At 51.3% G+C, this 56905-nt stretch carries 54 protein-coding genes and 1 pseudogene (1 of these 55 running past the window's edge); 27 read left to right on the top strand and 28 right to left on the bottom strand.

What is annotated here, in order from left to right:
- The 3 genes from C8E01_RS18305 to C8E01_RS18295 all read left to right on the top strand — a co-directional run.
- Positions 1 to 81: the final stretch of a GNAT family N-acetyltransferase gene (locus tag C8E01_RS18305; RefSeq protein ID WP_116544908.1), read on the top strand. It extends 351 nt beyond the left edge of the window; only the last 81 of its 432 coding nucleotides appear in the window; the start codon falls outside the window, past its left edge; the stop codon is at positions 79 to 81.
- A gap of 211 nt (positions 82 to 292) precedes the next feature.
- Positions 293 to 877: a flavodoxin family protein gene (locus tag C8E01_RS18300; protein WP_116544907.1), complete on the top strand. Its 585-nt coding sequence runs from the start codon at positions 293 to 295 to the stop codon at positions 875 to 877.
- A gap of 49 nt (positions 878 to 926) precedes the next feature.
- Positions 927 to 1286 carry a nuclear transport factor 2 family protein gene (locus tag C8E01_RS18295; protein WP_116544906.1) on the top strand — a complete coding sequence of 120 codons (360 nt, stop codon included), beginning with the start codon at positions 927 to 929 and terminating at the stop codon, positions 1284 to 1286.
- A gap of 9 nt (positions 1287 to 1295) precedes the next feature.
- Here the strand turns inward: C8E01_RS18295 and yidD are convergent, their stop codons facing one another.
- Positions 1296 to 1517 (bottom strand): membrane protein insertion efficiency factor YidD, encoded by a 222-nt coding sequence (gene yidD / locus C8E01_RS18290; RefSeq protein ID WP_116544905.1) that lies wholly within the window; start codon positions 1515 to 1517, stop codon positions 1296 to 1298.
- Positions 1518 to 1614: 97 nt separating this feature from the next.
- On the opposite strand from yidD, the gene C8E01_RS18285 reads away from it, so the two are divergent.
- On the top strand, positions 1615 to 3948 hold the full coding sequence (locus tag C8E01_RS18285; protein ID WP_165820688.1) for a S46 family peptidase: 2334 nt from the start codon (positions 1615 to 1617) through the stop codon (positions 3946 to 3948).
- 115 nt (positions 3949 to 4063) lie between these two features.
- On the opposite strand, the gene C8E01_RS21745 is transcribed toward C8E01_RS18285, so the two are convergent.
- The gene (locus C8E01_RS21745) at positions 4064 to 4216 is read right to left on the bottom strand and encodes a hypothetical protein (protein WP_165820687.1); all 153 of its coding nucleotides are present in this window, start codon (positions 4214 to 4216) and stop codon (positions 4064 to 4066) included.
- A 184-nt stretch (positions 4217 to 4400) separates the two neighbouring features.
- Here C8E01_RS21745 and C8E01_RS18280 point away from each other — a divergent pair, with 184 nt between their 5' ends.
- Both C8E01_RS18280 and C8E01_RS18275 read left to right on the top strand, forming a co-directional pair.
- On the top strand, positions 4401 to 5183 hold the full coding sequence (locus C8E01_RS18280; RefSeq protein WP_116544903.1) for a PorV/PorQ family protein: 783 nt from the start codon (positions 4401 to 4403) through the stop codon (positions 5181 to 5183).
- Positions 5184 to 5189: 6 nt separating this feature from the next.
- A complete protein-coding gene (locus tag C8E01_RS18275; protein WP_243409686.1) occupies positions 5190 to 7403 on the top strand; it encodes a helix-hairpin-helix domain-containing protein in 2214 nt (737 codons plus the stop codon).
- Here C8E01_RS18275 and sigZ read toward each other — a convergent pair.
- The 9 genes from sigZ to C8E01_RS18235 all read right to left on the bottom strand — a co-directional run bounded on the left by sigZ (position 7400) and on the right by C8E01_RS18235 (position 18107).
- A complete protein-coding gene (gene sigZ / locus C8E01_RS18270; RefSeq protein WP_116544902.1) occupies positions 7400 to 8032 on the bottom strand; it encodes an RNA polymerase sigma factor SigZ in 633 nt (210 codons plus the stop codon). The genes C8E01_RS18275 and sigZ overlap by 4 nt on opposite strands.
- A gap of 167 nt (positions 8033 to 8199) precedes the next feature.
- On the bottom strand, positions 8200 to 8616 hold the full coding sequence (locus C8E01_RS18265) for an ArsI/CadI family heavy metal resistance metalloenzyme (RefSeq protein ID WP_116544901.1): 417 nt from the start codon (positions 8614 to 8616) through the stop codon (positions 8200 to 8202).
- 122 nt (positions 8617 to 8738) lie between these two features.
- Complete coding sequence (locus tag C8E01_RS18260) at positions 8739 to 10631, bottom strand: DUF3857 domain-containing protein (RefSeq protein WP_116544900.1); 1893 nt, start codon at positions 10629 to 10631, stop codon at positions 8739 to 8741.
- Between the two features lie 28 nt (positions 10632 to 10659).
- Positions 10660 to 12597, bottom strand: a complete 1938-nt coding sequence (locus C8E01_RS18255) for a DUF3858 domain-containing protein (RefSeq protein WP_116544899.1) — start codon at positions 12595 to 12597, stop codon at positions 10660 to 10662.
- A gap of 69 nt (positions 12598 to 12666) precedes the next feature.
- Complete coding sequence (locus C8E01_RS18250; protein WP_116544898.1) at positions 12667 to 14709, bottom strand: DUF3857 domain-containing protein; 2043 nt, start codon at positions 14707 to 14709, stop codon at positions 12667 to 12669.
- Between the two features lie 506 nt (positions 14710 to 15215).
- Positions 15216 to 15584 (bottom strand): hypothetical protein, encoded by a 369-nt coding sequence (locus C8E01_RS18245; protein WP_243409685.1) that lies wholly within the window; start codon positions 15582 to 15584, stop codon positions 15216 to 15218.
- A gap of 218 nt (positions 15585 to 15802) precedes the next feature.
- Positions 15803 to 16582: a TIGR03915 family putative DNA repair protein gene (locus C8E01_RS18240; RefSeq protein WP_116544897.1), complete on the bottom strand. Its 780-nt coding sequence runs from the start codon at positions 16580 to 16582 to the stop codon at positions 15803 to 15805.
- Positions 16583 to 16599: 17 nt separating this feature from the next.
- Complete coding sequence (locus C8E01_RS21740; protein WP_165820686.1) at positions 16600 to 16743, bottom strand: hypothetical protein; 144 nt, start codon at positions 16741 to 16743, stop codon at positions 16600 to 16602.
- A gap of 98 nt (positions 16744 to 16841) precedes the next feature.
- Complete coding sequence (locus C8E01_RS18235) at positions 16842 to 18107, bottom strand: putative DNA modification/repair radical SAM protein (protein ID WP_116544896.1); 1266 nt, start codon at positions 18105 to 18107, stop codon at positions 16842 to 16844.
- A 273-nt stretch (positions 18108 to 18380) separates the two neighbouring features.
- On the opposite strand from C8E01_RS18235, the gene C8E01_RS18230 reads away from it, so the two are divergent.
- From C8E01_RS18230 to C8E01_RS18205, 6 genes are all read left to right on the top strand, one after another.
- On the top strand, positions 18381 to 20237 hold the full coding sequence (locus C8E01_RS18230; protein WP_243409684.1) for a BamA/TamA family outer membrane protein: 1857 nt from the start codon (positions 18381 to 18383) through the stop codon (positions 20235 to 20237).
- A 63-nt stretch (positions 20238 to 20300) separates the two neighbouring features.
- Positions 20301 to 20915 carry a Dps family protein gene (locus C8E01_RS18225; RefSeq protein WP_116544895.1) on the top strand — a complete coding sequence of 205 codons (615 nt, stop codon included), beginning with the start codon at positions 20301 to 20303 and terminating at the stop codon, positions 20913 to 20915.
- Between the two features lie 104 nt (positions 20916 to 21019).
- Positions 21020 to 21976 (top strand): CvfB family protein, encoded by a 957-nt coding sequence (locus C8E01_RS18220; RefSeq protein WP_243409680.1) that lies wholly within the window; start codon positions 21020 to 21022, stop codon positions 21974 to 21976.
- A 145-nt stretch (positions 21977 to 22121) separates the two neighbouring features.
- Positions 22122 to 22787 carry an oxidoreductase gene (locus C8E01_RS18215; protein WP_116544893.1) on the top strand — a complete coding sequence of 222 codons (666 nt, stop codon included), beginning with the start codon at positions 22122 to 22124 and terminating at the stop codon, positions 22785 to 22787.
- 53 nt (positions 22788 to 22840) lie between these two features.
- The gene (locus C8E01_RS18210; protein WP_116544892.1) at positions 22841 to 23620 is read left to right on the top strand and encodes an SAM-dependent methyltransferase; all 780 of its coding nucleotides are present in this window, start codon (positions 22841 to 22843) and stop codon (positions 23618 to 23620) included.
- A gap of 114 nt (positions 23621 to 23734) precedes the next feature.
- Positions 23735 to 24235 (top strand): hypothetical protein, encoded by a 501-nt coding sequence (locus tag C8E01_RS18205; protein ID WP_116544891.1) that lies wholly within the window; start codon positions 23735 to 23737, stop codon positions 24233 to 24235.
- A 72-nt stretch (positions 24236 to 24307) separates the two neighbouring features.
- On the opposite strand, the gene C8E01_RS18200 is transcribed toward C8E01_RS18205, so the two are convergent.
- Genes C8E01_RS18200 through C8E01_RS18190 form a run of 3 tightly spaced genes read right to left on the bottom strand, consistent with a single transcriptional unit; the run spans position 24308 to position 26644 of the window.
- Positions 24308 to 25249 carry a succinylglutamate desuccinylase/aspartoacylase family protein gene (locus tag C8E01_RS18200; RefSeq protein WP_116544890.1) on the bottom strand — a complete coding sequence of 314 codons (942 nt, stop codon included), beginning with the start codon at positions 25247 to 25249 and terminating at the stop codon, positions 24308 to 24310.
- A 1-nt stretch (position 25250) separates the two neighbouring features.
- Positions 25251 to 26153 (bottom strand): 30S ribosomal protein S6--L-glutamate ligase, encoded by a 903-nt coding sequence (gene rimK / locus C8E01_RS18195; protein WP_116544889.1) that lies wholly within the window; start codon positions 26151 to 26153, stop codon positions 25251 to 25253.
- Between the two features lie 5 nt (positions 26154 to 26158).
- Positions 26159 to 26644, bottom strand: coding sequence for an ATP-dependent zinc protease family protein (locus C8E01_RS18190; protein ID WP_116544888.1), 486 nt, complete (start codon positions 26642 to 26644; stop codon positions 26159 to 26161).
- Between the two features lie 805 nt (positions 26645 to 27449).
- Between C8E01_RS18190 and C8E01_RS21735 the strand changes: the two genes are divergently transcribed.
- Positions 27450 to 27593 (top strand): hypothetical protein, encoded by a 144-nt coding sequence (locus C8E01_RS21735; protein ID WP_165820685.1) that lies wholly within the window; start codon positions 27450 to 27452, stop codon positions 27591 to 27593.
- Here C8E01_RS21735 and C8E01_RS18180 read toward each other — a convergent pair.
- The 4 genes from C8E01_RS18180 to cmk all read right to left on the bottom strand — a co-directional run bounded on the left by C8E01_RS18180 (position 27586) and on the right by cmk (position 30767).
- Positions 27586 to 28407, bottom strand: a complete 822-nt coding sequence (locus tag C8E01_RS18180) for an alpha/beta fold hydrolase (protein ID WP_116544886.1) — start codon at positions 28405 to 28407, stop codon at positions 27586 to 27588. The two genes, C8E01_RS21735 and C8E01_RS18180, sit on opposite strands and share 8 nt — an antisense overlap.
- Positions 28408 to 28538: 131 nt before the next feature.
- Positions 28539 to 29081, bottom strand: a complete 543-nt coding sequence (locus C8E01_RS18175) for a DUF502 domain-containing protein (protein WP_116544918.1) — start codon at positions 29079 to 29081, stop codon at positions 28539 to 28541.
- 87 nt (positions 29082 to 29168) lie between these two features.
- Positions 29169 to 30053: a 4-hydroxy-3-methylbut-2-enyl diphosphate reductase gene (locus C8E01_RS18170; RefSeq protein WP_116544885.1), complete on the bottom strand. Its 885-nt coding sequence runs from the start codon at positions 30051 to 30053 to the stop codon at positions 29169 to 29171.
- A gap of 12 nt (positions 30054 to 30065) precedes the next feature.
- Positions 30066 to 30767: a (d)CMP kinase gene (gene cmk, locus C8E01_RS18165; RefSeq protein WP_116544884.1), complete on the bottom strand. Its 702-nt coding sequence runs from the start codon at positions 30765 to 30767 to the stop codon at positions 30066 to 30068.
- Between the two features lie 259 nt (positions 30768 to 31026).
- Here cmk and ade point away from each other — a divergent pair, with 259 nt between their 5' ends.
- Entirely contained in the window at positions 31027 to 32661 is a 1635-nt protein-coding gene (ade, locus tag C8E01_RS18160) for an adenine deaminase (RefSeq protein WP_116544883.1), read from the top strand.
- A gap of 50 nt (positions 32662 to 32711) precedes the next feature.
- Positions 32712 to 33557 carry a sulfite exporter TauE/SafE family protein gene (locus C8E01_RS18155; protein WP_116544882.1) on the top strand — a complete coding sequence of 282 codons (846 nt, stop codon included), beginning with the start codon at positions 32712 to 32714 and terminating at the stop codon, positions 33555 to 33557.
- 174 nt (positions 33558 to 33731) lie between these two features.
- Here C8E01_RS18155 and C8E01_RS18150 read toward each other — a convergent pair whose 3' ends face one another.
- Positions 33732 to 34169, bottom strand: coding sequence for a response regulator (locus C8E01_RS18150; protein WP_116544881.1), 438 nt, complete (start codon positions 34167 to 34169; stop codon positions 33732 to 33734).
- 171 nt (positions 34170 to 34340) lie between these two features.
- Positions 34341 to 35324, bottom strand: a pseudogene (locus tag C8E01_RS18145) (PLP-dependent cysteine synthase family protein); the annotation flags it as partial.
- 224 nt (positions 35325 to 35548) lie between these two features.
- Between C8E01_RS18145 and sucD the strand changes: the two are divergent.
- Positions 35549 to 36442 (top strand): succinate--CoA ligase subunit alpha, encoded by an 894-nt coding sequence (gene sucD / locus C8E01_RS18140; protein WP_116544879.1) that lies wholly within the window; start codon positions 35549 to 35551, stop codon positions 36440 to 36442.
- A 763-nt stretch (positions 36443 to 37205) separates the two neighbouring features.
- On the opposite strand, the gene C8E01_RS18135 is transcribed toward sucD, so the two are convergent.
- Positions 37206 to 38150 (bottom strand): hydrogen peroxide-inducible genes activator, encoded by a 945-nt coding sequence (locus tag C8E01_RS18135; protein WP_116544878.1) that lies wholly within the window; start codon positions 38148 to 38150, stop codon positions 37206 to 37208.
- A 188-nt stretch (positions 38151 to 38338) separates the two neighbouring features.
- Here C8E01_RS18135 and C8E01_RS18130 point away from each other — a divergent pair, with 188 nt between their 5' ends.
- Entirely contained in the window at positions 38339 to 38812 is a 474-nt protein-coding gene (locus C8E01_RS18130; RefSeq protein ID WP_116544877.1) for a Dps family protein, read from the top strand.
- Positions 38813 to 38911: 99 nt separating this feature from the next.
- On the opposite strand, the gene rny is transcribed toward C8E01_RS18130, so the two are convergent.
- From rny to C8E01_RS18095, 6 genes are all read right to left on the bottom strand, one after another.
- A complete protein-coding gene (gene rny / locus C8E01_RS18125) occupies positions 38912 to 40477 on the bottom strand; it encodes a ribonuclease Y (protein ID WP_116544876.1) in 1566 nt (521 codons plus the stop codon).
- Between the two features lie 117 nt (positions 40478 to 40594).
- The gene (locus tag C8E01_RS18120; protein ID WP_116544875.1) at positions 40595 to 40879 is read right to left on the bottom strand and encodes a cell division protein ZapA; all 285 of its coding nucleotides are present in this window, start codon (positions 40877 to 40879) and stop codon (positions 40595 to 40597) included.
- Positions 40880 to 40969: 90 nt separating this feature from the next.
- Positions 40970 to 41266 (bottom strand): hypothetical protein, encoded by a 297-nt coding sequence (locus tag C8E01_RS18115; RefSeq protein ID WP_116544874.1) that lies wholly within the window; start codon positions 41264 to 41266, stop codon positions 40970 to 40972.
- A gap of 2 nt (positions 41267 to 41268) precedes the next feature.
- Entirely contained in the window at positions 41269 to 43686 is a 2418-nt protein-coding gene (gene pheT / locus C8E01_RS18110; protein WP_116544873.1) for a phenylalanine--tRNA ligase subunit beta, read from the bottom strand.
- A 347-nt stretch (positions 43687 to 44033) separates the two neighbouring features.
- Positions 44034 to 44666 (bottom strand): DUF1684 domain-containing protein, encoded by a 633-nt coding sequence (locus C8E01_RS18100; protein WP_116544871.1) that lies wholly within the window; start codon positions 44664 to 44666, stop codon positions 44034 to 44036.
- Between the two features lie 39 nt (positions 44667 to 44705).
- Complete coding sequence (locus C8E01_RS18095; protein WP_116544870.1) at positions 44706 to 46328, bottom strand: glycerol-3-phosphate dehydrogenase/oxidase; 1623 nt, start codon at positions 46326 to 46328, stop codon at positions 44706 to 44708.
- Between the two features lie 157 nt (positions 46329 to 46485).
- Between C8E01_RS18095 and C8E01_RS18090 the strand changes: the two genes are divergently transcribed.
- The 7 genes from C8E01_RS18090 to C8E01_RS18065 all read left to right on the top strand — a co-directional run bounded on the left by C8E01_RS18090 (position 46486) and on the right by C8E01_RS18065 (position 52687).
- Positions 46486 to 47427, top strand: coding sequence for a polysaccharide deacetylase family protein (locus C8E01_RS18090; RefSeq protein WP_116544869.1), 942 nt, complete (start codon positions 46486 to 46488; stop codon positions 47425 to 47427).
- 53 nt (positions 47428 to 47480) lie between these two features.
- Positions 47481 to 49340 (top strand): pyruvate kinase, encoded by a 1860-nt coding sequence (locus C8E01_RS18085; protein WP_116544868.1) that lies wholly within the window; start codon positions 47481 to 47483, stop codon positions 49338 to 49340.
- 58 nt (positions 49341 to 49398) lie between these two features.
- A complete protein-coding gene (locus C8E01_RS18080) occupies positions 49399 to 51069 on the top strand; it encodes a right-handed parallel beta-helix repeat-containing protein (RefSeq protein WP_116544867.1) in 1671 nt (556 codons plus the stop codon).
- A gap of 145 nt (positions 51070 to 51214) precedes the next feature.
- Entirely contained in the window at positions 51215 to 51388 is a 174-nt protein-coding gene (locus tag C8E01_RS21730; protein WP_165820684.1) for a hypothetical protein, read from the top strand.
- An 81-nt stretch (positions 51389 to 51469) separates the two neighbouring features.
- A complete protein-coding gene (locus C8E01_RS18075) occupies positions 51470 to 51916 on the top strand; it encodes a hypothetical protein (RefSeq protein WP_116544866.1) in 447 nt (148 codons plus the stop codon).
- Positions 51917 to 51962: 46 nt separating this feature from the next.
- Positions 51963 to 52481: a hypothetical protein gene (locus C8E01_RS18070; protein ID WP_116544917.1), complete on the top strand. Its 519-nt coding sequence runs from the start codon at positions 51963 to 51965 to the stop codon at positions 52479 to 52481.
- A 5-nt stretch (positions 52482 to 52486) separates the two neighbouring features.
- Positions 52487 to 52687 (top strand): YwbE family protein, encoded by a 201-nt coding sequence (locus C8E01_RS18065; protein ID WP_007653953.1) that lies wholly within the window; start codon positions 52487 to 52489, stop codon positions 52685 to 52687.
- Positions 52688 to 52811: 124 nt separating this feature from the next.
- Here the strand turns inward: C8E01_RS18065 and radC are convergent, their stop codons facing one another.
- Positions 52812 to 53510, bottom strand: a complete 699-nt coding sequence (radC, locus tag C8E01_RS18060) for a RadC family protein (protein WP_116544916.1) — start codon at positions 53508 to 53510, stop codon at positions 52812 to 52814.
- A gap of 189 nt (positions 53511 to 53699) precedes the next feature.
- Here radC and C8E01_RS18055 point away from each other — a divergent pair, with 189 nt between their 5' ends.
- The 3 genes from C8E01_RS18055 to C8E01_RS18045 all read left to right on the top strand — a co-directional run bounded on the left by C8E01_RS18055 (position 53700) and on the right by C8E01_RS18045 (position 56852).
- Positions 53700 to 54935, top strand: a complete 1236-nt coding sequence (locus C8E01_RS18055; RefSeq protein WP_116544865.1) for a metallophosphoesterase — start codon at positions 53700 to 53702, stop codon at positions 54933 to 54935.
- A gap of 339 nt (positions 54936 to 55274) precedes the next feature.
- Positions 55275 to 56000, top strand: a complete 726-nt coding sequence (locus C8E01_RS18050; RefSeq protein WP_116544864.1) for a hypothetical protein — start codon at positions 55275 to 55277, stop codon at positions 55998 to 56000.
- A 204-nt stretch (positions 56001 to 56204) separates the two neighbouring features.
- Positions 56205 to 56852: a carboxypeptidase-like regulatory domain-containing protein gene (locus tag C8E01_RS18045; RefSeq protein WP_116544863.1), complete on the top strand. Its 648-nt coding sequence runs from the start codon at positions 56205 to 56207 to the stop codon at positions 56850 to 56852.
- The last annotated feature ends 53 nt before the right edge of the window (positions 56853 to 56905 follow it).

Genomic DNA, 56905 nt, shown 5'->3' with positions numbered 1-56905 from the left:
AGAATCGATACCCACAAATTTTACCTGAAAACAGGTTTCACCGATAGCAAAGAGCAAAAGGTATTCGACCTGTTTTTTTAGCTGCTACTAACACGCTTCTATACCCCTTGTAACTTAAAATGAACTTAAAGCCCTCCGCACTTTTTAGCGCATTTTTCTACTTCTAACGATTCACACCGCTAACCATCACGCTGTCATAAGCCGCTCTTAAGTTTATGCAGGAAAGTAATTCATTCATAACCAGCTTGTTACATGGTGCAAACCTACGCCAGCTTATTCGAGTAAACAGCGTATGAAAGCAATCATCCTACTTGGCACACTCAAAAGAGAAGGCCTATCTAACACAGAGGTTCTATCAGAGTTTATGGCGGGCTATTTCAAAAAGCAGGACATCGACTGCAGCATCGTCAAGTTGGTAGAGCATAACATCCTGGCAGGCACTTACAGCGACATGGGCAAAGGCGACGACTGGCCAGGTATACTGGAACAGATACTCATATCCGATATCATTGTGTTCGCCACGCCCATCTGGTGGAACAACCAGTCCTCGGAAATACAACGGGTAATTGAGCGCCTGGATGAGATTCATGACGAGATTCTGGAAGGGAAAAAATCGAAGCTCGAAGGAAAGGTAGGCGGTATTGTCATCACCGGTGACTCCGACGGGGCGCAGCATGTCATCGCTAACGTCAGCAACTTTTACAATGCTGTAGGTATCGTACTGCCGCCTTATGCTTCGCTGTCGGTGCTGTGGGAGAAACAGGCGAAAGGCGAAAAGCCCACACGAGAAGAACTGATGAAAAAGTATGAAGAAGACTACGCTAGCACGGCCCAAACCATGGTGAAGCAAATGCTGAAGTATGCGCAGAAAAAATAAGGTATAGCCTCCACTTTTTTGACGATCCCAACAATTCCATCCACATTACATGCGTCCAAAAGAACTGATACAGCAATGGGTAACGCTCTTTAACCAAGGCAATGCCGACGCTTTGGCTGAGCTGTACCATACTGATGCCATCAACCACCAGGTGGCTAATGAACCCGTAGTGGGCAAGGCGGCTATTAAGGAAATGTTCGCGCAAGAGTTTGCTACAGCCGAGATGACCTGCGTTGTAGAAAACCTGTTTGAGGACGGTGAGTGGGCCATATTGGAATGGAAAGATCCACTGGGTCTGAGAGGATGCGGCTTCTTTCAGGTGACAGATGGCAAAATCAAGCTCCAGCGCGGCTATTGGGATAAACTCTCCTTTCTCCGCATGCATGGCCTGCCTATACCTGCCGAATAACCCTAGCTTTTACGGCACCGGATCATACCCGCTCCCGCCCCAGGGATGGCAGCGGCCAATCCGCTTCAGGGCCATCCAGCCGCCTTTAAAGGGGCCATACTTGTTCACAGCTCCCACGGCGTAGGATGAGCAGGTTGGGGTATAGCGGCAGGTGGCGGGCTTCAGCGGGGATATCATGTTGCGGTATACCCAGAGAAGCGCAAGCAGTAGTTTTTTGAAAAGCCAGGTCATGGTGTGATTTAGCTGCGTTTAAATTTACCGAACAACTGTTAGCAAATGCATTTTTTAGATAAATTTGTCACAGTTTAACTAATCTAAACAAAATTTCATGTTAAAAAGAATCCTTTCACTCCTTCTTTTGGTCTCGCTTTGCGTGCCCTTCGCAAAAGCAGACGAAGGTATGTGGCTGCCAATGCTGATCAAGCGCCTGAACCACGCTGACATGCAGAAAAAAGGCCTGCAGCTGACTGCCGAAGAAATCTACAACGTGAACAACTCCAGCTTGAAAGACGCCATCGTGCAGTTTGGCGGCTTCTGTACGGGTGAGTTCATCTCTGCCGAAGGTCTCTTGCTGACGAACCATCACTGTGGTTACGGCCAGATCCAGTCGCACTCCACTCCTGAAAAAGACTACCTGACCAACGGCTTCTGGGCCGCGGATCGCAAGCAGGAGCTTCCAAACGAAGGCCTGTTCGTGGACATCCTGGTGCGCATGGACGACGTGACGGCGAAAGTGCTGGAAGGCATCGACAAAAATACGCCTGAAAAAGAGCGTCTGCAGCTTGCTTCGCAGCGTGCGCAGGCCATCGCCAAAGAAGCCAGCGAGAATGACCGTTACGTGTCTTATGTGCGCGATTTCTTCAACGGCAACGAGTACTACCTGTTTGTTTACGAGCGCTTCACAGACGTTCGTCTGGTAGGAACGCCTCCGTCTGCGGTAGGCAAGTTCGGTGGCGACACTGACAACTGGATGTGGCCACGCCACACGGGTGACTTCGCCATGTTCCGCGTATACATGGCGCCGGACGGCAAGCCAGCCAATTATGCTGCGACCAACGTGCCTTACAAGCCTAAGCACCACCTGCCTATCAACATTGGTGGTGTGGAGCAGGACGACTTCGCAATGGTATTCGGTTTCCCGGGCCGCACGAAGCGTTTCATGACTTCCGAAGGCCTGGTGCTGGACGTAGAGCAGCTGAACAAATCACGCATTAAACTGCGCGACAAGAAGCTGGCCCTTTGGAAAGAAGATATGGACAAGAGCGATGCAACCCGCATCCAGTATGCGTCTAAATATGCTTCAACTGCCAACTACTACAAGTACTCTATCGGTCAGAACGAAGGCATCAAGCGTATGAAAACGGTAGAAGGCAAGCGAGCAGACGAGAAGAAGTTCCAGGCCTGGGCCGATGCCAACCCTGAGCGCAAAGCGCTTTACGGCTCTTCGCTCAACGACATGAACGCAGCCTACAAGGAAATCGAGAAGTATAACCTGGGTTCTGTATACCTGAACGAAGCGGTGCTGGGTACTGAAGCCCTGTTGTTTGCTTACCGCATGTCGGCCTTGAACAATGCCCTGAAAGCTGGCAACGCTGACGCCGCCAAAAAAGCCGCTGAAGACCTGAAGCCACGAGCTGAGGCTTTCTTCAAAGATTACAACATGGCTACGGACAAGAAAGTGTTTGCCGCCATGATGAAAGCCTACCACGAAGACATCGCCAAAGACCAGCAGCCAGACGCTTTCAAGCAGCTGGTAGCCAAGTACAAAGGCGACTTTAATAAACTGGCTGACTATGTGTACGGCAATTCGTTTGTGGTGAACAAGCAGAAGACGGAGCAGTTCCTGAACAACCCATCGCAGAAGCAACTGGCTAACGACCCGGCCTTCACCTTGGTGAACTCCATCATCGAGCATTACCAAACGAACATCTCTCCTAAGCTGGCTGAGAGCAACGCCAAACTGGCCCGTGCGAATCGCCTATACACAGCCGGTCTGCGCGAGATGAACCCGGACAAGGTATACTACCCGGATGCGAACTCGACTATCCGCTTGAGCTATGGTTCTGTAAAGAATTACCAGCCTGCTGACGGCGTGACTTACAATGTGATTACGACCCTGGAAGGTGTGATGCAGAAAGAGGATCCGACCAACGAGGAATTCATCGTGCCTGCCAAGCTGAAGCAGCTGTATGAAGCGAAAGACTACGGCCGCTATGCCAACAAAGACGGCGAGCTGATCGTGAACTTTATCACCGATAACGACATCACAGGCGGTAACTCAGGTTCTCCGGTGATCAACGGTAACGGCGAGTTGATCGGTCTGGCCTTCGACGGCAACTGGGAAGCGATGACTGGTGACCTGGTATACGACCCGGACTACAAGCGTTGCATCAACGTGAGCGCCAACTACGTGCTGTTCATGGTAGACAAGTACGCCGGTGCTTCTAACCTGATCAACGAGATGACCATTGTGGACACCAACAGCCCAGGTCCTGCCGACGCTGGTGCCACTACAACTGCAGGTGCTTCTGACAACGGCTCTACTGAGCTCCTGAACGCAGCTGTCGAAGAAGCGAAAGCTGACCTGGCCGCTGGTAAGAAGTCAGTAAAAATAAAGAAGAAAGACGGTAAGAGAAGAGCTACTGTAGAAGTAAAAAACTAAGCAGAGCGACTCTTAACTGAATAAAGCAAAGGCGCTGGGGATATTCCTCAGCGCTTTTTTTTGTCTGAATCTTCACATAGGGCCCCTACCCCAAGGATTTGCAGGATTTAAGGATTTACAGGATTATTGTGGATGTCGGGCAAACAAACTTAAAGCTCTTTCGGATCTCCAGATCCGGAAGCAGGCTGGTGGGGATGTCCACATCCCCGTGTATACCTGAATGGCTCCATTCTACTTTTTTGTCATCCTGTAAGGATCTTAGTAGCAAGTAGCATAAGCTTTACTTCCGGGGATGGCGTTCTTCCAAGTCCTGAAAGTTCTCTTTAATCCTAAAAATCCCAACCTTCACAACCCTCCTCCTACCCCCTCGTACATAGCACTTTATCTATAAAATACGACCGGATGGGATAACGCAACTTCTACAAAACAAACTTCATTTCCTGTTTCTCCTCTTGCTGCCTTGCCTCGTACAGGCGCAGGCCGATGTGCCTGCAGGTGCGCGTGCCGCCGCGTTGGGCAATGCCTCCGTCACGCTGCCTGATCTGTGGGCACTCAACAACAATGTTGCAGGTATAGCCGGTCTCGAGAAAGCACAAGTGGGTGCTTACGCGGAAAACCGTTTTGGCGTAAGGGCCTTTTCGACCATGGCGTTGCAGGCGGTGTACCCTACTGCCAGGTATGGTAACTACGGACTGAGTATGAGTCGCTTTGGCGATGAGCTATACAGTCAGCAGCATGTGGGGGTAGGTATAGGCCACAAGCTGGGGCAGTTTAGTCTGGGCGGGAAAGTAGATCTGTGGCAGGTGGCGACAGAAGGGTATGGCAGCCGCAAGGCGGTGGCGTTGTCGGTGGGCGGACAGGCGGAGATTGTGCCGGGTTTATTCTTTGGCGCCTATGCCTATAATATCAATCAGGCTAAATTGGCTGCCTTCGACGACGAACGACTGCCTACCATCATGAAAGCGGGGCTCGGTTATCGCCCTTACCAAAAACTACTTGTACTCGCCGAAACTGAAAAGCACATTGACTTCCCCGCCAACTTCAAGGCAGGTATAGAGTACCAGCTTTTGCAGGAGAAAGTGGCCCTGCGCTCGGGTTTCAGTACACTCACCAATCGCGCTACCTTTGGGCTCGGCTTCCGGGCTCGTCAACTCCTTGCCGATTATGCTTTTGGCTCCACTACATTGCTTGGTCAAAGCCATCATCTGTCACTTTCCTATACCTTCCAAAAATAAAAGCTAATGAAGCCAGGTATAGCGACATGCTTCAGGTATATAATTCATCGCTTGCTACGGCAGCAAGTCCTCAAAATGCAGGGTATAGTGGCGCTCTTCAAGTATAGAATATTGCGGTCGCAAGCTGGCATCAAACAAGGTATAGTGACGCTCTTGCTTATACTTTACACCTGGTTGCCGCTGCAGGCACAGGACTATCCGCGCCAGACCTTCGATTTCGACCTGTTCGTGCAGGAGCTGTTCGCGCAGCAGGAAGACGAAAACGTGCCCTACGAAGACTTCTACGAAACGCTTTTCCAGTACTTTCAACGCCCCATCGACCTCAACCGGACCACGCCCGAAGAACTGGCGTCGCTCTACATTCTGTCACGCCCGCAGATCGCATCGTTCTTCCGACACATCCGGGAGAACGGCCCGCTGCTGAGCATCTACGAATTGCAGGCTATTCCTGATTTTGACCTGATCACGATTTACAAGTTGGTCTATTTTGTGCGGGTCGATGATGCTGGCCTCAACGCGGACCAACGCCCGCTCCTCCAGCGCATTGTCGGCGAAGACAACAACGCCCTGATCATCCGCTACGAGCGCACCCTACAGGAGCGGCGCGGCTATACCTCCATCGATACCTCCAGCCGCTCCATCACGCGCTACCTCGGCTCACCCGACAAAGTGCTGATGCGCTATCGCGTGAGGCATACCCGCGACTACAGTCTGGGCTTCACTGCTGAGAAAGATGCAGGAGAGCAGTTTACCTGGGACCCCGACACCCGCCGCTACGGATTCGATTTTTACTCAGCGCATTTGCAGCTCTACAACAAAGGCAAGTTTAAAACAATTGCACTAGGCGATTACCAACTGCAGTTTGGGCAGGGCTTGTTGCTTTCGTCGGGCTATACGGTGGGCAAGGGCAGTGAGACGATTACCACCGTGAGTAGGCCGAACGTCGGTATACGCCCCTATAGTTCGGTGCTGGAACACGCCTTTTACCGGGGGGCGGCGGCTACCTATACCTTGGGCAGAGTGGATATAATAGGCTTCGTGTCAAGAAAACGGGTTGATGCCAACCTGCAGACACAACTCGACACGCTGGATAACTTCGATGATTTCTTCACAGGTATACAGACAACCGGTTTCCACCGTACCCCTACCGAACTGGCCAATAGAGCGCAGGCGCGTGAACAGATTATCGGTGGAAATGCTACGTACCAGAGTCGCAACCGTACATTGCTGGCAGGTATAACAGCCATGGCAACCAGCTTCAGCTCGCCCATCCAGAAAGCGGGATTGCCCTATCAGCGCTTCGAGTTTGGCGGCACGAGCAATTACAACATCGGCACTAACTACGCCTATACCTGGCAGAACGTATACCTGTTCGGTGAAACGGCCATCTCCAAAAGCGGCGGCCTGGGCACGGTGAATGGTTTGACGGCCAACCTCTCCAACAAAGTGGAACTGGCCATGCTCTACCGCTATTACGCCCGCGATTTCCATACCTTCTATGGCAACGCCTTTGGCGAGGGAACGCGCAATATTAACGAACAGGGATTTTACACGGGCATCAAGATAAAGCCTTTCCCGAAGTGGGAGCTCACCGCGTACTATGATCGCTTCCGTTTTCCGTGGCTCCGCTACCGTGTGGATGCTCCTTCGCAGGGAGACGAGTACATGCTGCGGCTCTACTTCCGCCCCAACCGCCAAAGTTCGCTCTACGCCCAGTTCCGCTCTGAGAGCAAAGGCCGCAACGTAGCCGAAAATAGCACCAGCATAGACTATGTGGGGCAGGCCAATCGCAAAAATTACCTCTTGTACTATGAATTCACGCCGACGCCCGTTGTCAACCTTCGCTCCCGGGTGCAGTTCAGCAGCTTTGAACTGGAGTCTCCCCAAACGACGGGATACTTTATTTCCCAGGACATCAACTTCAACTTCAGCAAAATTCGCCTCAGCACCCGTTACGCCATTTTCGACACAGACGATTACGAAACCCGCCAATATGCTTTTGAAAGAGACGTGCTTTATGCCTTTTCTATACCTGCCTTCAGTGGCAGAGGCACCCGCCTGTATGCCTTATTGCAATTCAGGCCGATGCGCCGCATGGATGTGTGGGTGAAATATGCGCTGACGCACTACCGCAACCAGCGCACCATCGGTTCAGGCCTGGAGACGATTGTAGGACCAAGAAGATCGGATATCAGGGTGCAGACCAGGTATAGGTTTTAGCTAGCGCTGCCTTTTAACTGCACCTGAAGCGGTCTGCAACTTTCCTTCGCAGTTGCGCTTACCAGAGCCCCTTTCCGGTCAAGCTCCAGGTGGCAGCACTCTACAAAAAGCTCTTTCAGTTTCTCCCGCCCACGCTGCACCCGCGACTTGGCACCGGAATAAGACATACCCAACCGCTCGGCAATCTCTTTCTGGCTGATGACTTCCAGCTCGCTTAGCCGCAGGGGCTCTGCATACTCGGCTGGCAGCATGTTGATGAGTGGCAAGATCAGACTTTCTGTATCCTGCCGTTCCGGCTCCTGGTTTAGTAGTTCCTCTAACTTGCCTTCGTCCTCTAGCGGCATGCTATGCCCCTGCTCGCGGTAGTAATCGTATACAGCGTTTCGGGCAATCTGGTAAAGCCAGGCATTCATGTTGCGCACATCCTGCAGTTGCTCGCAGTGCCTGTAAAGCTTCACGTAGAGTTGCTGCAGGATATCATTGGCCTCATCCTTGTCCTTCACGCGGTTCATGACAAAACTCCTCAGCCTGGCTTCATACTCCAAGTATACTGGCGCTACAGCAGCGCAGGTGTCTACTGAAGAGGCAACTGGCTCAGCCGAACAGGTATGGCAACTTTTGTTTCCCATGACGCAAAATTTTAAATGCAAAGGTAGGTGGAGATATACATCAATATACGAAGAAAAATATGGAAAAGGCAAATTCCAAAATTCTCATGAAAGCACATAAAATTAGCCGGACTACGGCAGGTATGGGCTATACCTGCCGTAGTCCGGCTTCGTAGTTTTATGTTGTACTAAATGGCAGTGATGGTTGAGGCAGTGCGGGTATTCGCTCCTTCGCCGTACACAGTGGCTTCGCCGAAGGTATAGAAAGCTTCCCAGTCCACACCCTGTGGATCGGTTATCCAAGACTTCTCAGACTTGGCATAGCAGCAGGTGCACTTCCCTTCTTCCCGAATGGCGCCCTTTGCCTCCTTTAGGCGGCCGTATACCTCAGCCAGCTCCTCTTCGCTCTCTGCCTGTATACCTAGGTGCTCTATACCTGCGTTTTCGGGGTGCAGCGAGATGGCGAAGTTGATGCGCGGGTCTTCCAGCATCCATTTGGCATAGTCTTCTTTTAATACTGTGGGCTCCGTGCCGAACAAGGCTGTATAAAAGGCGGTGGATTCCTGCAGGTTTTTAACGCGCACATTCACGTGAAATCTTTTCATGGCTCTGTCGTTTTAAGGTGATTTTTTCTTGTCTCACCTTGATGACGGGGGGAGGGCTAAAAAGACGCAGCCCCACAGAAAATATTTTCTGTGGGGCTGCTTTATACCATAGGATGGTCAAATCACTGTATATTCTTCACAAAAACTACTTGCTGCTGGTCTGCTTTGTATACGTCGTTCATAAACGCTACCATGGTAGCATATACTTCTGGTTTGAAGCGGCCCTTATGCATCTGCAGGGTCCTAATGTAAGTGACCTGGCGTCCATCAATGTTTACTTTGGATTCAAAACGGCCAAACTCCGTATCAAATGCTTGATCATTTGGCTTGAACTCAAGTGCAAAGCCGGCGGGCATTTCGTAGACGATCGTGTCGACGTTGGTGTAGGCGCTTGACCTTACGACATCATACTTGCGGGTGCCTGTGTTCTGTGGCAAGGTAGTCCAGCGGTTCATTAAGTTAGGCGTCAGAAACATCCGCTTCCCACTCACCGTGACGCATTGCCGCAAGCTCAGTTCCAGTTTTTCGTTCACTTCAGGCATCCGCCCTTTCTTCAGATCAAAGGAGAAACTTTTTAGGTCGAAGGCCGGGATGCCGATGCTGCGGTACAGCCACTTGCGTTGCTCTTCCGGTGACAGATGATGGATGGGATCGAGGTGGTCTTCGTGTGCTATACCGGTATACCTGGTCTGTACCTGCGCCACACCATTGCCGGTTTCATCTAACTTGACAGTAGCCATCCGACTCTGCAGGTTATCCTTGGCTGTGTATGCCTGGGTCTTCACCAGTTTCCCTCCGTCTTTTGTGATAAGCAGCGCATGGCGGTCGCCAGTAAAACTGCCCGAGTAGCCCGCTGACTCAAACTGGCTGGTGCACTCCAGCCAAACAGTGTCCTGCTTGGTGGGTACGCAAAGGATCACGTGGTTGAACTGGCTGCTTGGGAAATCGGTAAGCACTTCCCGCTCGTTGCTCCCTCCGTTCACGAGGGCGTAAATGGAAGGTATACCTACGGCCTGCAACATGGCTTTGGTATAGTTAGTAAGCGCCTTACAGTCCCCGTAGCCTTTGGAGTCAACAAAACTGGCCTCGAAGGGCTGCCAGCCACCCAGGCCCAACTGAATGGAAACGTAGCGGGTATTCGACTGCAGGTAATGGTATACCTTGTTAATTTTCTCTATCGGGTCGTCGATACCAGCCACCATGGCTTGCAGTTTGGCTTTAGTGGCCTCTGGCAGGGCATCACGTCCTTCGTTCAGCTGGTTGATCCACTTTCCATAAGCCTCCCAGGTGTCCATGTTTCCCTTATACCCCTGCACTTCAAAGTCGGATGGAGCCGTGCGGACCATGGGCAGCAGCTCGATCATGCTCGGGGCATAAGGCTCGCTGTCCATCGGGGTCATGTTAGTGATCTCCCAGTTGTATACATCATGCGTAGCCGTGTTCTCCTGCTTCACGCCCTGCGACAGATTGCTCTCGCGGTAACGCAACTTCATTCCTTTGGGCATCTTTACCTGAAAAGTTGCCTTGGCAATAGAAGTCTTGCTATTGTTGAGCGGTACCCAGTTAGGGTAAAAGAGCATGTTGCTGGTCGTAGTCTGATACTCAAACTCTACCTTGTAAGGGTATACCTGATGGGTCAGTTCAGCGATCATGATGCGGTTATCCAGCACTTCGTTATCAGCGCTGGACGCACTCACGTTCCGGATCTCACTGTTCTTTAAGCTCTTGATCTTCTTCCCGTTCCGATCATAACTTGTTCCTTTTATAAAGTCGACCTTGTTGAGCTTGTCATGATGCACATACAACTTGGCGTGATCTTTTCCTCCCTCGTTAAAAATGGTGACTACCCTTTTGATATAGGTAGTGCCTTTGCTCAACGAGTGCACCGTGAACACCTTCTCTTCCTGGTTGATGATGGCATTAGCACCCTTTAGCAGGTCAGGGTTAGAGGCCAACACTGGGTTTGCCATTGCCCACAGCACGATAGCCAGCAGCGTGTATAAGTTTCTTTTCATCACATTATAAAATCGAAGCCCGTGTGTATTATTTTCGTTTCAGCACAATCTGCTCGGCGTGCTTAGCCACTATGCGGGCGTATAGCTCTTTCAATTGCGGGTACTCGGCCGCGTAGTAGATCGGCTTAGAAATATCGATCTTGCTGAGCACTTCCACCACATTGCCCCGCTTCTCCACCATGTACATAAAGCTTCCACCCTGATTAGGCAGGCTTACTTTGACATTCTGCGGCGCGTCATCCAGTTCGTAGTTATCCGGTATGGTAAAGCGGCAAATAAATGTTTCGCTGATCGGGAAGGCAAAGTCTACCGGGTAGGCACGCTGCTCCAGCTTAAAAGGGTTCTCGCTTTCCCCCTGCCCCAGCATCGGGTTCAGGTAGATCATGTCCTGCGCCTGGCCATTGCCTGCAGCCGCCACTTTGTAGTTGAGCTCAAGGGCGCTGTTCAGCTCCTTCAGGTGCTTGAAGGCAGGGCTGCTGAACTTGTAGGTACCGATCTCCTTGTTTAGCTTCTCTGTGTAGCTGGACTCGCCTTCTTCCTTTACCTCCTTGCGCAGGTATAGCGCTCTGTATCCACTACTAACCTCTGTTGCATCCCCGTCTATCTGTCCATTCTCAAGGATTGTCAGATTGCCAGTATACACCCGCTGGTATTTATCTGAAGGTTTCAGTGCTACCCATTGGTCTGTATTGGCCTTGATCAGTCGTCCCTCCCCGTTGAGGCTGCGTACTGGCAGCATGCCAGCAGGCAGCAGTGGGTCTGTAGCATCCAATAGCACAGACTTGCCATTCAAGTTGACATGCGCGATCACATAGTTAAATTTATTGAGCATCGGCGTGCCTTTGTAAACCTTGCCGTGCTCGCGGGTACTCACCAGCACGGGCGCTGCATCCAGCCCAGCCTCCTGCAGCATAGCGGTGAGCAGCAGGTTCACTTCAGCCGCACTGCCTGTTTTATTGTCGAAAGCTTTGCGCAGCGTGCCGGTCGTGTAAATGCCGTACTTCCCATTCCACTTCATCTGCTGCTGCACCATCTCGTAAATCGCCTTCATCTGCTGCTCAGGCGCCGTGAACTGTTCTGTAATAGCGGCTACATCTCCCTTGAAAAAGCCCTTTCGGTTAAGCTGACTGCCAAAGCGCTCCTGTCGCAGCAGGTCTTTTATTACCTCGTCCCATTCGCCGGTCATCACTTTGGATTCCTTGCCGGGCACATGCAGCATCTGCAGTTCGAACTCAATGCGAGCCTGGTAATCGGTAAGGGTGGTGATGTAGCGCTCCGGACGCAGTGCCGGCAGGTCTACCATCACCCAGCGGTACCCGTTGATTCGGGCATCGTAGTTGTCCTTTGGCTCATAGATGCCGTGGTAACCATGCTGCAAGGTCTTATAGTCGAAGTACTGCGGTATTTTGGCTCTGTACTCGCTCCATACGGTAGGTATAGTGCTCTGAAACTCCCAGTCGCGCAGGTTGTAGATAAAGTCTGAATTGACCGTGTAGGTATATTCGATCACGGAACCTTCCTTCACATTTGGCATCGTAAACTTTTTAGTCTGCCGGTACTCCGACTGCCTTTCTTCAAATATGGCGCTCGACTCCAGTTTGTCTTTTTTGATCTTACCGTTTTCGAGGTTATAGGTATAGCCTTTTATACCTGAGATGGTCTCTTTGCTGCTACCATTCTGGTACATGGGCACCTCCACATTAGCCCAGGTATAGCCCGTCTTTTTCAGGATCTTGATTCGGGTGCGACGCTCCGTGATAAGTTTGACATCTCCATTGAGACGGAAATGAGACACAGCAAAGTCAGAAAGGATGACGGCTGCGGCACTGGTATCCTTGTCGTAGGTTCGCATCCGGAGCTCTTCCTCCTGCACTTTCCCGTACTTGTAGGGGCCTGATTGAGAGAATGCCTCCAGAGCAGGGATACAAAGGAACGGAATTAAGATAAAAATCAGCTTCGCTTTCATGAAATGGGGAATAATGACAGCGTACTTCAGGACAGGTATAAAGCATACCCTGAAGTGCGCTGCAAATGATTAATTGGATGACACTTTTTTCAACACGATCTGCTCGGCGTGCTTGGCCACAATCTGGCTGTAGAATTCTTTCAGGTAGGGGTACTCAGGAGCGAAGTACACGGGCTTGAGCATGTTTATTTTACTCATGATCTGCAGCACATTTCCCTCTCGCTGCACAATGTACATGAACTTACCGCCATCTTCAGGCAGTGAAATAATGGCGCCCTTAGGGGATTCTTCTACTTCGTAGCCATCCGGTATCACAAACTTGGCCACGTAGGTATAGTCGATGGGAACTGCAATGTCAACCGGGTACAGACGCTCCTCTAGTTTGAAAGGGTTTTCTGTTTCGCCCTTGCCCAGCATCGGGTTCAGGTAGATAACATCAACTGGCTGTCCGTTGCCACTAGCTGATAAGTTGTAATTGATATTGAGGGCCTGGTTGAGATCCTCTACATTTTGGAACTCTGGCTTCTCTACTTTATAGTTGCCGATCTCCTTGCTTATTTTTTCGCCATATTTATCCTGCCCGTCCTCCAGTATCGTCCTACGAAGGCTAAGAGCATCATACCCAGTACTCGATTCCGTTACCTTCCCGGTTAGTCCACCGTTTGGATTGATGGTAAGTTCGCCGTTAAAATACTTGGTGAGTTTACCGGTTGGCTTGAGCGTTACCCAGCGCTGGTCATCTTTCTTGATGAGGCGCCCCTGACCATTCAGGCAACGCACCGGCAGCATGCCAGCAGGCAGTAGCGGGTCAGTAGCATCCAGCAGGTATTCCTTATCACCCAGTTTCACGTGGGCGATTACGTAGTTAAACTTGTTGAGCATCGGAGACCCCTGCGGCACACGGCCGTGCTCTCTGGTGCTTACCAGTACTGGGCCGGCTTCCAGACCAGCATCCTGCAGCATGGCGGTCAGCATTAGGTTCACTTCAGCCGCACTGCCTGTTTTATTGTCAAAAGCTTTGCGTAGCGTGCCGGTCGTGTAAATGCCGTACTTGTTATTCCACTTCACACTACGCTTTACGAGGTTGTGAATAGCAATCATCTGCTGCTCAGGCTCAGTGTGCTTGGCCGTGATTGCGGCTATCTCTGCTTTAAAGAAGCCTTTGCGGTTAAGTTGGGCACCAAAGCGATCCGCTATTAGCAAATCCTTTGTAACATCTTCCCAATTGCCGGTCATTACCTGAGGCAGTTCGTTCGGGTATTTTACGGTCTGTAGCTCAAAATCAATTTTGGCCTGATAGTCGCGCAGTGTAGTGATGTATTTCTCCGGACGCAGCGCAGGCGCGTTTCTGATCACCCAACGGTATACGTCACTGGTTGCCTCCACCTGGCTGGAACCACCTGGTGTGCGCCCTCCTCCCATACCGGGCGTCACTTCCGATGACCAGGTAATGGTGAAGCGATCTCTGGATTTGGTATTGGTCGACTCGTCAAATCGCAGGTAGCCCTGCTGCTCCTGTTTGTAATAGAAATACTCTGGAATGCGCGCATTGTACTCGCTGTAAGCCACCGGAATGGTACTCTGAAACTCCCACTCGCGCAGGTTGTACAGAAAGTCAGAGGTGATCGTATAAGAATACTCAATCACAGAGCCTTCCTTGACATTTGGCATCGTAAACTTTTTGGCAAACCAGTTTTCGTTTGTCTGCTCATCAAATATCGCTTTCGACTCCAGTTTGTCTTTTGTCACCTTGCCATCTTCCTGGTTGTAGGTATAGCCTTTGATGCTGTAAACAGTTTCCTTCTTGGAGTTGCGCTGGTAATAAGGTACTGAGATATTAGCCGCATCATACCCTGATTTCTTCAGAATCTTGATACGGGTATGGCGTTCAAACACGACTTTAAAGCCTTTGCTGTAGGTAAAGTAAGAGTATCCATAGTCTGATAGCACGACTGCCGCGGCACTTGTGTCCTGCTCATACACGCGCATCTTTAGCGCTTCATCATCTACCTTTCCGAACTTGGCTGGCAAGTCCTGTGCATGGACCTGACAGAGCCCTGCGCTTAAGATAAAAAGGAAGGTATAGAATAGAGTAGAAGTTTGTAATTTCATAGGCTGTTGAAAAATGGTTATATGATATGTTATGAAGTTTCAGCGTGCACAAAAGACTTCATAAAATGGCGGTATCATTTATAAAGTAGTTCAACAGACCAATGTATAAAAGAAACAATATTCTTCTATATTGTCAATACTAAAACAAAATTTTGTATTGATATTCAACTATTACAGTCTTATAATTCAGGCTTATGTATACATATCGTATGATTTATATTCAACCTGAACGGCTTTACAGTACAAAAAATCAATATTATTAATCAAAGGAGGCAGGATTCGCTCAGTTCAAATTTGATGCAATTCGAGCAAATAGGACAGGAAATGCATTATGGAAGCAAAGTATAAATTTGCTCTTGCATACAGTGAATCGAGTTGTGTGCACGATTAAAAAAAAGCAGGGCCATGAAATTAATCATGGCCCTGCTACCAGTTCGTGTACAAGGGTGAAATCTGCAAAGAAACAGACCCAGGGAGTGAAGGCAGGCCTGCCTCTTTGCATCGTATTACAGGTAGGATGTGAAATTATTGCTGTTTTGCCAGAATTCGCGGCATGTTTCGCGCTGCTTCTCTAAAAATTCCTGGTCCCGTTTCAGGCTTTTCCAATCGCCATAGCCGAGGCGTTCACATAGCTTAAAAAAACTGTCCCCCTGGTTTTGGCGGCCTTTGATGCGAACGAGCGAACTCAACAGGGGGCGCCCCGCTGCATGTTCCGCTTCAGAAATTTCGTCGATTACGTCGTTAAGTTGTGCTTTCTCGTAAGTGTTCTCGAGATTAAGGCCCAATTCGGCTTCCAGTATCAGATTTTGGAATGACATCAGGTGAGCGCGACCGCGGGCTACTTGAATGAGTTTTTTACGTACGCGTGTATTCATTGTGCTTTTTTAGATAATGAAGAACAGCGGACTACACCCGCTACTTTGTGCAGTGGGCTCCAGCTGAATAGGTTTCATAAAATATCTATATACACTTATACTCCGAAATGGGCGTTCGGGTTGTCCTGTGTTGCGAAAAATATCAGGGAGGCACGTAAAAGTATAGCCTCTGTTATGAAACTAGCCTGAAAAACAGCCAGTTACCAACGCTGTTTTTTTTACTGCAATCTTGGCTGTTTTTCGGATAGGTATTTCCAATAGCGCTTTGGTATGTGGCGCATGTGCAGTTTGGGGTTCTTGCGCTCCGGTATGTTAACATGGTCAAAGTATACCTGCCAGAGCATTTGGTACCGGGTTTCGTTTTCGTCGTATTGTTCTGCGCTCAGTTTGCCCCGCTGCCTTGGCGTAAGAGCAGGATTCTCCAATTGAACAAAGCTCGTGTGCTTTAAATCATAATATGCCCCATACCGACGCGATGAATCATAAATAGCCCAGCGCTGGTCAGCATAACGCTTCTCGAAGTGGCGCACAATCAGGGGAAGCACGTTGAAGTCAGGTGAGATGCTGGCATAGTACAGGCCATCAGCCGTTTTCTGAAAACGCACAAAGGCTTCCATCCTGTGCTTCTCACGGTGCACCTGCTTATGGATCTGCTGTACCTGCAAAATAAAGGGAGCCGTATAGTTTCCTTCCACACTCTCTGGCGAGTCAAACACCAGGCGGGCATAGTCGAAGATCAGCCGCTCGAAACCGCTCTGCTCCCACAAGTAGGTATAGTACAGCGACTCCAGCGCCGAAGCTGACAAACGCTTCTTCAAGCCTTGCCATACCCGGTTGGCTTTGCCCTCGTCTGTCACCACCTGCACGGTTTCGCCGAACATAGAAGGCTGTGCCAACTGCGCGGGCTCGATGGCGGTAGGCCAGGCTTTGCGCTCATAGGCCTCAAACACCACCGTCAGCAGCCCCTCGAAGGAACCGTCGTAGGTATAGGAGTACATTGGCAAAGGTATGCTGACTACTGTTTCGTGCTTGAGTTTACGCGGGCTTTGTCGCGCTTGCTGTCGGTTTGCATTCTGGAAGAAAGGCTCTTCAGGTGCGGCACCAGCATGTTGAGTTTGCAGTGGCAAGAAACACGGGCAACTTTAGTAGAATTTCTCATTGTCTTATGAATGGTTTGAAATGATGTATGATCTTTTTGGTTACACAAATCTGTATGATGCACTTCTCGCCCCTCTTCCATGTCACGTTTTAATATTACTAGCCTACCTGCCGGAACAAGTCCAACTGCTGCGTAAGCAAGGCACTTCGAACGGAGCCTTCACCAAATAAAATGCGGCGGCGCAGTTGCTCTGAGTCAAAGTCCTGCCGCTGCAGGCTTTTGGTCTGGCAGGTGATAAAATACTTGGCCCGCTTCAGCACCACGCCCATCTGGCGCAGATGTTCAAAGTGCAGCGGCGCAAACCGCCGGGCTGATATAATTTTCTTAGCCGACTTCACCCCGATGCCCGGCACACGCAGGATCATTTCGTAGTCGGCGGTATTAATCTCCACCGGAAAGAAATGGCGGTTGCGCAGCGCCCAGCCCAGTTTCGGATCTATGTCCAGATCCAGGTTCGGGTTAGCCTCGTCGAGTATCTCTTTCACGTCAAAGCCATAGAAGCGCATTAGCCAGTCGGCCTGGTAGATGCGGTTCTCCCGTATGATCGGCGGCTCCGAAATGATCGACAACCTGCTATCGGTGCTCACCGGAACATAACCCGAGTAATACACCCGCTTCAGGTTATACCCTTTGTAAAGCTGGTCCGACAGCTGCAAAATCTGACGGTCGCTCTCGGCCGTTGCCCCCACGATCAGCTGCGTGCTCTGCCCGGCTGGCACGAACTTCGGTGTCGTCTTGAACAGCTTGCTTTCTTCTTTCGCCTGCACCAGTTGGTTCTTGATCGAATCCATTGGCAACAGGATCTCACTGTAGTTTTTCTCCGGCGCCAGACTCTGCAAACTCTGCTCCGAAGGCAGCTCAATGTTCACGCTCAGGCGGTCGGCATATAGCCCCGCTTCTTTTATCAACTCGTCGCTCGCACCCGGTATGGTTTTGAGGTGAATGTAACCATTGAACTTCTCTTCCTGCCGTAGCTTTTTCGCCACACGCACCAGTCGCTCCATGGTATAGTCAGCATTCTTGAAGATACCTGAGCTCAGGAACAGTCCCTCAATGTAATTGCGGCGGTAAAAGTTGATGGTCAAATCCACCACCTCCTGCACTGTAAAAGCCGTACGCTGCACGTCGTTGCTTTTGCGCGTCACGCAGTAGGCACAGTCGTAGATGCAGAAATTGGTTAGCAAGATTTTGAGCAGCGACACACAACGACCGTCTTCGGTATAGCTGTGGCAAATGCCCATGCCTTCCGCATTGCCCAGCCCCTTGTTCTCGTTCTTGCGCTTTCCCCCGCTAGACGAACAGGAAACATCGTATTTGGCAGCATCTGCTAATATTTTTAGTTTACCTATTATCTTATCGTTCATCTTTGCTTCTTCTATCTGCTTGACGGTTATAAAATTACAAAATCCTTAGCACAAACCCCAAAAATATTAGCAACAATAGTTATCAACACACTATCCACATCTAAAAATTACTAATACAATTAGCATACGGCCTTTTCAGGATTTCCAGCTTAAATTTTCCACATAAACCTGAAAAGAGTATATTAGGAGGTTGTACCGCACAAACACGTACAACTGATTGTAAGCGCCCCTATACTTCCTATGGCATTCCTTCGTTCGCCCATTCTATGCTGTATGTTAGCTTGTCTGCTGGGGGCATGGCTATTAGCTGGCAATGTGCAAGCACAGGAGATACCCACCCGAAAGGATAGTCTTGCAGCACCAACTGATACCATCAGGCAAAAGTTTGATGAGCGCGTGATGAACAACCTGCGGGAGATCTCGCAGCGCAAAACCATCATGGGCAAGATGCTTAAAGCGATCCTGGTCTTTGATCGGAAGGACGAAGAGGTATTGGGACTGGATGCAGAGTTGATTCAGCGCGAGTACGAGCGGCACAACTACAAAGTAGTGCGCAACATCCAAATTATGACCCTGGATGCCTTGGGCTACTCCATACATGACACCACCCGCGTGCCGCGCAGCTTTCTGGAAAAGGCCGGCAACTCACTGCACATGAAAACCCGTCGGCACTTGGTGCGGAACAAACTGCTTTTTGAGCGGATGGAGCCTTTGGAACCGCTGGCTCTGGTCGAGTCGGAGCGTCTCTTGCGACAGACAGACTATTTGCTCGATGCCCGCATCATTGTGGACGAACGCACCACCACCGAAGACAGTGTAGACGTGCTGGTAATCACCAAAGACATCTTTAGCCTGGGAGGATCCGGCTCCTACAGCCCCTCGTCGGGCGCGGGCAGGGTGGCTTTGCGGGAGCTCAACTTTCTGGGGCTCGGCCACCAGATCCGTGGCTCTTACCGCTTCAACATGAATGCGCCCCGCTCCTGGGAAACCACGGCTGGCTATACCGTGGAGAACATCGGCAACACCTATATTACAGCTGACATCAACTACTTCGATCAGAATTATTACAAAGAGCGCAGCGCCTTCCTGCGCCGCGACTTCTTCGCCACCAACACCCGCTATGCCGGCGCCGTCGGGGCCAGCAAGATCGACGAGCGAATTCTGTTGCCACCTGTGCCAGAGGACACCATTCAGCGCTTTGCGGATCTTGGTTATCATCGGCAGGATGTGTGGCTGGGCCGCTCCTTTAAGTTCAAGAGCTACAACCTGGGTTTTGAGCCGCGCGGCCGACTGATCACGGCACTGCGGGTAATCAACACGAACTTCCATACCAGGCCCACCGAAAATTTTCAGGACAACATACTGGGCATCGCCAGTGTGGGCTATAGCGTGCGCCGCTACTACAAAGACCGCTACCTGTATGGCTTTGGACGAACAGAGGACGTACCCGCCGGCACGCTGGCTTCCATCTCGTACGGCTATGAGCGGGGCGACCTTTTCGATCGCCGTTACTTTGGGCTGGACCTCTCCTTTGCCCGCTATAACAAGGACTTTGGTTACCTCTATAGCCGGGCCGGGTATGGCTCCTTTATAAAAAATGGCAACTGGGAACAGGGTATGCTGGAACTGGAGTCAATGTACTTCACTCGGCTTTACGAAAACGGCAACTGGAAACTGCGCCACTTCATTCTGGGGCGCAGCACCATCGGCATTAACCGGAATCCGGAGGAACTGCTCTCCATCAACAACGAAGACGGCCTGCGCGGCTTTCGATCCGGTTTACTCAGAGGTAACCGCCGCGTGGTCATTAACTACGAAGCCAACCTCTACACGCCCTTCTCGCTTTTCGGCTTCCGACTCGCCACCCTTGCCTTTGCCGATGTGGCCTGGCTCTCGTATGGCAACAAAAGCTCGCCTTTTAAAAGCAAGCCTTACCCGGGTTTTGGGGTAGGTATACGCTTCCGCAATGAGTTCCTGTCATTCAGCACTATACAAATCTTAGTGGGCTACTATCCCAAAATCCCGGCTAATGAGAGCTTCAACAACCTGCGCATTTACGAGTCGTCGCGCTCGTACTACGACTTCGAGGACTTTCGCTTCACACAGCCGGGCATAGCCGAGTTCAGGTAAAATTTCTGTATCCTTTTAGGCTGATCGGGGTACACAGTTAGAGTATTTCAACAAACCCTGAACATGGAAAAGCTAAGAGAAAAATCAGAATATGAAGGCAACCCGGTTGGGCTGTCTAAGACTACTGCAACAGCAATGGCCAACGAACTGGACCGTCATCTGTCGTCGTTCATCACCCTCTATAACCAGTACCACAAGCACCACTGGATGGTGGAGGGACCGCAGTTCCGCGATCTGCACCTGTTCTTTGAGGAGCACTATACCCAGATCCACGAGCAGTACGACGCCATCGCCGAGCGGCTCACTGTGATGGGCTACTGCCCTACCTGCCATCCGGCCAAACAGCTGGAACTTTCTTATATCGCACACGAAGAAGAAGGCGTTTTCCGCATTCGCGAGATGCTTAAAAAAGACATGGAGGACGAAAAGACGATCGTGCTGGAGCTGCGCAAATCCATCAAGAAAGCCTTTGAGCAGGAAGACTTCGCGACCAAGGCACTGTTGGAGGGCATCCTGCTCAAGACGGAGGACCGTTGCCACCACATCGAGCACTTCCTGGGTGAAGACGGCCTGTCCATCGGCCTGATCGCCAGTCCGGATGACATCATGGAGGAAGACGATCAGCCAGCCAAAGGCCAGAACGGCAAAGCCAAATCCACGAAGAAGGTAAAGGCCTAAAACATAGCCTCGCTATACCTTACCGAACAGGCAGTCCATTCGGGCTGCCTGTTTTTTTATTCGGAAAAAGACTAACCATTGCCTCTATACCTTTTTGTATCCTTTTGCCCCATCGCACAGGTATAAGGGGAACAGCCGGAACCGGAGGGCTATACCTGAAATGGTTTCGCTATATTTGCAGCATTCTATACCTAACACAATACTCTATTATGGTAGACCTCGGCCATTACAACGAACTGGAGATAGCACGCGAAGTAGACTTCGGCATGTACCTGACCTCTGAAGACGGCGACATTCTGCTGCCCCGCAAGTACATTCCGGAGGGAGCCAAGGTAGGCGACAAAGTACGCGTGTTCGTGTACCGCGACTCCGAAGACCGTGTGATTGCCACCAACCTCACACCACATGCCACCGTGCGTGAGTTTGCCTGCCTGATGTGCAAAGACAGCACCGACTTCGGTGCTTTCCTGGACTGGGGACTGGAGAAAGACCTGCTGGTTCCGCTGCACAACCAAAAAGACAAAATGCGCCCCGGCCGCAAGTACTGCGTGTATGTATACCTCGACGAGACATCCGACCGCATTGTGGGCACTACCAAATTGGGCAAGTACCTGCACAACGACGAAGCGCCTAACGAGCTGACCGAAAACGAAGAGGTGGATTTGCTGGTAGCAGGCTTTACCGAGATCGGCATCAAGGTGATCATCAATAACCGCTACATGGGCATGCTCTACAAGAACGAAGTGTTCAAGGAGTTGTACATGGGTGACAAGGTGCGCGGGTATATCAAAACGATCCGACCGGACAATAAAATCGACGTGACACTCCGCAAGCCCGGCACCACCGGCCTGAGCGAATCCAATGAGGCGGCTGACAAAGTAATGGAGGTATTGGAGGCAGCCAAAGGTTATCTGCCCCTGTCCGACAAGAGTAGCCCGGACGAGGTATACCGTATGCTGGGCATGAGCAAAAAGGTGTTCAAAAAAGCCATCGGCGGACTATACAAAGAGGGTAAGATTGAGATCGATACAGACCACATCCGACTGAAATGCGACGAGTAGTCCGGACTGTCGCCTATAGCTTAAAGGTGTGCTGGAGGCTGATTGCCAAACAAAAATAGCCCTAACTGGATTATTTACAGGAAAGAACCGCATTTGCCAACCCAGGTGGCAGGCATTCACGTAATTCAGCGAAACGCAAACCTCCATGCACCGAACCCGAACCGCACTGATTGCTGGCGCCAGCGGCCTGGTTGGCAGTCACCTGCTGCGTATGCTACTCCAAAGCGACCGTTACAGCCAGGTGATTTCCGCTGGCCGCCGCGAACTCGCCATCATACACCCCAAGCTCGACCAGCAAATCGTTGACTTTGATAACCTCAAGAAAAGCGCCTCCGAACTGGCTGCCGACGACGTGTTCTGCTGCCTGGGCACCACCATCAAAAAAGCAGGCACTAAGGAGGCCTTCTACAAAGTAGACCATACCTACGTCACGCAACTGGCAGAGATCACACTGCGCCGCAACGCCAATCAGTTCCTTGTGGTTTCGTCGATGGGCGCTGATGCCGGTTCACGCGTTTTCTACAACCGCGTGAAAGGCGAAATGGAGCGGGACGTGCAGGCGTTGGGCTTTCAGTCGCTGCACATTTTCAGGCCTTCGCTCCTGTTGGGTGAGCGAGACGAGCACCGCACCGGCGAGGAGATCGGGGCCAGAATCATGAAGCCACTTTCCAGGATCATGTTCGGACCTTTGCGCAAATACCGGCCCATCCAGGCTGAGACGGTGGCAAGCGCCATGCTGCGGGTGGCTTCGCAAGACCTGAAAACCGACAAGGTATACCTGTCTGACGAAATAGAGCGGCTGGGCCACTAACCCTGCCTATACCTGACGCGTAAGCTCCAAGGCATCTTATACCTATTATACCTATGCCAAACAAAAGCCTGCGCCGCGCCTTTCCGAAAGCATCACAGTATGACCCGGAGTGGGTACGCAAGCACTCCATGGGCGAAAACGTGCTCTTTAACCTGGAGAGCCTTACTAAGTCTCTGGACCTGAAACCCGGCATGCGGGTGCTCGACCTGGGTTGCGGCAAAGCCATCAGCTCCATTTTTCTGGCTAAAGAGTTTGGGGTTACCGTCTGGGCCGTCGACGAGGCCGTGTCCGCCAGCGACAATTACGAGCGCATCCGGAGTGAGGGCTGCGAAGACAAGGTATTTCCGCTTGAGATGGAGGCCCGTTCCCTCCCTTTCCCCGAGGAGTACTTTGACGCCGTGATCGTGGTGGATTCCTATACCTATTTTGGCACCGACGAGAAGTACCTGCCTTACATTGCTCGCTTCATCAAGCCAGAAGGACACATCGCCATTGTGGACGTGTGCTTCACAAAAGAAATCGAAAGCCACAACCAGGTACCCGAATTCTTACAAAAGGATTATCAGAATTATTGGTATTTTATTCACACCATCGATTGGTGGCGCAGGCTCTGGGAGAAAACGGGGTTAGTGGAAATAGAGGCTGCTGCAGAACTAACAGAAGCCGGGCTGGTGCGCGAGCAGTACATGAAAGACTATCAAAACTCAGAGGAGGAAGATGCGTTTGCAAGGGCACTGGAGCTTGATAAAGACAAGTTTATTACGTTTTTCAAGCTAATTGGACGTCGAACATCCAAGACGGCCTATCTGCAATCGTACAAACAGTCAGGTTAAAATTTGCGAAAAAAGTAAATATTAGTTTTTTGCAACGGAAGAAGTTCTATTTTTGCAGCCTGCCAGCTGGACGTACCTGTCTGGCAAGCTGGATATAACTTTTTTAATAAAACAATGAAAACATTTCTTCGCGTCGGGTTTACCTTGGCTTTGGTGATGACGCTTGCTTTCGGTGCCAATGCACAGGAGTACAAAACAGGTATAGGATTTAGAGGCGGTATTGCTTCTGGTCTCACTATCAAACACTTTATTAAGAGTGATGCCGCTATTGAAGGTATCCTGAGCACTGGTTTCCGCCACAGAGGTGCCGTAGTGACAGTACTTTATGAGAAACATGCGCAAGCCTTTAACGCCAAAGGTCTACAGTGGTACTATGGTCTGGGCGGTCACGTAGGTTTTTACGAAGGTCGTTACTATTATTACTATGACGACGACAGACGCAAAAGATACTATGACGACAACGTAGTAGGTTTTGGTCTTGACGCTGTGCTGGGTCTTGAGTACTACATCCGTGACATTCCCTTCACAATCGGTGCTGACATTAAGCCGTTCATCAATATCCCGCATGGCCGTGGTTTCTGGGATTCTGCCCTGCACGTGCGCTACGTATTCTAACAGCTGAAAAGCTTTATATAAAAAGAGCCCGCTACTTTTCAGTAGCGGGCTCTTGCGTTTTTGAGCTATACCTTAAAAGGCAATGTGCATCAGGGCATCCCCCTGGTTTACAACAGGCATGTTATTGATTCCCACCACATAACCGGTCGCTGGGGCGTTCAGGCGCACCTCCATCTCGCCGTACGGGTCCGTGATCGTACCCATCACCTGTCCTTTCTTTACATGGCCTCCTTCCTGCACAAGGCTGCGGAACAGGCCTGCATTTTTGGCTCGCACCCAAATATCCTTCATGCAAATGGTGGTTGGCTCTGTGGGAGCAGGAGAGGAAGTGCCCATGCCCAGATGGTGCATCAGGCGCAGAGTACCGTCTATACCTGTCGCTATACCTCGCTCGTCGAAACGCAGCGACTCACCTGTTTCATATACCAAGATATGCTTACCCAGCTTAGCAGCCTCTTTCCGAAGCGAACCCTGCCGGTAAGAGGCATTCAGCGTGAAAGGCGCCGCAAAGGCCTCGGCCAGTTGTTGGTTTTTATGCTCGGCCAGCACACAGCGTATCTGCGGGTAGTTGCCCCGGCTCGAACCGCCTGTATGGAAGTCTACGCCATAGTCAATGTAGGGCATCACTTCCTTCATAAAACGATGCGCCACGCGACTGGCCAGCGAGCCCTCTCTGTTTCCAGGGAAACTTCGGTTCACATCCTTACCATCTGGTACGTCCCGCGAAAAGTTCAGGAAGCCATAAATGTTCAGGATGGGCACCGCTATGATGGTTCCCCTAAGCGGATAGAGCATCTTTTTGGTGATCATGCGGCGGATGATCTCTGTGCCGTTCACCTCGTCGCCATGCATGCCGGCCATCAGCAAGAGCACCGGCCCGTCGTGCACCGAGCGGAATACATAAACAGGTATATCGATGACAGTGCCGCTAGGCAGTTTGGAGATTACGAGTCGCGTGAGTACTTTTTCTCCACGGTCTATACTTACACCGTTGATCTTAATGGTTTCGGGCATGCTATTCTTTCACTCTCTTGGAGGCCTTCTTCTGTACCAGCCCTTCCACGTACTCAATTATTTTCACAGCGATATCCTTGTTGGTCGCCTTCTCTATACCTTGTAAACCTGGCGAGGAGTTCACTTCCAGAATCAGCGGCCCGCGCTTCGATTGCAGCATGTCCACACCGGCTATACCCAGTCCGAGCGACTTGGCAGCCAGCAAAGCGGCGGCCTTCTCCTGCCGGCTCAATTTGATCAGACTGGCATTGCCGCCGCGGTGCAGATTAGAGCGGAACTCTCCTTCCTTACCCTGTCGCTTCATGGCTCCCACTACTTCGCCGTTCACCACAAAAGCACGGATGTCAGCGCCTGCCGCCTCGGCTATGAATTCCTGCACAATAATACGGGCCTTCAGGTTGTGAAACGCCTCAATCACCGACTCGGCGGCCTTTTTGGTTTCGGCCAACACCACGCCCAGGCCTTGCGTTCCTTCCAGCAGTTTGATCACCAATGGCGCGCCGCCCACTTCCTTCACCAGCATAGAGGTTTCTTTGGAGTAATTGGTAAAGGCGGTCTTCGGCATACCCAGCCCAGCACGGGAGAGGATCTGGCTGCTGCGCAGTTTATCGCGGGAGCGCACGATGCTCTGGGAATCCACGGCGCTCTTTACTTTCATCATCTCAAACTGACGCACCACGGCCGTGCCGTAGAAGGTAACCGAAGCACCGATGCGCGGAATGATCGCGTCGATATCGGTTAAGCGTTCTCCCTTGTAGAGGATGTGCGGGTCGCCCTGCTCAATCACAAGGTCGCAGCGCAGGTGGTCGAGTACCACGGCTTCGTGACCGCGTTGCTGTGCGGCCTCCACCAGGCGGCGGGTAGAATACAACTTAGGGTTGCGAGAGAGAATCGCTATCTTCATAAAAACTATTTATTCTTCTTTTGTTTGTTATTGAATTTGAGTGAGACGTTCTTACGTGAAACGTCTACAATAAAGCGGCCCTTGAGCAATTTGCGGCCAATCAGCACAGGGTATTTCATGTCGCTGCGGTCCGAAAGCGAGAACTCCGCCTCGATCAACTCGTCGAACACCTTGATACGGGTTTTGATGACGTAGCGCTCCTGCACATCTCCAAACGAGTTACGGATATCGCGCAGACTATAGTCAGCAAAGGTCAGTTTTTTGTGATTGTACTGCGGGTGCGATGGGTCTAATAAGTCCAGTGAGATGACTTTAGTTCCGTCGGGCCGGGTTTCCTCGTGAATATCCGAACAATGGATGGCCGAGGTATAGGCACCCGTGTCAATTTTAGCCTCTATCTCATCGATATCCAATTCCGGAAAGGCCACCATCTCACGCCGGCCGATGATCTTTTTCTCTGATTTGGGCTTCTTTAAGTTCTCCTCTTTCATTAAAGGCCAATTTAAGCATTCTGCTTTACGTACGACGAATCGGGATTATGATTTTCAGGATTGGGGAGGATTAATTTGTCCGAATCAGGATTTACAGGATTAAAGGATTTGCAGGATTTTCGTGGATGATTACCTCCCCTAGCCCCCTTCTTTGTCGAGGGCCCCTACCCCCAAGGGGGACTATCGACTACTGCTTTCCCACCTGTCATCCTGGAAGGATTTTGGTTTAAGGGAGATCAGGCTATCGCTATAACACGCCCCTGCCCCACTCTTTATAGAGGGCCCCTACCCCCAGAGGGGAATATTCTGCCACTACCGAATCACAGGTATGAGCTGAGTAGATACAGCGGTTCCATTGCAATACCGGGTCCAACCACCCCTACCCCTCCTTGTCTAAGGAGGGGAGCCTGTTGCTGCCAATTCTTAGGTATAGGCGTCGTAGCTGCAGTTTCATGTGCACAATTGTCATCCCCCTGCCCCCTTCGAAGGGGGGACTTACCAGCCATTGCCAGTGTCAAGTATAAGTGCCATAGCTACTGTTACACGCCACTGGCAGGTTTAGCATGACATCCTTGCACGCCAGCTACGAAGCAAATCACCTCTGCCAGGTGCATAAACGAAGATTTTGTGTTGGGGGTGAAGGGGTCCCCCTGTCACGAGCGGTCAGCGAGTTTAAAATCGTCTTGATTTTTTTGCCCCAAAAGTATTCGGGATGTTCCACTTACTTTTTTGTCAAGTCGAAGATCCCGAACTTGATTCGGGAGAAAAAAGTGAGTGCCCGCCGCACAGGCGAAGCTACAGAGCAATGCAGATTGCTATACCTGCAACAGCAGTTGCTACAACACAAGGTATAATCAGCTATACCTGGGCGAGAGGCCCCACCATAGTAGACACGAGCGAAGACGCTCGCGCCATGCCCGTTATACCAGCAGCCTTTATTACTACTTAACCGGAGGTATAGACTGCGTTCTTTTTACATGCAGCAACTCCGCTACTTCCTGCAGCAAATGCGAATGTCCTGCTTTTAGCACTACTAACTCCCCTTTGTGCAGAGCCTTTATGAACACACTCACTCGTTTAGGGGAGATGATTTGATCGAACTCACCAAGGAACATTGTAACCGGCACCTGTTTGTGGTTGAGGAGCCGCACGATTTCCCGGATATCAAAGTTGAGTTCGCGGAAGCCGATCCAGCTGCGGTATACCCGCAGGCGCTTTTCTGTGCTGTCCATTTGAAAACGGGCGAAACGCACGAGGCTTTTGTGGATCATGTTATACCTGTTAAGCACGTTGAGCAGTCTGAAGAAAGGCTCCGGCTTGAGCACCGTGCGCTTGAAGAGCTGCTGCAGCCAACCCGGATAGGTAGCGATGTTGTACCAGAAGCTGGTTTTGATTCCGTCCGGTGCAATCAGGAAAAGCTCGTCGATGCGTTCAGGGAAGCGCTCTACCAAAGTCAAAGCAAATTTGCCGCCCATGCTGAAGCCCATCAGCGAGAAGTGGTCTATCTTTTCCTTTGCCAGGAATAAGCCGATCAGCTCCTGCAGAAAATCCTTGTCGAGCGGCATGTTGTCCTTGTGCAGCGTGCTCTGTGCGTGAAAGAACAGGTCGAAAGCGTAGATGGTATAGTCGCCCCCCAGCGCCTGGCCCATGGGTTGGTAGTAGGCACTGCTCTGCCCATAGCCATGAAAGGCAAGCATAGGCTGTGTGCCTTGCCCCAGCACCCTGTAGTGCAGCTTCGTTCCGTTGTGTATGATGTATGGCATTCTTGCACGAGATGTTCTTCTCTTATACTTATTCGGCATGCATACAAATAAGATGCATAAAAGGCCTTAAATTTGGGGATAGTTTAACCTATAGTATATTTCCGGAAGATAGAAGGCATAGCTGCGTGTTTTTACAGCTTCGATACACCGCCCGACACAATGAATTTCATCACGTCACTGCTTGGCAGATCAAGGTATACGACATTGTGCTTGGGCACCACAAAGAGCTCTCCTGAAAAGTTGTAAGAGTGCGGGAAATACACGGCGACGCGGTCTTCCACGTTCAAAGCACTGAAAGTATCCTGTGTCACAAAACCAAATTTCAGGTTCTCTGAGTCCTCCGACATCTTTACCATCACCGGCTTGTTAAACTTCTGGTTGTCGCCCACGAAGGCATCGAACAGGTCTTTGATGCTGGAGTAGACGATGCCCACCAGCGGCACTTTGTTAAACCAGCGCCCCGTGATCACAATGAAGGGTTTTACGAAGAAAGACGAGCTGATAAAACCGATCAAGGTGAGCAACACGAACATCAATCCTATACCCAGCCCAGGTATACCCAAGTCGAACAGGCTGTTCAGCCAATCGATGATTGCCACCACAATCCATACTGTGATGGTGAAGGGAGCCACAATCAGAAGTCCGTTCAGGAAATAGCGTAAGATGCGTGTCATGTTGGTTGATACATAAAAAAATAGGCCTTGCCGATGCAAAGCCTAAATGTAGCTAAAAAGCCACTATTTTGTAGTATAGTGTTATACCTATACTGTTTCCAGGTCAAATTTTTTGATGCTGTCTGCTACCTGTTGCATCAGCCACATCGGCGTAGACGTGGCGCCGCATATTCCTACGCTCGCGGCATTGGCAAACCACTCTTTCTCCAACTCCTCCTCGTTCTCCACAAAGTAACTGTTCGGGTTGTGCTGCTTGCACACGCTGTAGAGCGCTTTGCCGTTCGAGCTCTTCTTGCCGCTTACAAAAATGATCACATCGTGCTCCGTTGAGAACCTGGTCAGTTGCGGTTCGCGGTTCGACACCTGACGGCAGATGCTGTCGTTGGCGTTGAAAGCGGTGCTGTCCTGGTTGGCCTGTTGGATACGCTCTTCAATAAGCGACTTGATGTGGTAAAAGCCTTTCGTGCTTTTGGTCGTCTGGCTGAAAAGGGTAACCGGGCGTGAAAAGTCGATCTTATCCAGATCCTCCTCTGTGGTTACGATAATCGCCTCATCACCGGTCTGGCCTGCTAGTCCAATTACCTCGGCATGGCCTACCTGACCGTAAATCACGATCTGGCCACCTTTGGTTTTGTCAGCATCGAAAGCGTGCTTTACACGGTTCTGGAGTTTGAGCACCACCGGGCAGGACGCGTCTATCAATTCGATATTGTTCTCTAAGGCTGTCTTATAGGTTTCCGGCGGCTCGCCGTGCGCCCTGATCAGCACTTTGGTGTCACGCAATTCTTTGAGTTGCTCCCGGTCAATGATGCGAAGTCCCTTTTTGTAGAGGCGCTTCACTTCCATGCTGTTGTGCACGATATCGCCCAGGCAATAGAGCTCTTCGCAGTTCTCCATCTCATCCTCCGCCATCTGAATGGCGAATTCCACACCGAAGCAATAACCCGAATTTTTGTCTATCGTTACGTTCATTTCTACTTTCCTCTATTCCTGTAAGGCATAGTCACCGTTGAAGATACGGGAAGTTACCTTGTTTAGTACAAACTCTACCTGCTCGTCGATGGTCATGTGCGAAGTGTCCAGCAAAAAAGCATCGTCTGCACGGCGTAACGGACTCTCGGCTCTGGTCGAGTCGATCAGGTCGCGCTTTTGCAGGTTTTCCTTGATCTCACCGAGGTTCACTAACTGCTTTTTGGCCAGCAACTCGTCCTGGCGTCGGCGGGCACGGGTATCCACGTCGGCCGTCATAAAGATCTTCACCTCGGCATCCGGGAACACAGCCGTTCCAATGTCGCGACCATCCATCACCACGCCGCGTTTCCGGCCCATTTTCTGCTGCTGGGCTACCATGGCACGGCGCACTTCCTTTACCACACTCACCTCACTCACCTGGTTGGAGATGTACATCTTGCGGATTTCATCTTCCACATTCAGCCCATTGAGGAATACTTCGTTTCTTTTGGCCTTTGGGTTATAGTGAAACGTGATGTCTATGTTATCCAGCGCGTCTTTTACCTCCTTTGGGTTGGTGAGACTGACGTGATGGTCCAGAAAATAAAGCGTAACCGCCCGGTACATTGCCCCGGTATCGATATAAGCGTAGCCCAGTTCGGCAGCCACCAGTTTGGCCGTTGTACTTTTCCCGCACGAGGAGTAGCCATCTATGGCGATTACAATTTTTTTCATGGTAAGCTGTCAGGAATTAGTTCGAATCGCAAGGGCAGGGCAAATTGCCTTTCTTGCTCTTTTTCATGTAGGAGGCCGTCTTTTTCTGTTGCGGTGTTTTGGTCGTGCAGCTCGCCAAAGGGCCAGTTGCCAGAAATCCCGCCAGTAGTATGTATGAAATTATCTTTCTCAAAACGACTTAATTTAACGCAAATATAAAGTAATTTACGGGTTCAATCCCCATCAGCGGGCATTTTATATCAACAAGACAGTCCTATCCATGCATAGCTCCTATACCGTAAGCGGACGCATCATAAACCTGCACCAGCAAGAGATTTTTGAGGGAACGGTCCATGTGTCAAACGGCCGCATTTCTAAAATAGTTCGTGAGGCTTCCTCCTCTTCCAGTTATATTTTGCCGGGCTTTGTGGATGCCCATGTGCACGTGGAAAGCTCCATGCTGGTGCCCTCCGAATTTGCCCGGCTGGCTGTGCCACATGGTACTGTGGCCACGGTATCGGACCCGCACGAGATTGGCAATGTGCTGGGTATAAAAGGCGTGGAGTACATGATTGAGAACGGGAAAAAAGTACCCTTTAAGTTCTATTTCGGGGCCCCCTCCTGCGTACCCGCCACTCCTTTCGAAACAGCCGGTGCTGAGATAACGGCCGCCGACATCGAAACCTTGTTTCAGCGCGACGAGATCAAGTACCTGGCCGAGATGATGAACTGGCCCGGCGTGCTGCACCGCGACCCTGTGGTGATGGAGAAAATTGAGCTTGCCAAGAAGTATGGCAGGGCTGTGGACGGTCACGCACCTGGCCTGCGTGGCGAGCAGGCAGCGTTATACGCATCGGCTGGTATCACGACCGACCACGAGTGCTTCACGGCCGAGGAGGCGCTCGACAAGCTGGCCGTGGGTATGAAGATCCTGATCCGCGAAGGCAGCGCCGCCAAGAACTTCGAGGCGCTTATACCTCTGCTTGCCGATTACCCGGAGATGATCATGTTCTGCTCCGACGACAAGCACCCTGACAACCTGGTGGAAGGCCACCTGAATCTGCTCGTGAAGCGGGCGCTCGCCAAGGGCCACGACCTGTTTCATGTGCTGCGTGCCGCCTGCCTCAATCCGGTCGAGCATTACAAGCTGGAAGTAGGCCTGCTCCGCGAAGGTGACCCGGCTGACTTCATCGTGGTGAACAACCTCGAAGACTTCAGCATACAGGCAACCTACATCAATGGGGAACTGGTGGCGGAAAGCGGTAAATCGAAGATCACCTTCACGCCAAGCGAAGAAATAAACAACTTCAACACCGAACCTAAAACACCGGCCCAGTTCCGGTTACCAGCCGACAAGGCCAGCAAAATACGTGTGATTGAGGCGTTTGACGGGCAGCTGATCACGCACCAGGTATGGGCCGAGCCAAAGATCAAGGGAGGGCATATCGAATCGGATGTGGCGCAGGATGTGCTCAAAATAACCGTCGTGAACAGGTATGCGAATGCCGAGCCGGCTGTGGCCTTCATCAAGAACGTAGGTTTAAGCCGCGGTGCCATCGCCTCCTCCGTAGGCCACGATTCGCACAACGTCATTGCCGTAGGTGTGGACGACGAAAGCATCGCCCGCGCCGTGAACCTGATCATAAGCGCTAAGGGTGGCGTGGCTGCGGTAGACGGCGAGAACGAACAACTGCTGCCGCTGCCGGTAGCGGGTATCATGTCGGCGGCCGATGGTTATGAAGTGGCTCAGGCTTATTCGGCCATCGACCGCATGAGCAAGGAAATGGGCAGCAAACTGGCCTCCCCTTTTATGACGCTCTCGTTCATGGCATTGCTCGTTATACCTTCGCTCAAGCTCAGTGACAAAGGATTGTTTAACGGTGATGACTTTAAATTCGTACCTGTAGCTGAATAGTGTACCTTGCAGAAAAAGGTATAATACCACGGCCCCGCGGGGCTTAGCAAATGGAGGAATTTATCATTTTTGTTGTGGGTGCGCTCGTGAGTGGGTTTGGCACCATCATCGGTTTCGGGGGAGGTGTGTTCATGGTGCCGATCCTGATCATCTTCTTCGGCTACAACATCGAAATCGCCATCGGTGCGACCATGTCGGCGTTGGTGCCGGCCTCCATTATTGCCTCCGTTTTCAACCTTCGCGACCGCAGCATCGACTACCTCGTGGGTTCGTTGATTCAGTTTCCAGCGGTGGCCGGCACAGTGCTGGGCGCTTTTATGGTGGCCTTTCTGCCGGTCACAGAGTTGCAGGTCATCTTTGCGCTTTTCGTGCTCACAGTGGGCTTTTTTATGGTGAAGCCTCAGGAGAAAGAAAAGATCCAGCGGCATTCCGGTATGATGTACCGCATCCGGCGCGTTCCCACTTCGTTTATCCGGAAAAACAGGGCCAAGCACATTGCCTATCGCCTGAACGGGGGCCTGGTATCGGTCTTTGGTTTTGCTTCGGGCATCATTGCAGGCCTGTTCGGTATAGGCGGTGGCTTTCTGCAGACCCCTATGATGATTAAGCTGTTCCGTATACCGCCACAAATCGCCACTTCCACCTCGCTTTTCATTTTGGTGATTACCAGCTTCACCGGGTTTATCAGCCACTACCTGCTTGGCAACGTGATCTGGACCCGCAGCCTTCCGCTAATGGCAGCCTTCGCTATTGGGGCGGTTGGTGGCAACATACTGAAGAAGCGGCAGGGCAAAATGCAGGACCTCGAAAAGCTGATCGGAGTCGGATTGCTGCTGGCCGGCGCAGGCGTGCTTCTGAACCTGCTGATCAAATCCAATTTCGGCTTCTCGTTCTAGGTATAGCGCAGCCCAAACATACGGTAGCCCATTCCTGCTCCTCTTCAGGCACTTCCCTGAGGAGCATGTTGTCTAGCATGCGGGTAACTTGCCTCAGTCTTGATAAAATGAAACGAGCCGATGTGCTGCTCATGATGGAGTCAGCGCATCGGCTCGTTTTTATACCTGCAGTTTTTAAGCCTCCTGATTGGCGGAGCTAAAATGCTTGTTGATCAGATTCTTTACCTTCTCTGCCGTGAGCGGTTTGGTAAGATATTCAGCCGAATACTTCTGGGCGGCATCCGTATCCTGTGGATGCGTAGAGGTAGTCAGTACGGCCAGTACTATGTTTTTCCGGAACTCAGGGTTCAGCCGTTCATACAGGTCCAGCATTTCGAATCCATCCATCACCGGCATGCTGATATCCAGGAAAATCAGTTCCGGCTGAAAATAGTTTTCATCCGTCTGCTCATAGTTGTTGTTGCTCACATTGTACAAGTAGTCGAATGCCTGTTTGCCGTTCACAAACGTGCGGATATTGTCTGTTACCTGCATTCGCTCAAGCAAACGCTGGTTCAGGAAATTTGTGGTGTCGTCGTCATCTATAAGAAGAACGCCTGATATTTTTTTCATAGCTAAACTATCCCCGGCCTGTATTTACGCAAGCCGTATATTTCAAGCTAACCTTTCTGAATTTAGTTGCTTTGCATTTAATCCCAGGTATTTACTGCAGTACTAAGGTACACAAGTTGGATGCCTCAAACAAATTACAGGCATCCAATTTAGTTACGCCCAGCTTAATTAGTCGATGTAGCCCTGTGAGCGCATCCACTCGTCGTTGTAGATTTTGCCCAGGTAACGGGTACCATGGTCGGGCAACAACACTACAATTACATCATCCTCCGTCAGATTGTTTTCGCGGGCGTATTCCAGTGCACCGTATACGGCAGTTCCGCATGACCAGCCTACAAACAAGCCTTCTTCTTTGGCAAGTCTGCGTGTCATCACAGCACCGTCTTTGTCAGTTACCTTCACAAAAGTGTCGATCACATCAAAGTCCACATTCTTTGGCAGGATGTCCTCGCCTATTCCTTCGGTAGCGTAAGAGTAAATTTCGTTTTCGTCGAAAATACCGGTTTCCTTATATTTCTTGAACACGGAGCCATAGGTATCAATGCCTACGGTAACCACGTTCGGGTTTTTCTCTTTTAAGTAGCGGGAGATGCCCGTTACCGTACCACCTGTGCCAACGCCCGTGATAAAGTGGGTTACTTTCCCTTCCGTCTGCTCCCAGATCTCCGGGCCTGTAGACTCGTAGTGCGCCGCCCAGTTCGACATGTTATCATACTGGTTTGGATAGAACGAGTTTGGTATCTCTTCGTTCAGGCGCTTGGCCACCGAGTAGTACGAATCCGGATGGTCAGGTGCTACGTTCGTTGGGCACACACGCACCTCAGCTCCTACGGCACGCAGGATGTCCATTTTTTCTTTGCTTTGCTTGTCGGCCAGCGTAAAAATACACTTGTACCCCTTGGCGATAGCGGCCAATGCCAGGCCCATACCAGTGTTGCCGGAAGTGCCTTCAATGATCGTACCACCCGGCTTCAGGATACCGGCTTTCTCAGCATCCTCGATCATTCTGATCGCCATGCGATCCTTTACGGAGTTGCCCGGGTTCATGTACTCCACCTTGGCCAATACCGTCGGTTTAATGCCTTTGGTTACGTTGTTAAGCTTTACTAAGGGTGTGTTACCGATTGCCTCGGTAATATGATTCAGGTATTTCATTTAAGTGCTTTTTTGAGATACGGGTGCAAAGGTACGTAATTAAAATTATACTTAACAGGTATAGCACCTTGCCACCGGTATAACAGAAGGTATACCAGTTCCCGTTCCGCCGGGCTGTTTTAGCGCCTATATTAGCTTTAACTATTTTTTGGAAGCGCCACAAAAAAGGCTATTTTTGCACTACCTTAATTTTGACCATCATTCATCAACTTAATAAGATACACATGAGTGTTTTAGTAAATAAAGATTCGAAAGTGATCGTACAGGGCTTCACGGGCTCCGAAGGTTCTTTTCACGCCTCTCAGATGATCGAGTACGGCACCAACGTAGTGGGTGGTGTTACCCCAGGCAAAGGTGGCAACAATCACCTGGACCTACCAGTTTTCAACACAGTGGAAGACGCTGTGAAGAGAACGGGAGCCGATGTTTCTATCATCTTCGTGCCACCGGCTTTCGCTGCTGACGCGATCATGGAAGCTGCTGACGCGGGCATCAAAGTAATCGTTGCGATCACGGAAGGCATTCCTGTGAAAGACATGGTGGTGGCCAAAAACTACCTGAAAGGCAAAGACGTGACCCTGATCGGTCCAAACTGCCCGGGTGTGATCACGCCAGGTGAGGCGAAGGTGGGCATCATGCCAGGTTTCGTGTTCAAGCCAGGTCGTATCGGTATCGTGTCTAAGTCAGGTACGTTGACTTACGAAGCTGCAGACCAGATTGTGAAGGCTGGCCTGGGTATCTCCACGGCTATCGGTATTGGTGGTGACCCGATCATTGGTACGCCTACGAAAGACGCCGTACAGCTGCTGATGGAAGACCCTGAGACGGACGCGATCGTGATGATCGGTGAGATTGGTGGTAACTACGAGGCCATGGCTGCCCAGTACATCAGCGAGACTGGTAACAAGAAGCCGGTAGTTGGTTTCATCGCTGGCCAGACAGCTCCAGCTGGTCGCCGTATGGGTCACGCAGGTGCTATCGTGGGTGGTGCTGACGATACAGCTGCTGCTAAAATGAAGATCATGCGCGAGAACGGTATCCATGTGGTAGACTCTCCTGCCGAGATCGGTGCTACGATGGTAGAAGTACTGCAGAAAGCCGGCATGATCAACGCTTAATTTGATTCCTATACCTGCTAACAGGTATACTGATAGAAACAGGCTGCTTCTGACGAAGCAGCCTGTTTTGCTTTATGGGGTGCTAGTAGCGGATAATCCTATACCTTTACCTATTGGCGTATCTACAGCTGTCAAAAGTACAGCAACCTATGCTGTCTTATAGCTTGCCCTGGCCGGGCGGGCCTCACTTTTTGTCTTGACACAAAAAGTAAGCAAAAAAGTCAAGACGCTCCAAACTCGCTGAACGCTCAAACAGTGGAGCGTCATTTTGTGCACATGGCACCGCTATTTGTTTCATAGCTCAGGTGCAAGTAACTCTTGCTATACCTACCAAGGGTATATGACACTCACAACAAGGTTTATACCGGACACTGGTAATGGCACAAGTCCCCCTTTGAAGGGGGCAGGGGGATGTCAATCGTGCACATGAAACTGCAGCTACAAAGTCTATCCCTAAGAATCGGCAGTTACAGGTTCCCCGCCTTGGATAAGGAGGGGTTAGGGGTGGTTGGACCCGGTATAGTAAAAGAACTGCTGAAGCTACAGCCCCTATACCTTTAAAGAAGTAGCAGCAGAAATTCCCTTCTTGAGAGGGGCAGGGGTGTGTTAATCATTCACGAGCATCCTGTCAATCCTTGGGGGTAGGGGCCCTCTTTAATCCTGAAAATCCTGATTCAGACAAGCACTCATGCACGATTCGGACGGACCGCGCCCTGTCCCTACAAATTGGACGTCCAACTCAGAACTCGTGACTCCCAAACTCCTAAACTTCCTTCACTCCCACCACCTGCTCTTTTTTGCGGTTGCGGATGTGAGCAGGGATAGCAACTACAATTTCTTTCTGCAGGGCTTCGATCAGGCGCTTTTTCAGAAAGCTTCGATGCACCACCAAGCTCACTTCGCGTTGTGGCTGCGGCTCCCGGAAGGTATGGACGAGCGACTGCTTCTCGACAGGCATATCAAGTACGGAGAGCTCTGGCAATAGCGTGAGTCCGCGCTGGGTTTCGACGATGCGCTTGAGGGTTTCGAGGGAGCCGCTCTTGTAATCGAAGTGGCCGGAAGGGATTGCGCTTCCGCCCCGGTTGCAGATGTTGAGCACCTGGCTCCGGAAACAGTGCCCCTCGTTGAGTACCCACAGGTCGTCCAGGTCGAGTTGCTCCGGGCTGATAGCCCTGCTGCCGGCCAAGGGGTGCGCCGGGTTGATGTAGGCCACGAAAGCCTCGTAAAACAGGGGCAGCTCCTTTATGGACTTGTCTTCTAGGGGCGTCACTAGCAAGCCAACATCCAGCAGCTCGTAGTTCAGTTTCTGCACGATTTCCTCGGTCAGCAACTCCTGCACCACCAGCCGCACATCCGGGTACTTCTCCATAAAGGCCGTCACGAAAAGCGGAATCAGGTAGGGGGCCAAGGTAGGTATAATGCCGATGCGCAACTCGCCGCTCAGTTCCTGCTTTTGGTTCTGCACAAGCTCCTTTACCTTTTTTGACTCGGCTACCACCAGGCGGGCCTGGGCAATCACTTCCTTTCCGATCTCAGTTGGCCGTACAGGCACTCTGCTTCGGTCGAACAACTGTACCCCCAACTCCTCTTCCAGCTTTTGCAGCTGCATACTCAGGGTGGGCTGCGTCACGAAACAGTGGTCTGCCGCCGTGGCAAAATGGCGGTACGTGTCTACCGCCAATAAATACTCTAATTGTACCAGTGTCATGCTATCAAACGTATAGTAAGGAGGCACTTGACACTTACAGATTACTCACTTCATCTGAAAAAGCCTGCTTAGCCTCCGCCCTGCTAAGTTATAGACTATTACTATACCTGTATCAATTTAATTGATTTGATTTATAACCTTAATTTGGGTATATTTGTATATACAAACAACAGAAACAACAGAAGACTATGAATAAGCTGACGAATATCGGATTAGAAAAACAAGACTCCGTAGAGATTGCCGACAAGCTGAACGAGCTGCTGGCCAACTATCACATTTATTACCAGAACCTGCGCGGTTTCCATTGGAACATCAAAGGTATACACTTCTTTCAGCTGCATGCCAAGTACGAAGAGCTTTATAACAGTGCCCTCACCCGCATCGATGCATTGGCAGAGCGTATCCTGACCATCGGCCAGAAGCCGCTGCATTCCTTCTCGGACTACCTGCGTGTGTCGAGCATACAGGAAGCAACGAGCCTGAGCGGCGACCGCGAGACGGTAGAAGCGACTCACCAGAACCTGTCTGTGATCGTGAGTCTGGAGCGTGATATACTGGCATTGGCCGCCGAGCGCGACGACGAAGGTACGGTAGCGCTGGTAAGTGAAGACATCAATGAAAATGAAAAGACGCTTTGGATGCTGAAAGCCTTCCTGAGCTAAGAATAGTGAGAGTGACGATTGGTTTAGTTTAATGCAAAAGCCGCCTGCTACAATAGTAACAGGCGGCTTTTTGTTTGTTGCAGCTATAGGGGCTATACCTTACTTAGCATAACTGATGGCGCGCATTTCGCGGATCACCGTGATCTTGATCTGGCCCGGGTACTGCATTTCCTTCTCGATCTTCTGGGAGATGTCGAACGAAAGCTGTGCGGCTTTTTCGTCGCTCACGTTGTCGGCGTCTACCATGATGCGGAGCTCGCGGCCGGCCTGAATGGCGTAGCACTGGTTCACCCCGTCAAACGATACGGCAGCTGCCTCCAGATCCTTCAGACGCTTGATGTAAGACTCCATGATCTCGCGGCGGGCACCCGGTCTAGAACCAGAGATGGCGTCGCAAGCCTGGATCAACGGAGAAATCATAGCCGTCATCTCGATCTCGTCGTGGTGAGCGCCGATGGCGTTGCAGATATCCGGATGCTCCTTGTATTTCTTGGCCAACTCCATACCGATGATCGCGTGTGGCAATTCCGGCTCGTCTGGGGTTACTTTACCGATGTCGTGCAGCAGACCGGCGCGCTTGGCGTGTTTCACGTTCAGACCAAGTTCCGCGGCCATCGTGGCGCACAGGTTGGCTACTTCGCGTGAGTGCTGCAGCAGGTTTTGTCCGTAAGAAGAACGGAAGCGCATGCGGCCCACCATCTTGATCAGTTCCGGGTGCAGACCATGTATACCTAAGTCGATGGCAGTACGCTCACCGATTTCCACGATTTCTTCTTCGATGTTTTTGCGGGTTTTCGAAACTACCTCCTCAATGCGGGCCGGGTGGATACGACCGTCAGCTACTAAACGGTGCAGCGACAGACGGGCAATTTCGCGGCGAACCGGATCAAAACCAGAGATAATGATCGCCTCCGGTGTATCATCTACGATGATTTCCACACCAGTTGCAGCTTCCAGAGCGCGGATGTTACGGCCTTCACGACCGATAATCTTGCCCTTGATGTCGTCGCTTTCGATGTTGAAAACAGATACGCAGTTTTCGATGGCATGCTCCGCGGCAGTACGCTGGATGGTCTCCACCACAATTTTCTTGGCTTCTTTGGTAGCGGTGAGTTTGGCCTGGGCCACAATGTCTTTCACGTAAGAAGATGCATGCGACGTGGCTTCACTTTTCAGGGCTTCTACCATTTGCTCGCGGGCTTCAGCGGCGGTCAGGCCAGCGATTTTCTCGAGCCGCGCCACTACCTCGCTGTGCTGCTGCTCTACTTCTTCTTTGCGTTTCTTGAGAACTTCCAGCTGGTGGTCGAGTGCTTCCTTCTCCTTGTCAAGCTCAGTTTCGCGGCGCTTGGTCTGCTCCATTTGCTTGGCTACGTGCTGCTCGCGCTGCTTTACCTTGTTCTCGTTCTGGATGATGATGTTCTTCTTCTTGTTCGATTCTTCTTCGAACTCAGATTTCAGCTTCAGGAATTTTTCCTTGGCCTCCAGCATGCGGTCTTTTTTGATGCCCTCGGCGTTGATTTCAGCTTCGCGGATGATGGATTTTGCCTTTTGGCGGGCAGCTTCCTCCTGCTGTTTGTATACCTTTTGCAGGAGTACGCGCCCAATGTACACGCCGACTCCGAGCGCGACAATGGCGGTGATTAAAATGATTAAAATATCGGACATACTATACGCTTTTATGGTTTATAAAAACAATAGCAGTACCTGCAGCAGGACAGTGAAGTGGCTTTACAAACCACACTGTAGTTAATGAGACTGCTTAGGGGGCAGTCTCGGTTTGGTTTACTTATTTGTTGATAAGAGCTCGTCGAGCACGCTTAGTTGCGCACCTACTTTGTCGAGATGGGCATTTTTGTCATCCTCGAGCTTCAGCTTGTCCACCATGGTCTCAAAAGCCACCATAGCCAGCAAGTCCTGCTTGTCCTGTATGCCAAACTGGTCTTTGAAGAAGCGCAGGCGCTCGTTCAAAAGTTTACCCACTACCCGAAGCCTTTCTTCTTCTTCTTCCTTCACCCGCATCGGATACTCGCGTTCTGCGATGCGAATCTTAATAGCTAATTCACCCATCCGTTGCGTTTTTTAGGTATAGGGCTACTCCGTTTCTTTGCTTCCTGACAATGGCCTGCCGTATGTCCGGCTCCAGCTCACTGCCTCCCGCTAGTCACGCAAGTAGGCGATACACTTATCAATTTCCCTTATATATTCGTTTAACTTCAGCTTTAACTCTGTCGAATTTGCAGTGTTTCCTGCTATCGCATCTACAATCTTAACAATATTCTCTTGATTTTGAAAATTTTTTATTTGCTGTTCCCGCTCTTGCAGCTGCGACTCCAGCAATTTAATTTCCTCCTGAGCGGCGACAAGCTTGTGTTGCGCCTCGGCATGCCGGTTTAGGAGCTGGCGCACCTTGCTCTCAATCGACTGAAGCTGTTGCAGTTGTTTTTCCTTTGGCATAACTATTTGCGGATAATGGCTCCCAGCTGTTTCTCAAATTGATGCATCAGGCGGTTCATCACGCCATCGATCACTTTGTCGGTCAAAGTTTGCTGGCGGTCCAGCAACGTAAAGCTCAAAGCATAGGCTTTCTTGCCTGCTTCTATCTTGTCGCCTTCGTACACGTCGAACACGTTCACGCCCTGCAGGAGTTTGCGCTCGGTGCGCAGGGCCACTTGCTTCAGTTGCTCGAAGGTCAGGTTCTTGTCCACCACCAGCGACAGGTCGCGGCGTACTTCCGGAAACTTCGGAAGCTCCTCGGCCACCAGTTTGTCTTTGTATTTCTTGATGAGGTAGTCCCAGTTCAGCTCAGCGTACCATACCTGCTCTTTCACGTCCATGGCTTTGGTCACGGCCGCGTCCAGCAAACCCACCTGCGCGATGACGGTGCCGTTCTTCACATAAGTGATGCCCTGGCGCATGTAGCGGCTTTGCTCGATGGCCTGCACCTCGTAGTCGGCGGCGTTGAGTTTCTGCAGTACGTTCTGCACCACACTGGCCAGATCGTGGAAAGCTGCTTTCTGGGCAGGCTGCTTCCAGCTCTCGGCCGTGGTGTTGCCCACCATGTAAAGGGCCAGTTTGCGGGTTTCCTTGTAGCCGTCCTCCAGCTGCTCGTATACCTTGCCCAGCTCGTATACCTTGAGATCGCGCTGGCGGCGGTTGATGTTGTAGCGCAGCACCTCCAGACCCGAAAACACCATGCTCTTACGCAGCACGTCCAGGTCCTCGCTGTTGTAGTTGAGCACCTTCACAAGTCCGGCCATCTCCTCTTCCCCGCCCGCGGCATAGTAGTTGGAGTTAGTGATGGAGTTGGTGATGATCTCGTGGAAACCGTTGGCCGAGATATAATCGAGTATCGTTTTGTTGATATCCTCCGGGTAAGGTTTCGGGAAGCTGGCCATATAAGTGGTGGCCATGTGCTCGCTCACCTCGATGTTGTTGAAACCGTAGATGCGCAGGATCTCCTCTACTAAGTCAGCCTCACGGGTCACGTCCACCTTGAACGGTGGCACCGACACGTGCAGCTTTTCTTCCGTTTCGCCGGTGATTTCTATACCTAAGTCGGTCAGGATTTCTTTCATGCGCTCAGCGCCAATGTGCTGACCAATCAAGGTATGGGCGCGTTCGATATCCAGCGTCAGTTCCAGGTTCTGAATCGGCTGCGGGTATACGTCCACAATCTCGGAGCTAATCTCACCGCCAGCAACTTCCTGCACTAACAGGGCGGCACGTTTCAGGGCAGTAATCACCATGTTCGGGTCGGTGCCGCGCTCAAAGCGGAAAGAGGCGTCGGTTTTGAGGCCATGCGCCATACCTGTGCGGCGGATGTAGTCTGGCGAGAAGTAAGCGCTTTCGATGAAAATACTCATTGTTTCGTCGCTCACACCCGACTCTTTGCCACCGAAAACACCGCCAATCGCCATCGGTTCCTCGGCGTTGCAGATCATCAGGTCATTGGCTTTGAGTTTGCGCTCTACACCATCCAGCGTCACGAATTTGCTATCGGCTTCGGCAGTTTTCACGACAATTTTATTGCCTTTTATTTTATCAGCATCAAACGCGTGTAGCGGCTGGCCTAACTCGTGCAGCACGTAGTTGGTCACGTCCACGATGTTGTTGATCGGGGCCAGGTCGATGGCACGCAGGCGCTTCTGCAGCCATTCCGGCGAAGGTCCCACCTTCACGCCGCTCACGGTTACACCGGCATACCGCGGACAAGCCTCCATGTTCTTAATCTCCACCTCCACAGGTCGGGATGTGTTGCTTACGTTGAAGTTTTCTACAGAAGGCAAGGTATACGGCACACGCAAGAGGGCTTTCAGGTCGCGGGCAACACCCAGGTGCGAAGCAGCATCGGCGCGGTTTGGCGTCAGACCAATTTCGAATACCTTATCAGAGCCCAGACCGAAATACTCAGCGGCTGGCGTACCGTTTGGCAGGTCCGTATCAAGTACCATGATGCCGGCGTGTGAGGTACCGACGCCAATCTCGTCTTCGGCGCAAATCATCCCTTCGGAAGCAGCGCCGCGTATTTTTGATTTCTTTATTTTGAAAGGTTCCCCGCCGCTAGGGTATAGCGTACTGTTAACGGTTGCGACCACCACTTTCTGTCCGGCAGCCACGTTGGGCGCACCGCACACAATCTGGCTTGGCTCGCCTGCGCCGATGTCCACGGTGGTCACGCTCAGGCGGTCAGCATCCGGATGGCGCTCACAGGTCAGCACTTCGCCTATCACGATACCCTCAAGGCCACCTTGCACCTGGTCGAAGTTGTGAATTGCCTCCACTTCCAGACCTGCGCCTGTCAGTAAGGCATCTGTTTCCTCAGCGGTATTCTCTATATGGATGAGTTGTTTCAGCCAGTCGAATGAAATCAGCATGGTTATTTGTGTTGTTCTGTAAGGTATAGCCTCGTTCGGTTGAAGCTAATTCTCAAAATTAAGGATTTTTCTTTGCTCTTTTGTAAAAAGAACCTGTCAGCAAAAGACAAAAGATTAAGCCGAAGTATTGTTTATGAAGCCTTGGTACTGCTCAGCGCTCTTTCGGATTTGCAATCCGCGTGCCTGTCAATAGCAACTGCCTTTGCAAAGCGGATTACAAATCCGCGGTTAATCTACTTTCGGATTGCAAATCCGAAAGAGCATTTCCTTTTATCCTTTGTCGAGTAGTTCGTTGTCAAGTTACCCCTGAGGGCATCGTGCTACTTGATACGTGACACAAAAAAGCCCTACTCCACCACCGGATGCACTTTATCGTAGTTTTTCTCACCAGCCTCCACTGCCACGGTCAGACGGTTTTCTTTGGGCGGCACGGGGCACACGTACTCGGGGTTGTAGGCGCAGAAGGGGCTGTAGGCGCGGTTAAAGTCCAGCGTGGCCGTTTTGGCGCCTTCCTTGAACGGCACATCCAGGTAGCGGCCGCCGCCATAGGTGTCGAAGCCGTTGGTTTTGTCAGTGAAAGGCACAAACAGCTTTTCCTCTTCTTCTTTCACCTTTTTGTAGAGCGTCAGGCGCTGCGGTTCTCCGTTTAACTCGAAATTAGCCAGGGCATAGCGCAGGTAGGCTTCGGTGCTGCCGTTGGTCATGGGCATGTGCACGGTATCTTTGGGCTCAATATCCTCCAGCTTCACCTTCACGCGGTAGTCCAGGTTGGGCTCGTAGTAGATCAGGTTGGTGAACATCCGGCGGTCGGCTTCCTCAAAAGGGCTGTTGGTGCGGCCCCGGAATGAGAGATCTTTTTCCTCACGTTCTTTTTTCAGCGGAATCAGGTAGTTATCGTCGCTTAAGAAAGACTCGCGCACAAAATAGAAGAGCACCAGCGCGATGCCGGCCATTATGATGAATTTGATGGGTCGTTGCATGGGGTTGGGTAATTTTGCTGCAATTTCGGAAAAAATTCGTCAATGTGCCCGCACGGTTGGCTTTTCGGTGGCTTGTGGCAAGTAATGCTCCGCCAGCTTTTCAAAAGCCGCTACCTGCTCCCGCTGCCAGGTTTCATCGCGATTGAGCTCGCGGGCCATCAGGGCGGCTACGGTGGGCGCTATTTCCAGCGCGGCGCGGGCATCCAAAAACAGAATCCGCAGGCGACGGGCCAGCACATCTTCCACGGTCCGGGCCATTTCGTGGCGCACTGCCCACACCACCTGAGCCAGGGTATAGCCAAAGCCAGGGTGCAGCTTTTGGGCCAGTTCAGGCTCCGACCGCATCAGCGCCTGCAAAGCCATTGCGTCACTACCGTAGCCTGCAAGATCAATTGGTGTATTTGGCACAGGTATAGCGGATGCAGGTATAGCTCCGTGGATGGGCAGTTTCTCAGTACGGCAAGGTATAGCAGGCAGCCTTGTTACTCGGATAGCCGCGTTCACAGTATCTTCGGCCATCAGGCGGTAGGTGGTCCATTTGCCGCCGGTGATGGTAATCAACCCTGAAGTTGCTACCAGCAATTTGTGACTGCGGGAAATCTCTTTGGTGTTGCCTGTTTCACTGTCAGGGGCGGCCAAGGGGCGCAGGCCAGCAAATACACTCAGCACATCCTGTCGTGTCGGAGGCTTCTCCAGATACTGCCCTGCTGTTTGCAGAATAAAGTTAATCTCGGCATCCAGCGCCACAGGTTCCAGACTCAGCTCCTGCAGCGGCGTATCGGTGGTACCGATCAGCACGTGGCCCTGCCAGGGTATGGCAAAGAGCACGCGACCATCCGGTGTCTTGGGAATCATCAGGGCCACATTCCCTGGAAGGAAGATTTTGTCGAGGACAACATGCACACCCTGGCTCGGCATGACAAGTTGCTTTTGGGTAGGCTGGTCGAAATGTAAAATATCATCTACGTAAACGCCTGTTGCGTTCACTACCGCTTTGGCCCGCAAGGTATAGGGTTGGCCGCTTTCCAGGTCTACGGAATCTACACCATTCACTTTTCCATTGTCGTCTTTGGTCAAGCCTGTCATACGGAAATAATTCAGCACCGTGCCACCTTGCTCAGCGCAGGTTTGGGCGATGTTCAGGGCCAGACGGGCATCGTCGAATTGACCGTCGAAGTATACGATGCCACCTATCAGGTTTTCGGATTTGGCGGTGGGTATGCTTTCCAGCACCGTTTTGCGGCTCCACCACGCGGTGCGGCCCAGGCTATACCTGCCAGCCAGAAAATCGTAGAGCGCGAGGCCGGTGCCATAAAAAAACCGCTGCCACCAGCTGTAGCAAAGTATCACGAAAGGCTGCACCGACACGACATGTGGCGCATTGCGCAGGAGAATCCCCCGCTCCCGAAGTGCCTCAAACACCAGTCGGATATTGCCCTGCGCCAGGTAGCGCACCCCGCCGTGCACCAGCTTGGTACTGCGACTCGAGGTACCTTTCGCAAAATCGGACTGCTCGAGCAGAAGCGTCTTGTACCCACGCGAAGCGGCATCCAGGGCAGTTCCCAATCCCGTCGACCCACCGCCAATAACAAGCACATCCCACTCGGGCACTTCGGAAAGCTGGCGCAGCATGGCCTCGCGGGTAAACGGAATGGCTGCCATAAGTGGTTTCGGGTTTAGGTTGAGTTATTTACGATTGACTTGTGAATGGTAGCTTAAGGTAATGCTTTTCAGTCACAAAATCAGCTGATTTTTCTCTTCGGTTAATGGAAAGGCAGCTAAATAATGGCTATCATTATAGCGTTTACCAATTCTTATCATGAAACCCCCTTATACCCGCCTCCGCTTATCCATTTTCGCATTATTTACTGTACTAATCGGCTCTTCCTCCTGTATGCGGGAAGGCAAAACGATCGAGACACAATCACCCGTCGAAACTGCAATACCTGTTGCTTCAGCAAATAGCGACACCGCTATACCTGAACCCGACAGCTTAACTTTGCAGGCCGCTATACCTGCTAAGTCAGCTCATCCTGCAGCAATTGTAGCCAACTCCATCGCTGATGCCGAAACCATCATTGCCCGCAAACAGGTGCCGATTCTGTGCTACCACCAGGTGCGCGACTGGCGAGAGAAGGACTCCAAACAGGCCAAGGACTACATTATACCGGAGGAGCGCTTTAAAGACCACATCAAAATGCTGGCGGACAGCGGCTACCAGACCGTACTGCCCGACCAGTTACTGGCTTACCTGACCACAGGGGCATCGCTTCCCGAAAAACCCGTGATGCTCACCTTCGACGACACCAGCCTGGGGCAGTTTACCGTGGCCGCACCGGAGCTGGAAAAGTATGGTTTCAAGGGTGTGTTCTTCGTCATGACCGTCTCGCTGGGCAGGCCGAACTACATGACCAGGGCGCAGGTAAAGGAGCTTTCGGAGAAGGGGCATGCAATCGGCTCCCATACCTGGGACCACCAGAATGTGAAGAAATACCAGGGGCAGGACTGGGTGACGCAAGTCGAAAAGCCATCGCGGCAGCTGGCGGAGATTACAGGCAAACCTACCGAATACTTCGCGTACCCGTTCGGGCTGTGGAACCCCGAGGCTATACCTGAGCTAAAGCAGCGTGGCATGGTGGCGGCTTTCCAACTGGCCGAGAAGCGCGACCCGCAGGACCCGCTGCACAGCATCCGACGTATTATTGCCAGTGGCTACTGGAGCTCCAATTCATTGCATAGGGCCATGGTCAACAGTTTTTAAATAACCCTGCGGCCTGCTCTTGAGTTTGATAGTATGCTATACCTTCTAATATAATGCAAACAGACGAGAAACACCTTCGCGAGATGATTTCGCAGCTGGAAGTGCTGCAACACGATGCCCTTGAACTGGAAAAGAAGTTTGCCAGCGCCATCAAAAGCGTGCACCCATCTTTCCGCACAAGCGCCCGCAACCTGTTGCACTACCTGTCGCTGCGGCAGCACGACATACGGCAGTTGCAGGAGGGCCTGGCCCGTTTGGGTCTCTCGTCGCTGGGTCGCTCCGAAGGGCACGTGCTGGCTAGTCTGCAGGCCGTCCACAACATGCTCTGCCAATTGCTCGATTGTGCGCCCACCAAAAAACCCATACCTGTTTCACATGCCGAGAGTATCGAGCTACTCGAAAAGCACACGAGCGAACTATTGGGCGCCCGGCCTCCAAAACGCAGCACTCGCATCATGGTCACTTTCTCCACTGAGCTGGCCCAGGACTACGAACTGGTCAAGCGTATGCTGCTGGCAGGCATGGACTGCGCCCGCATCAACTGTGCCCACGACGACGAGCAGGTATGGGAAACGATGGTAGAGTCTATCCGGAAGGCAGAAAAAGAGACGGGCCAGAGCTGCAAGATCCTGATGGACCTGATGGGACCCAAACTACGCACGGGTCCGCTCAAACCTGGCCCCGCCCTTCTGCCTATCCGCCCGATACAGAACGAACTGGGGCAGTTGGTGTCACCTGCCAAGGTATGGCTCGCCCCTGCCGGTGTGGAGAGCGAGGTGCCCACAGACGCCAGCCTGCCAGTCGACGAGGCCTGGGTAGCCCAGCTGCAACAGGGCGATAAGCTCAGGTTCAAGGACACGCGCGGCCGCAAGCGTTCCTTCACCGTGATGCAGCGCAAGGAAAAAGGCGTCATCGCTCACCTGTTCAAAACCTCTTACATCGGTACGGGCACCGAACTCACCATCAATAAAAAGAGCGCCCTGGAGCGTAGCACCAAGGTGGGAGAATTGCCTGCCAGCGTGGCGCCCATCTACCTGCGCAAAGACGATTTGCTGATACTCACCAAAGACGAAGCGCCCGGTGAGCCTGCCCTTTACGATGCCGAGGGCCACATTGTAAAACCTGCACGCATTGCCTGCACCTTGCCCGAGGTGTTCCGTCGCGTGAAGGCAGGCCAGCCGATCTTGTTTGACGATGGCAAAATAGCGGGGGTGATCATGAACGTGAGCGACGATGCCCTGCTCGTGAAAATTACCGAAGCCAAAGAGTCAGGAAGTCGCCTGATGCACGACAAGGGCATCAACCTACCCGAAAGCGATCTGCAGCTGAACGGGCTCTCAGAGCAAGACAGTCAGCACCTCGCTTTCGTTGTTAAACATGCTGATATCGTGAGTCTTTCGTTTGTGAACCACCCTGAGATGATCGAGGCGCTGCACAAGGAACTGAAGCGCCTGAAAGCGCCGCCACGCCTGGGCATCATCCTCAAAATTGAGACCAAAGAAGGATTCCGCCACCTGCCACACTTGCTCCTGACCGTCATGAAGAACCATCCGGTGGGCGTAATGATTGCCCGTGGCGACCTGGCAGTGGAGTGCGGCTGGCAACGGCTGGCCGAGGTGCAGGAGGAAATTCTGTGGATAACGGAGGCGGCGCATATACCAGTGGTATGGGCCACGCAGGTACTCGAGTCGCTTGCCAAGAAAGGGCGTCCGTCGAGGGCCGAGATTACGGATGCCGCCATGTCGCAGCGGGCCGACTGCGTAATGCTCAACAAGGGGCCGTATGTGCTGCGGGCCGTGGAGTTGCTCGATGACATTCTGAAGCGCATGCAGGAGCATCAGCACAAGAAAACATCCATGCTCCGCCCACTGCACGTATCGGAACTGGAAATGCCCACTAGTGGCGCTGACTAACAGCCTCTCGCAGGTATAGCCGACGCCCGGCTATACCTGCACCCGAATATTTTTGACTATGAAACACGCCCTGGCGCTTCTTATTTATATCGGTCTATACCTTTGCACAGCACCCTATACCTTGGCGCATACCTATTACATCAGCTTCAAAGGCGATGACGCCAACTCAGGCAGTTCGCCTGCATCCGCCTGGCGCACCATTGAGCGGGTGAACGGCCACCGCTACACTTCTGGAGACACCATCCTGTTTGAGGGAGGAAGCGTGTTTAAAGGAGGGCTGTACTTTCATCCGGCCAACACGGCAACTGCGACAGCACCTGTGGTCGTCAGCTCTTTTGGCGAAGGCCGCGCCACCATTGATGCTGGCATCAGTTACGGCTTTTATGCGCACAACGTGGCAGGTATAGAAATTCGGTACCTGAACTTCCGGGGCAGTGGCTATACCCGCAACACCAACCACGGCATCCTTTTCTACAACGACCTGCCCGGCGATGTGAAGCTGCCGCACATCGTCATAGACCAGGTGGAGGTGAGCGGTTTCCGGAAATCTGGTATAACCTTAGGCGCCTGGAACGGCAACAGCGGTTTCCGCGATGCCCGCATCACAAAGGCCGTGGTGCACGACATCGACTCGGTCGGCATTAATACCTACGGGGAGTTCGACCATACCAAAACCGGCTACGCGCACCAAAATATCTACATCGGGCAGTGCCACGTGTATAAAATATACGGGCTGATACTCCCCGACAAGCACAGCGGAAGCGGCATTGTGTTGTCAGACGTGGACGGTGGCACCGTAGAGCACAGCGTGGTCCATACTTCGGGCATGCAGAACAAGAACTGCGGCGGACCGATCGGCATCTGGGCCTGGGACGCCAACGACATCATCATCCAATACAACGAAGCCTACAACATGAGCGCCGGCAGCGGCTGCGACGGCGGTGGCTTTGATCTGGACGGCGGCGTGACTAACTCCGTGATGCAGTACAACTACTCGCACGACAACGACGGGGCGGGCTTCCTGATCGCACAATTTGAGTGGGCCCGTCCTATGCGCAACAACATCATCCGGTACAACATCTCGGAAAACGACGGCCGTAAAAACGACTACAAAGGCATCACGCTTTGGGTAGAAAACCATGACAAGGGCGGCAACCTTGACTTGCTCGTGTACAATAACACTATCTTTGCCGACAGCGCAATTGCCCCTTCCGGCGGAGGCGTGTTCTTCAAGAGCGGCGGTCACCATAACGTCAGGTTTTTCAACAACATTTTCTACAGCCGCAACGGCGCCCCTATGGTAGTAGCTGCCGACACGACCATGGACGTCTCCTTTCACCACAATGCCTATTTTAGCGAAAACGGCCGCTATACCTTTGTGTGGGGCGATGTTCGCTATACCTCCCTGCCCGATTTTCAGGCAGCCACTGGTCAGGAGACGATGAGCGGCAGTCCGACAGGTATGGTAGCCGACCCACAGTTACAGGCACCCGGCATGGCAGGTACTTTAGGCTACCCGCTTGATCTGAAAACCCTGCGCGACAGGTATAGCCCTCAGAAAAAATCACCACTTATCGACCAGGGTATAGCGGTGCCCCTCCCTCCTTCATTTGCTCCAGCCACAGAAGACATTTTCGGCAATCAAATTGAATCAACCGCTGCCCCTGACTTGGGCGCCGTTGCCTATACCCGACCGAAGTTTTTTCAATTGCTGAAGAAACTGTTTTGAGTTGAGGAGTTTGAGTGTTAAAGAGTATGGAGTTAGACAATAGAGGTATTCAGTGTAGCCATAGGTAAGAATATATAGAAGATTCTATGTAACTTACCTGGGGCAAGCTGTGCGCTTCGCTTATACCTGGATCTAAACAAAGCATATGAAATCATTCAATCTGGTCGGATTCCTTGCTGTGCTATTAGCTGTAGCAGGTGCTGTCATCAGTATTGGGCATTTCTTCGAGAACAAGTATATCGGCTGGGCTTTCATCGGAGCGGGTCTGGCTTTGGCGATTATCAACACGTGGTGGAATATCCGGAAGCATAAGCGGTGAGCTTGTCTGTTCTTGTTTCCCTAAAGGTGAGCCGTTCTTACAAATCCAACTATATTGACATTCTTGTTTTAATTTAGCATCATGCTTAAGTCCACAGCCACTTATTCCATCGCGCTGCTTCTTTTGCTCGTCACTTTCACCCAATGCACCACTAGCAGGCAAAAAGTGCTCAGGCAACAGTATAAACAGATTTACATCGAAGAGTTTAAGCTGATCTATTTTCAAAAGCTACTAGAGGCAGGTTTCAATAACTCCGAAGAAGTGAACAATTTGATCCGGTTTGACAAGAGTGGCTTTACAGAGCCTGTGCTCACCATAGAAGATTATCAACTAATCGAGCGTTTGGTGCAGGCTGACCAGCAACAAATGAGAGCCGACTCTGCAGCGAAGATAGGTAGAGTAGCTGAGGGCGCAGAGGGCAAGCATGTGTTTAGCCATATTCTTACCAAGTTAGAAGGCAAGTGGCTGGACAACCTGGCAAAAGAACGCTATAAACTCTCAGATTTCCGACATATACCTCTAGATTAAAATGACTAGCCGGCACAAGCTGACGTTACTCCTAAAAAACATTCCCATGAAACGACTTATCTTCTCTCTAATACTCGCGGGTTGCAGTTTACAGGCCTTTGCGCAACAAGAGCTAATTCACCCAAAGGAGCAGCAAAAGCAAGGGATGGTGCCGCTACCGCAGCCCTATATCCAGATAAACGGCCAGCAGATTGCGCAGCCGAGCCTGGCGCTGATCAAAGCTGACAACATCGAAAGTATTGACGTGCTGAAAGACGAAAATGCTACGGGCAAATTTGGCGACAAAGCAAAAGGCGGCGCCATCCTCATCAAGGCCAAGTACACAGCAGAATTTTCCACGATGCAGGATATTTATACCCTGTACCGTATACCTGCTGCCCAGCAAACCCTGAAAGTGGTCATAAACAACAAGCTTGTAAAAGACACCAATCTGATACTTGCTAACCTGGAGCAGATCGAAAAAGTGGAGGTGAAAAAGCAGGACATCACGGCCCCGGTACGTTGGAGCCTGAATGACGAAGAGGAGTTCCTGCACATCATCCCCAAGCCCCAAACCAAACAATAAACCTAATGGACGGCACCAAACGCAGTAACATCAAAATAGGCTCGCACGTGAACATCGTGCTCAAAGAAGACCAGCGCACCGGCGACTTAACGGAAGGGTATGTAGAAGCCATTCTCACCAAGTCGCCAAACCACCCGCATGGCATCAAGGTAAGACTTGAAACAGGAGAGGTTGGACGCGTAAAGGAAATCCTGGAAGAAGATTAGGCTACCCTGTCATTCCGACCAGAGGAAAAAAATCTGAAGTATTAAGATTCAATATCCAGATTTCTCACTGCGCTCGAAATGACATTTGTTTTTGCTCGTAATTACTGTCTCGCAACTCCTAAGCTCACAGCATCCCTTCGTCTGCAAAGCTATAGTAATCGCTGTCAGTAAAGATGATGTGGTCCAAAATCGGTAAGTCCAGAAACTGTCCGGCTTCTTTCATTTTTTTGGTGAGGGCGATGTCAGCGGCGCTGGGCTTAGTATTGCCGCTGGGGTGGTTGTGTACCAGTATAATAGAGCTCGCCAACTGCTCGATGGCCTTTTTGAAGATCATTTTCGGGTCAGCCACCGTGCCGGCCACTCCCCCACTGCTGATGCTTTCCTTCTTCATCACCACATTGGCGCGGTTAAGCAAAATTACCCAGAACTCCTCGTGGGGCAGGTCCAGCAGTTGGGGCTTGATGTAGTTGTAAATATCGGTGGAGCAGGTGATGCGGGTTTTGGCAGCGGCAGTGGTCTCTTTGCGACGTCTGCCCAGTTCCAGCGCACTCACAATCGAAATAGCCTTGGCTTCCCCTATCCCTTTTATCTTCGTGAGGTCCTTCACTGTCAGTTTGGCTAGTTCATTCAGATCGTTACCCACGGCCGCCAGTATGAGTTTGGCTACGTCTACTGCAGTCAGTTTTGGGGTGCCAGAACCGATCAGGATGGCGATCAGCTCGGCGTCGCTCAGGGCGGACTTGCCTTTGAGCAGGAGCTTTTCGCGCGGACGGTCTTCCTCGGCCCAGGTCTTGATGTTGAGGTTGGCGGTATCGTATGCCAAAAGTGCAGACGTGGCTTCTTCTTTCACTGCGGTACAGATTTTGTTAGATAAAAGATTGCTAAGTGAATCTGTTTGAGCTAAAAATAGTTCATGAAACAACGTCATTTAGCTGGCTTTTTTATAATAACATACAATTTTTAAAACCTGAAGCTGCTGTCGGCTGTTCTGACGCAGCACCAACCATATACCATGCAACGATACTTTTCGATAGGAATAGTAATTTTCATCCTGTTCCTGGTGGACCTTTATGTCTTCCAGGCTATCAAAACCGTCACTCAAAACCTTACTGCCAGCACCCAGCGCATCATTTACATCTTGCACTGGCTTGTGTTTGCCATCACGGCTGGCACCTTTGCGCTGGCTTCGTTCACGCGTGGCACGCCGCCTGATGCTTTCAAAACATATCTGGCCAGTACGCTCTTCATCATTTTCGCCTCTAAACTGGTAGTCGTACTTTTCCTTTTTGTGGATGATGCCCTGCGCCTGGGCAAGTTGGTTTTCAACAACGTGAATAGCGGAGAAACGACCTTTGACCCTTCACGCAGCAAGTTCCTAAGCCAGATGGGTCTTCTGGTAGCGGCCGTTCCATTCTCGGCTTTTATTTACGGCATGGTGAAAGGTGCTTACGATTACCGCGTAAAGCGTGTCACACTTCGCTTCCCGAATCTACCAGCGGCTTTCGAGGGCTTCAGGATGCTGCAGATTTCGGATATGCACACGGGCAGCTTCACTTCTACTGAGCCTTTAAAAGAGGCTGTCAACCTCATCAACAAACAAGAAGCCGACCTCGTGTTCTTCACAGGCGACCTGGTTAATAATGTGGCTACAGAGTTGATGCCTCACGTGGACACCCTGAAAGGGATTCGGGCGAAGCAGGGTGTGTTTTCGGTGCTCGGCAACCACGACTATGGCGATTATGTAAGTTGGGAAAGCCGTGAGGAAAAGACCAAAAACCTACAGACTCTCATAGAGACACAGCGCAGCATGGGCTGGGACGTATTGCTGAACGAGAACCGCCGCATCGAAAAAGACGGTGAGCACATCTCTGTGCTGGGTGTGGAGAACTGGGGCAACCGGGCGGGCTTCCCGAAATACGGTGACCTGAGCAAAGCCTATACCGGAGCAGAAAACAGTCCATTTAAAGTACTCCTGTCGCACGACCCTTCGCACTGGGATGGCGAGATCAACCAAAAGTATGCTGACATTGACCTTACCTTGTCGGGTCACACACACGGCATGCAGTTTGGGGTAAACGTACCTGGCCTGAAATGGAGTCCGGTGCAGTATGTGTACGAACAGTGGGCAGGTCTCTACAAACGTGGCAGACAACACCTGTACGTCAATACCGGCTTAGGCTTTATTGGGTATCCGGGCCGCGTGGGCTTCCTTCCCGAAATTACCGTGTTTGAGTTGAAAAGAGCATAAGCAAACGTTTCATTTGTTATAAAACAGAGCGCCGGCCAGTTGGTCGGCGCTCTGTTTTTAAGACTATACCTTCATATATATTTTGTCATATTAACAAAATAATAAGGACTAGCTCACCCTAGTAAGACCTAATTACATCCAAAGTATCTCAGGAATACAAAAAGCAGCTAAAAACGAATTATTAGCGCATCAACCGCTCTTACCATGAAGTAAACAGCAAAACCCAAATGAACCTATCAACTCTTTCATCGTAAAACATTAGCACAGGCTATATTTGTTTTATACTATTTTAAACAGACAGACTGTGTTTTTAAATTTTTAATTTAGCGTATTTAAGAGATGAAAAAGGTATTTTATTCAATAGCTATAGTGAGTGCCATGATGTTTGCTTCTTGTTCTGAAGACAGGGGCAGAACGTACGAAACAGCAGATGCCAACCAGGACGAAAACGTGAACCAAAGCCACATCAGAGGCAGCGAAGAAGCGATGGGCAGCACCTCGGACATGGCAAACTCTGATGCCGCATGGCGCAGCAACTCAGAGCGTATTGCGAGCCAAATGGCAACGGACATGCGCCTCGATACAACTACTCAAAACCGAGTACAGCAAGTACTGTATGAACGGGAGCGTCGCCTTAGTGAACTGGAATACAACTACAACGAGACCAGTCGGATGGGAGGTCAGGTAGCAGAAGAGGTTGACAATATGGCCACTACTGAAAAAAAACGCTATGACAAGGACGGCGGCACGATGACCGACATCCGAACCAACACGAATACAGACACACAAAACAACACGACAGCCGCATCAGACCTGGACACTCAGCGTGAACAGATCATGGAGGAAACAGATCGTGAGCTGCAATCGATCCTGTCGCAGGAGCAGTACCGTCAGTATCAGGAGAAACGCGCCAACTACTGGGGCATGAGCAACGACGGCACCAACCAGCTTGACAACTCAGGCACTATGCAGAACCAGAATCAGATGAATAATAACCAGATGAATAACTCCGGCACCAATAAAAACCTGCCCGGCACTAATAATAACACAAACAGAAACCAGTAAAATTTATCAGCGTATAATAGTTTGAAAGCCTGTAGCGCCCGTAGCTATGGGCTTTCGCTATTTAAGCCCGTCTTTTGCTAAAATTTAGTAATTTAGCATCATGCCGCGCTGCTGATATTAATTTTGGCAGCAGCATACTTTTAAGCCTTTTCCGGCGTATTGACATTAACCCTTTGCCACTCCCGAGGTGGCCTCTGCTGTAACATGCCCCTACACCTGCTGCGACTACTACTTCTTTCCACCCTGTTACTGGTAAGCGTACTGCCGGCCCTGGCACAGCGCAACATACGGGTGAGCGGCACCGTGCTCGAGCCCGACAAAAGCACTCCTATACCTGGTGCTGGCGTCATACGCTACGGCACCACCCAAGGCGTTATATCCGACGAAGAAGGCAAATTCCTGATCGATATCGACCAGAGCGACACGCTGTTGATCCGGGCCGTTGGTTTTAAGCCCATGCTATACCTGCCCCGCAACCTGCCTGTTTCTGAACTCCGCGTGAACATCATCCTGCAGCCTGACAGTGTGATGTTGGGCGAAGTAGAAATCACCAGCCGACCATCAGAAGAAATGATACAGCGGGCGCTGCGCAACATGAAAAAAGAGGAGCCGGAATATGTAAAGCGCAAAGGTTATCGTCCGGAGCTGGAGCCCGGTCCTCCACCGCCTCCTGTTGCTCCTACCCCGCTGAGCCCCATTTCGCTGCTCTATGATATGTTTTCTAAGGAAGGAAAGCAGAACCAGAAACTGCAGCAATTGCTCCTGATCCAGGAACTCAAGCGCCGCAAAGAGGAAAAAGAGAACTATAACCGCCTCTTTAAAGACAATACAGGCTATGAAATAGAGCGCTGAAATGCACCTTTCTGAAATCTGATTTTCGACAAAACAATCAGCTTGTGCGTAGG

It is taken from the genome of Pontibacter virosus (assembly GCF_003096355.1).
Taxonomy (GTDB): Bacteria; Bacteroidota; Bacteroidia; order Cytophagales; family Hymenobacteraceae; genus Pontibacter; species Pontibacter virosus.
Note: the sequence above shows the minus strand (reverse complement) of the source record. Positions and strands in the feature narration are given on the sequence as shown.

What these genes read in the sequence shown, in the direction of transcription:
- cmk (WP_116544884.1), bottom strand. Translation starts at nt 30,767, where the DNA reads ATGAAAAAAATTGTAATCGCCATAGATGGCTACTCCTCGTGCGGGAAA.
- C8E01_RS18055 (WP_116544865.1), top strand. Translation starts at nt 53,700, where the DNA reads ATGCAACGATACTTTTCGATAGGAATAGTAATTTTCATCCTGTTCCTG.
- C8E01_RS18250 (WP_116544898.1), bottom strand. Translation starts at nt 14,709, where the DNA reads ATGAAATTACAAACTTCTACTCTATTCTATACCTTCCTTTTTATCTTA.
- C8E01_RS18225 (WP_116544895.1), top strand. Translation starts at nt 20,301, where the DNA reads ATGGAAAAGCTAAGAGAAAAATCAGAATATGAAGGCAACCCGGTTGGG.
- C8E01_RS21735 (WP_165820685.1), top strand. Translation starts at nt 27,450, where the DNA reads ATGCAGATTGCTATACCTGCAACAGCAGTTGCTACAACACAAGGTATA.
- C8E01_RS18180 (WP_116544886.1), bottom strand. Translation starts at nt 28,407, where the DNA reads ATGCCATACATCATACACAACGGAACGAAGCTGCACTACAGGGTGCTG.
- C8E01_RS18095 (WP_116544870.1), bottom strand. Translation starts at nt 46,328, where the DNA reads ATGGCAGCCATTCCGTTTACCCGCGAGGCCATGCTGCGCCAGCTTTCC.
- C8E01_RS18115 (WP_116544874.1), bottom strand. Translation starts at nt 41,266, where the DNA reads ATGCCAAAGGAAAAACAACTGCAACAGCTTCAGTCGATTGAGAGCAAG.
- C8E01_RS18065 (WP_007653953.1), top strand. Translation starts at nt 52,487, where the DNA reads ATGGACGGCACCAAACGCAGTAACATCAAAATAGGCTCGCACGTGAAC.
- C8E01_RS18285 (WP_165820688.1), top strand. Translation starts at nt 1,615, where the DNA reads ATGTTAAAAAGAATCCTTTCACTCCTTCTTTTGGTCTCGCTTTGCGTG.
- C8E01_RS18210 (WP_116544892.1), top strand. Translation starts at nt 22,841, where the DNA reads ATGCCAAACAAAAGCCTGCGCCGCGCCTTTCCGAAAGCATCACAGTAT.
- pheT (WP_116544873.1), bottom strand. Translation starts at nt 43,686, where the DNA reads ATGCTGATTTCATTCGACTGGCTGAAACAACTCATCCATATAGAGAAT.
- C8E01_RS18150 (WP_116544881.1), bottom strand. Translation starts at nt 34,169, where the DNA reads ATGAAAAAAATATCAGGCGTTCTTCTTATAGATGACGACGACACCACA.
- C8E01_RS21740 (WP_165820686.1), bottom strand. Translation starts at nt 16,743, where the DNA reads ATGAGAAATTCTACTAAAGTTGCCCGTGTTTCTTGCCACTGCAAACTC.
- C8E01_RS18200 (WP_116544890.1), bottom strand. Translation starts at nt 25,249, where the DNA reads ATGCCCGAAACCATTAAGATCAACGGTGTAAGTATAGACCGTGGAGAA.
- sigZ (WP_116544902.1), bottom strand. Translation starts at nt 8,032, where the DNA reads ATGGGAAACAAAAGTTGCCATACCTGTTCGGCTGAGCCAGTTGCCTCT.
- C8E01_RS18155 (WP_116544882.1), top strand. Translation starts at nt 32,712, where the DNA reads ATGGAGGAATTTATCATTTTTGTTGTGGGTGCGCTCGTGAGTGGGTTT.
- C8E01_RS18215 (WP_116544893.1), top strand. Translation starts at nt 22,122, where the DNA reads ATGCACCGAACCCGAACCGCACTGATTGCTGGCGCCAGCGGCCTGGTT.
- C8E01_RS18205 (WP_116544891.1), top strand. Translation starts at nt 23,735, where the DNA reads ATGAAAACATTTCTTCGCGTCGGGTTTACCTTGGCTTTGGTGATGACG.
- C8E01_RS18080 (WP_116544867.1), top strand. Translation starts at nt 49,399, where the DNA reads ATGAAACACGCCCTGGCGCTTCTTATTTATATCGGTCTATACCTTTGC.
- yidD (WP_116544905.1), bottom strand. Translation starts at nt 1,517, where the DNA reads ATGACCTGGCTTTTCAAAAAACTACTGCTTGCGCTTCTCTGGGTATAC.
- C8E01_RS18265 (WP_116544901.1), bottom strand. Translation starts at nt 8,616, where the DNA reads ATGAAAAGATTTCACGTGAATGTGCGCGTTAAAAACCTGCAGGAATCC.
- C8E01_RS18170 (WP_116544885.1), bottom strand. Translation starts at nt 30,053, where the DNA reads ATGAACGTAACGATAGACAAAAATTCGGGTTATTGCTTCGGTGTGGAA.
- C8E01_RS18050 (WP_116544864.1), top strand. Translation starts at nt 55,275, where the DNA reads ATGAAAAAGGTATTTTATTCAATAGCTATAGTGAGTGCCATGATGTTT.
- C8E01_RS21730 (WP_165820684.1), top strand. Translation starts at nt 51,215, where the DNA reads ATGAAATCATTCAATCTGGTCGGATTCCTTGCTGTGCTATTAGCTGTA.
- C8E01_RS18275 (WP_243409686.1), top strand. Translation starts at nt 5,190, where the DNA reads ATGAAGCCAGGTATAGCGACATGCTTCAGGTATATAATTCATCGCTTG.
- C8E01_RS18255 (WP_116544899.1), bottom strand. Translation starts at nt 12,597, where the DNA reads ATGAAAGCGAAGCTGATTTTTATCTTAATTCCGTTCCTTTGTATCCCT.
- C8E01_RS18070 (WP_116544917.1), top strand. Translation starts at nt 51,963, where the DNA reads ATGAAACGACTTATCTTCTCTCTAATACTCGCGGGTTGCAGTTTACAG.
- C8E01_RS18085 (WP_116544868.1), top strand. Translation starts at nt 47,481, where the DNA reads ATGCAAACAGACGAGAAACACCTTCGCGAGATGATTTCGCAGCTGGAA.
- C8E01_RS18235 (WP_116544896.1), bottom strand. Translation starts at nt 18,107, where the DNA reads ATGAACGATAAGATAATAGGTAAACTAAAAATATTAGCAGATGCTGCC.
- C8E01_RS18245 (WP_243409685.1), bottom strand. Translation starts at nt 15,584, where the DNA reads ATGAATACACGCGTACGTAAAAAACTCATTCAAGTAGCCCGCGGTCGC.
- C8E01_RS18090 (WP_116544869.1), top strand. Translation starts at nt 46,486, where the DNA reads ATGAAACCCCCTTATACCCGCCTCCGCTTATCCATTTTCGCATTATTT.
- C8E01_RS18135 (WP_116544878.1), bottom strand. Translation starts at nt 38,150, where the DNA reads ATGACACTGGTACAATTAGAGTATTTATTGGCGGTAGACACGTACCGC.
- rny (WP_116544876.1), bottom strand. Translation starts at nt 40,477, where the DNA reads ATGTCCGATATTTTAATCATTTTAATCACCGCCATTGTCGCGCTCGGA.
- C8E01_RS18130 (WP_116544877.1), top strand. Translation starts at nt 38,339, where the DNA reads ATGAATAAGCTGACGAATATCGGATTAGAAAAACAAGACTCCGTAGAG.
- rimK (WP_116544889.1), bottom strand. Translation starts at nt 26,153, where the DNA reads ATGAAGATAGCGATTCTCTCTCGCAACCCTAAGTTGTATTCTACCCGC.
- ade (WP_116544883.1), top strand. Translation starts at nt 31,027, where the DNA reads ATGCATAGCTCCTATACCGTAAGCGGACGCATCATAAACCTGCACCAG.
- C8E01_RS18240 (WP_116544897.1), bottom strand. Translation starts at nt 16,582, where the DNA reads ATGTACTCCTATACCTACGACGGTTCCTTCGAGGGGCTGCTGACGGTG.
- C8E01_RS18295 (WP_116544906.1), top strand. Translation starts at nt 927, where the DNA reads ATGCGTCCAAAAGAACTGATACAGCAATGGGTAACGCTCTTTAACCAA.
- C8E01_RS18120 (WP_116544875.1), bottom strand. Translation starts at nt 40,879, where the DNA reads ATGGGTGAATTAGCTATTAAGATTCGCATCGCAGAACGCGAGTATCCG.
- C8E01_RS18075 (WP_116544866.1), top strand. Translation starts at nt 51,470, where the DNA reads ATGCTTAAGTCCACAGCCACTTATTCCATCGCGCTGCTTCTTTTGCTC.
- C8E01_RS18190 (WP_116544888.1), bottom strand. Translation starts at nt 26,644, where the DNA reads ATGAAAGAGGAGAACTTAAAGAAGCCCAAATCAGAGAAAAAGATCATC.
- sucD (WP_116544879.1), top strand. Translation starts at nt 35,549, where the DNA reads ATGAGTGTTTTAGTAAATAAAGATTCGAAAGTGATCGTACAGGGCTTC.
- C8E01_RS18260 (WP_116544900.1), bottom strand. Translation starts at nt 10,631, where the DNA reads ATGAAAAGAAACTTATACACGCTGCTGGCTATCGTGCTGTGGGCAATG.
- C8E01_RS18045 (WP_116544863.1), top strand. Translation starts at nt 56,205, where the DNA reads ATGCCCCTACACCTGCTGCGACTACTACTTCTTTCCACCCTGTTACTG.
- C8E01_RS18100 (WP_116544871.1), bottom strand. Translation starts at nt 44,666, where the DNA reads ATGCAACGACCCATCAAATTCATCATAATGGCCGGCATCGCGCTGGTG.
- C8E01_RS18175 (WP_116544918.1), bottom strand. Translation starts at nt 29,081, where the DNA reads ATGACACGCATCTTACGCTATTTCCTGAACGGACTTCTGATTGTGGCT.
- C8E01_RS18300 (WP_116544907.1), top strand. Translation starts at nt 293, where the DNA reads ATGAAAGCAATCATCCTACTTGGCACACTCAAAAGAGAAGGCCTATCT.
- C8E01_RS18230 (WP_243409684.1), top strand. Translation starts at nt 18,381, where the DNA reads ATGTTAGCTTGTCTGCTGGGGGCATGGCTATTAGCTGGCAATGTGCAA.